Source organism: Allopontixanthobacter sediminis (genome assembly GCF_009828115.1).
In the GTDB taxonomy this organism is placed as follows: domain Bacteria; phylum Pseudomonadota; class Alphaproteobacteria; order Sphingomonadales; family Sphingomonadaceae; genus Allopontixanthobacter; species Allopontixanthobacter sediminis.
This window is the reverse complement of sequence record NZ_WTYL01000003.1, coordinates 185,061-242,731: the sequence shown is the minus strand read 5'-3', so window position 1 is coordinate 242,731 and position 57,671 is coordinate 185,061. Positions and strand designations below refer to the sequence as shown.

Sequence of the window (57,671 nt, the reverse complement as noted above, 5' to 3'; positions counted from 1 at the left end):
GCACCGACCACCACGTTGCGGAACGTGATCGGCGTCAGCCCTCCGGCGGACGCACCGCCCAGAGTTACCCCGCCGCGAAACGCAATCGCCTCGCCAGCAAGATTGGCCAGCGTAGCGTTGGTTACGTTGGGAATACGACCGTTGAAATCGGCCGCCAAGGTCCACGGAGCCGATGCCGGCAGGGTAAGCAGGATCTTTGCCGTGCCGCTCACATTGCCGACATTCTCGAGCGGCAGACCCGTGACATTGACGGGTCCCGCCAACGCATAGGTGCCTCGTTCAACGTCGCCTTGGAGTGCGAGGCGCGCCGTCAGGTCGCCGAAATCTATCACGAGATCGTCCGACAGCACGCGGTTGCCGGTATAAAACACCGTTCCGTTCAAGCGTCCGCCAACCAGCCGCGGGTCCAGCAGAGCAGTGCCAGTAGAAACCCGCTCCACCTCTGCCGTAAGCGGTAGCACCCACCGAGTTCCGTCATAGGTTGCGGTGCCCTGTTGGGTGATGCCGGTAATCACCGTTTCGCCCGAAACAAACCGCTCGACCGCAAGTTCGTGCGGGATCGACAGGTCGCGGAATGCGCCGTCCAGCGTCGCACTAAGCGAGGCACCTTCGAGCCGCAGATCACTTCCGAGCAACGCAGGATCCGTCAGCCGCGCACCAATTTCAAGAGTTTGGAACGCGTTGCCAGCGAGATCGACGACGCCGGCGGCTGTCGCTTCAACCGCTTGGCCGAATAGCCAGACGTTGCCGTCCAGCACACTGTCTTCGAGGGTGCCCCTGGCAATCAAGCCGACTGCTTCGCCCAACGCGCTGGCGGGCAACCCCGTCAGCCAGGGCTCAGGATAGGCTTGTCCGGAAATCGTATACTCGCCAGCGCGGTTGGTAATCATGAAGGCCGCAGCGCGCTCCTCGGCTCGCCGGACCAGCAATGCACCCTTCCAGCTGCTCCAGGTCCCGTCACCGGTAATGACCCCGCGGTACGGCGCATCCGCGCCCAGCATACCCGCCAGCACGCCGTCCTGCGGGGCGATGTAATCCATCTCGATATCGAATTTGTCGCCATCGGGCTCCGCGTCGATCAGGGCGTATATCCGGTCCCGCTGGCCGAGCCGGCCATCGGCTTTCACGAACACCCGTCCGTCGCGGATATCCGTCTGGGCAGTCAAGTTGACCCGCTGCGCCTCTTCTCCTGCGATGCCCGGCGCCAGGGTCAGGTCGTCGATCACGAACCGGTCGATCCGGATGTCGAAATCGGGGAGGATCGGAGCGTCCGGATCTCCCGGAAGCAATTCCGGCATGCGCAGCAAATCGCCGCGACGTGCCGTAAGATTGCGGATGTCCAGCCCCTTGGTGATCCAGCTAAGCGGCCGCCAGTCCAGTTCCACAACCGGAATCGTCAGGAATCTTCCCTTGGGATCAAGCAGCACGACATCATGCAGCACCGCCTCGCCAAAAATATCACCGTCAATGCGGCCGACTTCGAACCGGAGTCCCGACGCAGGTGCCACCTGGGCGATCTGGTCGGCAATGAACCGCTTGCCGATCGGGCTGTTGAGCACCGCGAACGCGGCTATCAGCAGTATCGCCAGCGCTGCGAGAGCACCTACGACCCACCGCGTAATCCGGCGGCTACGGCTGCGCCGTGCCGGGCTCGTTGCCGGATCCTGATGACCGACTTCCTGACCCTCGACTTCATCCACGCCGTCAACCATCAGAAAGCCTGACCAAGCGAAACGTAGACCGCGATCGGGCTGTCATTGGGGCCTGGATTGATGGGCGTCGCGACATCGACGCGGATCGGCCCGAAGCCGGTGTAATAGCGCACCCCGACACCCGCCCCGATGCGGATATCATCGAAATCGGGCGTCGGGCCGGTTCCGACCGAGCCAGCGTCGACAAATGGCACCACAGCAAGGGCACCATCGAAAAAGCCGGTCTTGATGCGCGCTTCGAACGACAGCTCGACCAGCGAGCGTCCGCCGCTTGGTTCGCCCAGCGTGTCCTGCGGTCCGATGGCCTGGTAGCCATAACCGCGGACCGAACTGCCGCCGCCTGCGTAAAAGCGGCGTGACGGTGCGATATTCTGCAGCGCAGTTCCTGGGATGCTGCCGAAGCGAGCACGGGTCGCCAGCACGACCTTGTCATTTATCTGTTTGTAGTAACTCGCATCGACCTGGCTGCGGAGGTAGAAGCTCTCCGTCCCCTCGCTCCGCGAAATCTCTGGCGACAGCCGTGCGCCCAGCCGGAATCCTTCGGTCGGGTCGAGCAGGTCATCCGTGGAATCGATCAGGCCCCGTACCGGCAAGGCGGCGATGAAGTAGGTCTGCCGTTCTTCCTGCAGACCGTCGACCCCGGCGGGCCGTTCGGCTGTCGCCAGCAATTCGAAACCGACGCCCCAGCTGAACGGCTTCTGGAACAGCAGGTTGGACACGCGCTCGTATGTACCCACAAGCGCGGCGGTGTTGGCGTCGAAGGCGTTATTGTCGACCGTGGAGGCGTACGCATCCAGCGTCAGCACCCGGTCACGTCCGCCAAAATTGTTCTTGCGGAAAGTTATCCCCGCCAGCTGTTCCTGGGTACCGATGATACCGCGCAGGCGCAGCGCGCCTTCGGAAGGGAACAGGTTGCGGTGTTCCCAACTGGCGGCGACGCGAATACCCTCTTCAGTGCCGTAACCGATCGCGCCAGCTATGGTCCGCAGGGGCGCCTCGGTCAGCGCTACATCCATCGCCACGACGCCCGGCTGGTCGCCCGATGGCGGGGTCACTTCACGCGGCGTCACCACGACCGTCGATACCAAGCCGGTGGCGGTGATCGCGCGCCGAAGATCGAGCGCAAGGCTGCGCTGATAGACATCGCCTTCATCGAAACGGGCGATTGTCTCTAGGTGCTTGCTGGAAAGGAATTCCGGCATGTCACTGATGACGTTCCCGAAGACATACTTGCCCTTGGGCAGTACGATCATCGTCAGATCGCCCTCGGTCCGGGCGTGGTCTACCAGCAGTTCCGGTTCATTGATTTCCGCGAACGGATAACCAGTCTCGCCGAGCGCGACGTCGAGATCGATCTGCTCCTCGACGATGGCATCGCTCGAAAGCGGATCGCCGGTGTTAATTTCGAATGCCTGGCGCAAAGCGCCCGCGTCGGGTGCCTGGCTCAGCTCGCCCAGGTTGATGGCACCAAACCGGAACAGGGGACCGGGAATGATGTCGAACCGCACCGAGGGCTTCGCCTGCGCCGCGCGTTCAGGAGGAGCTTCCGACCCGGCCGCTTGCTCGCGGCGCCCGGTGCGACCCGATACCGAGCGAATGATCTGGGCGTCGTAATAGCCGTAGATTTCGAGCAATTGTTCAAGCAGTTCCTCGTCCGCCCGCGCCCGTGCGGCCAATTGCGCGATCGAGCCTTCTTCGTCCGACAGGCTTTCGATCGTGGACAGCGCTTTGAACCGGCTGACGAATTCCTCCCTTACCGGGAAAGATGCAGCTTCGACCGGAAATGCGAGTGTCAGCTGGTCGTTGACCTGCTCCAACTGGGCATCGGCGAGCGCCGCGAACTCGTCATCCGTTTCTTGCCCCTCGATACCTTCCACTTCGGCGAATTCGATCGTTTCATCCCGCGGAAGGCGAACCAGTTCCGGCAGTTCCAATTGCTCGTCTGGCCACGGAACTTCCATCGCAGGCAATTCCGCCAAGGGTGAATTGGGTTCGAGCACCGGTTCCGAAAGTTCATCTACCGGAGTATTTGCCGTATCGATGTCGTCAGCCCAGTCCTCCGGATTTTCAACCGCAGAATCGGGGATCAGGTCTTCCAGCCGGGGCGGCGCCTGGGTGTCTTGCGCCAGCGCGGCAGACGCGGATAGCGACCCGCTGACAATTAGCAGTCCGGCGAACGCGCATGGCAGTCGCCAAACGCGTGCTATGCCATTTAAAGCGATGCTATTTAAGGTTGTATTGGTCCTGGGTGCCGTCCTTGGCCGGACTGGAGACGGCTGCGGCATCCCGCTCCACACCGCTGAAGGTGTCGGAAATGAGATCACTTTGCTGATCGGGTGAGAATTGCTGCCAACCGTCACGGGTGAGCCGCTCCATCGGACGATAGCGGATCTTATACCGCATGCGATCCGAACCTTCGACCCAATAGCCGAGGTAGACATAAGGCAGACCCTGTTCCGCCGCACGGCGGATGTGATCAAGGATAATGTAATTGCCAAGCCCGGACCGTGCCTCGTGTTCAGGATCATAAAAACTGTAGATCATCGACAAGCCGTCGCTCTGACGATCCGTTAGACAAGCCCCAATCAATCGGCCCGGTTCCCCATCTTCCGAAGGCTCTCTATATTCAATAACATAGCTCGAGACGGGCGTATGTTCCACCATATCTGCATAGTCAATCTCATCCATCGAGGCCATGCCGCCACCCGGGTGGCGAACACCGAGATAACGCTGCAAGAGTTCGAATTGTTCCTCGGTGGCCCACGGGCGACATTCGGTGGTCACCAGGTCGCTGTTGCGCCGCAAATTCTTGCGCTGGGTAGAAGATGGCTCAAACTCGTCAGTGATCACCCTCACCGACACACAGGCGCTGCAATTGCTGCAGCTCGGGCGGTAAGCGACCGTCTGGCTTCGGCGAAATCCGATTCGGCCCAGCGCTTCGTTCAGCTGGTCCGAGTTCGGACCCTTCAGTTCCGTGAACACCTTGCGCTCGCTGCGACCCGGCAAATAGGGACACGGCGCGGGCGTCGTCACGAAGAAGCGAGGGAAGCGAACGTGGGCCGTCACGGCAGCTGAAAATCCTTTCGGCAGGGAATCGCTCGGTCGGCGCGATCTGCCTCCGGACTATGCCATTTGATAACCGCCAGTAAAAGGTCCTTAACCATCTAATACGGTTAAGCGTTTCTTATTTTGCACAGTTTCCGGAATATGACCGGCGCCATTCGGGCGAAATCTCCCGCTGTCAGTCCAGTTCCACCGGATTGACCACGTAGCCGGAGGTTCGCAGCGACTGCACCAGTGCGTCGAGCTGTTCCCGGTCACGCGCTTCGCACTCGATATCGGTGATCAAGCCCTTGGCTGGCAGGTTGGTGAAAATCCGCTGGTGATAGATCTCGATGATATTGACGTTGTGCTCGTGGAACGCGCTCATGACCTTGTAGAGCGAACCGGGGCGATCCTGCAGGGTGATGCGCAGGCGCGCCAAACGGCCAGAGCGAGCAAGATCGCGTAGCAGCACGTTTGCCAGCAGCCGCGTGTCGATATTGCCGCCACACAGGACGAGCCCGATCTTGCGGCCGGCGAATTTCTCCGGATGCGCGAGCACTGCAGCGAGGCCTGCAGCCCCGGCTCCTTCGACCACGGTCTTCTCGATCTGCAGCAATAGCGAAACCGCCTTCTCGAGCGCCGCTTCGTCTACCAGCAGGATATCGTCGACCCGGTCGGCAACGACCCGCGACGTGAACTCGCCGGGATATTTGACTGCGATACCTTCCGCCAGCGTATCCCCGCTACACGGCATTTCGGTGCCTTTTATCTTGGCGTACATCGATGGAAACAGAGCCGCCTGGACACCGTATACCTTCATGTCGGGCTTCAGCGCGCGCGCAACCGTAGCCATTCCGGAAATCAGCCCGCCGCCGCCAATCGGGGTGACGATGCAATCGAGATCGGGCGCATCCTCGAACATTTCCAGCGCGACCGTTCCCTGGCCCGACGCGACATCGGGATCATCGAACGGATGGACGAAGGTAAGTCCGAGCTCGATCTCCAGCTTGCGCGCATGGGCGTAGGCTTCGTCGAACGTCTCGCCTTCAAGTACGACCTGGCCGCCAACGCTTTCCGTCTGCATGACTTTGACCGTCGGCGTGGTGCGCGGCATGACGATTGTCACCGGCACGCCCAGCCGCCGCCCGTGAAAGCTGAGCCCCTGCGAATGGTTGCCGGCCGAAGCCGCGATCACGCCCCGCGCCCTGCGCTCCGGGTCCATCAGCAGCAGCGCATTGAGCGCACCGCGTTCCTTATACGCGGCTGTGAATTGCAGGTTCTCGAATTTCAGCCAGATCTCCGCGCCGGTCATTTGCGACAGGGTGATGCTGTGCATCGTGGGCGTGCGCACCACCGCGTCCTTGATCCGTTCCGCAGCCGCGCGAATGCTCTCGATCGACAGGGCCTCGATCGGCGCGTCGCAGGGGTGATCGCGGGGCGCCGTAGCAGCAGGGTTCGCGTTTACGGGCGACAGGGAAGGACTGGTGTTCATGGCATTCCGATAGGCGAATTGTTGCAGCGGGGAAACAGGCGCCAGCATTTTCCTGCCAATGCCATTATATTTTCGGCCAATGGATTTGCTTTGCGCGGCGTCTTGACGCATTCCGCCCCGATGATCGTACAAGGTAAAGTCGCATTCATCGGGCTGGGCGTGATGGGCGGGCCGATGGCAGGCCACTTGCTCTCTGCCGGCAATCGCCTCGCTGTGTTCAACCGCACCCGGAGCCGGGCGGAAAGCTGGCTGGAGGAACAAGGCAACCGGGGCCGTAGCGCAGAAATCGCCGCCACCCCTGCCCTCGCAGCGCAAGGTGCGGAGATCGTCATTACCTGCGTCGGCAATGACGAGGATCTCCGCGAGGTTACCCTCGGCGCCGACGGGGCATTCTCGGCCATTGAGCCGGGTGCGTTGTTCATCGATCACACCACCGTTTCGGCAAACAGGGCGCGGGAATTGGGGGCGGCGGCAGGCGAGCAGGGTTTCATGACCCTCGACGCCCCGGTCTCCGGCGGACAGGCGGGCGCGGTCAGCGGCAAGCTGGCGGTCATGTGCGGCGGAACCGGGGAAGCGTTCGAGCGCGCCCGCCCGGTGATGGGCGCTTATGGCGCGCGGATCGTCCATGTCGGGGCATGCGGCGCTGGTCAGACGGCCAAGATGGCCAACCAGATGTGTATCGCGGGCATCCTCCAGGGGCTCAGCGAAGCGATCCGCCTGACGGTCGCCGCGGGCCTTGATACCGACAAGGTTCTGGAGGCGATATCCGGCGGGGCCGCGCAAAGCTGGCAGATGGAAAACCGCTGGCCGACCATGGTTAAGGACGAATTCGATTTCGGTTTCGCAGTCGACTGGATGCGCAAGGACCTTGGTTACGCGCTTGAGGAAGCCGACCGGCTGGGCCTCGAGTCGCCGGTGACTGCGATGGTCGACAAATTCTATGCTGAAATTCAACAGACCGGCGGGGGCAGGCTCGACACAAGTTCGCTGATCCGCCGCCTGCCGCGAGGAAACACTTGATGGAACGAACCCCGATGTCCCCCATGACCGCAGACCGCCTTGCTTACGTCTTTTCATGCTCCGCCGCTGCGTTGGCGCTCGGAATTGCCGCACCGGCCGCGGCGGATACGCTGGTCGACAACGTGCAAGGCATCACTATCGACGAGGATGGCAAGGTCGACCGCTTCACCGGCCTGTGGATCGATGATGACGGCAAGGTCAAACTGGTCCTGAAGCGCGGGGACCAGCGCCCCAGCGGGGTCGATTACCTGCTCGACGGAAAGGGGCAGTTCGTCATTCCCGGGATGATCGACGCCCATGCTCACGTCCTGGGCGTGGGATTTGCCGCGCTGACGCTCGACCTGTCCGACACCGCGTCGCTCGCCGAAGCGCAAGCGAAGATCGCCACTTACGCCGCGGAAAACCCCGGGCGCCGCTGGATTGTCGGCACCGGCTGGAACCAGGAGAAATGGGGTCTCGGCCGATTTCCCACCGCTGCCGAACTGGACGCCGTCGTTTCCGACCGTCCAGTCTGGCTAGAGCGGGTAGACGGCCATGCCGGATGGGCCAACAGCGCTGCAATCAACCTTGCCGGGGTGACCGCCGCCAGCAAGGACCCGGCGGGCGGCAGGATCGAGCGTGCTTCCGGCTCGCGGGCACCCTCAGGCATTTTTGTCGACGAAGCCATGAGCATGGTCGCCGCGAAAGTGCCGCGACCCCGGCCTGAGGACCGCGACCTCGCCCTGCAGGAAGCGCAGGAGATCATGCTTCGAAACGGAGTCACCGCAGTCGCGGACATGGGCACCAGCATCGAGGATTGGCAGAGTTTTCGTCGAGCAGGCGACAAAGGCGCGCTCAAGATGCGGATCATGTCGTACGCCGGCGGTGTCGATGCGATGGAACTGATCGGCGGGCCTGGGCCTTCGCCGTGGCTTTATAACGACAGGCTGCGCCTCAACGGCGTTAAGCTGTATCTCGACGGTGCCTTGGGTTCGCGCGGTGCGTGGCTCAAACAGCCCTATGCGGACGATGCCGGCAATGTCGGGCTACCGTCGATGAACTCCTCGCAGCTACGCAATTTGATGAGCCGCGCCGCGTTGGACAAATTTCAGGTCGCGATCCACGCGATCGGCGATGCCGCAAATTCCGAGGTGCTGGGGGCGATCGAGGATATGTCCGGTACCTACGAAGGCGACCGGCGCTGGCGGGTCGAGCATGCCCAGATTGTCGATCCCGCAGAACTCGCGCTGTTCGGCAAGCACGGGATCATCGCGTCGATGCAGCCGGTACACCAGACATCGGACAGGACGATGGCGGAAGCCCGGCTTGGCCAAGGCCGGCTCGCCGGGGCCTATGCGTGGAACAGTATCGCCGATGCAGGCGCACCGCTGGCGTTCGGTTCGGACGCTCCGGTCGAATCGATCGATCCTTTCGCGGGCCTCGCCGCCGCGTTTACCCGGACAGACGCTGCGAGCCAGCCTTTCGGCGGCTGGCAGCCTCAGGAACGGGTCACACGCGAACAGGCGCTGACTGCGTTTACTTATGGCGGCGCTTTTGCAGGCTTTGCCGAAGGACGCTTCGGCCGACTGGTGGAAGGCGAGCGGGCCGATTTCGTGCTGGTCGACCGCGATCTGCTGTTAGCCTCGCCGGAAGAAATTCGGGCCACCCAGGTGCTGCAGACGTGGGTGGGAGGCGAAAGGGTCTATGATTCGGAAGAAAAAGGGGGCAGCCGGCGATAACCAGACGGTCGGATTAGGACTTTCTTTGGATATTTGCGCTAGTGTCCCGAATGTCAGGAACTGGAGCACTGCGCGTCCCTTACAGTGATCAGCCTAAGGACAAACCGTTTGGTTTGCCGGGTTGCGACAGTAAAGGGCCGAAATGGTGTCACAATTTTGGCACATCACGGTTCTTTTCAACCCAGCGGGGTTGCCACCCAAGGTCACTTGTCCTAACAGGACACCGAGTTTTGAAAAAATGCCCCTCTAAGGAGAGTTAATCTATGAAATTCCGTAATTTGCTTGCCGCTACGGCTGCTCTTTCACTCGCTGCTTCGCCAGCACTTGCTGCGCCTTCGGCCAGTGTCGATCGCGTTTCCGCTCCTGTTGCTCAGGAAGAGAGCGACCTTGAAGGTGGTTCGGGCATCATTATCGCGCTTCTGGCTGCTGCAGCCGTTATCGCTGGTATCGTGATCGCTGCCGGCGGCAATGACGACGATCCAATCAGCGCCTAAGGCGTACTGACATAGACACTAAAAACGGGGCCATACGGCCCCGTTTTTTTGTGTCCAATCCCGATTTACACAAAGTCGCCCGCGCAAGTTCCGTATTATGTGCCGCGCGCGGCAAAAGAATTCTCCGAGCGTTATACTTAGGGAGTGTTGGGTTTTTCGGTAGTTTCAGCAGACTCTGCTTCCACTGCCTTGCGGTCACGCCGTTCGCCTAGCCACATGATACCCAGCGATCCTTCGAACAGCAGCAGCAGCGGCACCGCCAGGATCAACTGAGACCCTGGATCAGGCGGCGTCACCACCGCCGACACGATCAGCACCAGGACAATAATATAGCGCCGCGCGCCGACCAATTGTGAGCGGGAGACGATACCCGCACGGTTCAGCAGCAGCAGCAGCACCGGCAGCAGGAAGCTGATCCCGAACGCGAGGATGAATTGCATCACCAGCGCCAGATACTCACCTGCGGATGGCAGTGCCTCGATCTTCAGCCCGCCGGCCGAGCCTTCATAACCAAGGAAGAATTTGAAGGCGGTCGGCATCACCACGAAATACGCGAGCGATGCGCCCGCCGTGAACAGCACGGGGGTCGCGATTAGAAACGGCAGGAATGCTTTCTTTTCCTTCACATACAAACCGGGCGCGACGAACGCCCATAGCTGGTTGGCGATGATCGGGAAGCTCACGAAAAACCCTGCAAACAGCGCTACCTTCAACTCGACGAAGAACACTTCGTAAAGCTGGGTGAAGATCAACTGGCCGGTTCCCGGGGGAAACGCCTCCGTCAGCGGGCGGACTAGGAATCCGAGAATCTCGTTGGCGTAAACAAAACAGCCCGCAAAGGCCACCACGAGCGCCAGCACGCAGCGCATCAGGCGGCTTCGAAGCTCGATCAGGTGATCGAGCAACGGAGCCTGCGTTTCGTCGATATCGCGAATCTTTATCGCCACGGCTGTCTATTGACCTTCCGGCTTGCCGAGCGGCAACAAGGGTTCATCCTTGTCCGCCTCGACGTCCTGTTGAGCGGCGCTCGCATCCGGATGAGATTTTTGAGTCACTCCGGTTTTACCCTCGGCAGTGGCGGACAGCGGGGTCATCTCTGGGCCGATCTCGGCAGGCCCACCCTCGCCCCCGGCATTGTCAGGATTTTCAGCCATGATTTTGGCATTCTGTTCGCGCCACTTCTTTTCCATCTCCTCCATTTCAGCTTCGCGCACCATGGCATCGAAACCGGAACGGAACTGGGCGGAAACGCGGCGGATCTTCCCGATCCAACGCCCGGCCGTGCGCAATGCGAGCGGCAGGTCCTTGGGACCGATGACCAGCACGGCCACGATCACGATGACCAGCAATTCGCTTGCACCAATATCAAACATTTAAGCGGCTCGCCTTAACGATCAGGGGCCAAAAAATCGGGAAGCGGATTATCCCAGGGTATCGGATTTCTTCGCGGGGTCTTCCGTCGTCGCAGTGGTCGCCGGCTTGGCGTCCGCGGCCGGCCCTTCGATGCGCTGGGCCGATTTGCCTGGCGCAGTGTCTTCTTCGTTCATGCCCTGCTTGAAGCTTTTGATCCCCTTGCCGAAATCACCCATCATTTCGGAAATCCGGCCACGCCCGAACAGGACGAGGATAACCAGCGCAATGATAATAAGCTGCCAGGGGCCGAGCGACATGATGAACCTTCCGATTGAGTGTGATGGCAATATAGGCGCTTACCGGTGCATATTCCAGCGCCGTTTCAAGCGCTGCAATTCCGCGGTCACTCTGCCTGGGGGATGGCGGTGTCCGGCGCTTCCGTAACGTCGAAGCCCTCTTCCAGGCCGGTCAGCGCATCATAGGCATCGTCTACCGGATCAAGCAACCCGGTTGCGCGCAGTTCGTCGATACCCGGCAGGTCCCGGCGCGATGCGAGGCCGAAGTGCTCAAGGAACTCTGGAGTCGTAGCGTAGATGACCGGACGGCCCGGCACCTCGCGGCGCCCCGCAACTCTTGCCCATCCCGCTTCCAGAAGGACATCCAGCGTGCCCTTGGCCGTCTGCACCCCGCGAATCGATTCGATCTCGGCTCGGCTGACCGGCTCGTGATAGGCGATGATCGCGAGCACTTCGGTGGCCGCGCGCGACAACCGGCGGACCTGCTCCCGTTCGCGCCGCAGCAAATGGGCAAGGTCCGGCGCGGTTTCGAAATGCCAGCGCTTGGCCCGCTCGACCAGGTGAACGCCGCGCGGCGCATAATCGGCGGCGATATCTTGCAAGGCTGCCCGAATATCGGCGAGCGCCGCAGCGCCCAGATGGGCTGCCAGGGCTTCCACGCTCATAGGCGTCTCGGAAGCAAACAGGGTCGCCTCCACTGCTCGCTGCAATTCCCCCGGGCCGGAATTCACGCGGGGACCCGCCGCAAACGTAGCGGGCCGAAAATCACGTCCTGCGCCAATTCCGCGCGCCCGGTTCGGGCCAATTCCAGCGCCGCGACGAAGCTAGACGCGAGCGCTGACCGGCGCAGGCGCGGTTCGGCATGGGGCGGCAGGAATTCTTCCAGCAGTATCCAGTCGAGCGTGACGCCCAACATTGCCGAAACCCGGTCGACCGCGCTTTCCAAAGTCATCACCGGGCGATTGCGGACCATGTGCACCGCCGGGGCCGTCCGCGCCTTGACCTGCCCGTAGGCCTGGACCAGCGCGAACCAGTCGCATCCCCACTGTGTCCGGCGATCGATCCGCAAACCCTCTGGCGATCCGCGCAAGAACACATCGCGCCCGATCCGGTCCTGCGCCATCAGCCGGGCGGCCGCTTCCCGCATGGCGCCCAGCCGCTGGAGACGTAGCTGCAACCGCAAGGCCAATTCTTCCGGGCCCGGTTCTTCCTGCTCTTCCTTCGGCAGCAGCAGTGACGATTTGAGATAGGCCAGCCACGCTGCCATCACCAGATAATCGGCCGCCAGTTCGAGCCGCATGGCTTCTGCCCGGTTGATGTAGACTAGATATTGGTCGACCAGCTCGAGGATCGAGATCGAACGCAAATCAACTTTCTGTCGACGGGCGAGGTCGAGCAGAAGGTCCAGCGGTCCCTCCCACCCGTCAAGTTCGAGATAAAGCGCAGCGTCATCGTCCGGCGCTGATCCGGGGCCGGTCCATTCATCTTCGTCCGGGTCATGCCCCTGAAGATCAAGCACCATATCCGGAGCGTTCATGCGGCAACCCCCGCTGCCGCGAGCAGCGCATCCCGCCGCGCCAGCAGTTCCGTCTTGTCGTTCTGAGGTCCGTCGATGCGCGTGACGGCCAGCGCCCGCTCGAGCCGCTGGGCCGTCTTGCCCGGCATCGCTGGCAGTCGTTCGGCAATCCCGCGCATATCGTCCATTCTCGCCCAGCAATTGAGCACCAGGTCGCAGCCGGCCGCAAGCGCCCGTCCAGAGCGTTCCGGAATAGTCCCGGAAAGAGCTTCCATATCGATGTCATCGGTCAGCAGAAGCCCATCGAAACCGATCCGCTGGCGAATGATGGTCTCGATAACATAGGGCGAAAACGTCGCCGCATTCTCAGCATCCCACTCCGTAAACAGCAGATGGCCGGTCATACCGATGGGGGCGTCTGCCAGCGCCTTGAACGGGGCGAGATCGATCTCCAGCTCCGCTTCGCTGGCGGTGACAGTCGGCATTTCCTTATGCGTGTCGGTGGTGGTCCGGCCATGTCCGGGCATGTGTTTGATGCAGCCTGCCACACCTGCGCGGGCCAAACCGTCGAGGATCGCGCGGCCCAGCGCGGCCACCCGCAGGGGTTCGGAGCCAAGCGCACGGTCGCCGATCACGTCATGCGCGCCGGGCTGGCGGACATCGAGCGGCGGGTGGCAGTCGACGGTGATGCCGGCGTGCGACAATTCAATGCCTAGTGCCTCGGCATTCGCCCGCGCCGCTTCGATCGCGGTTGCAGGGGCGATATCGTACAGGCGGTCGAACACCTCGCCAGCCGGAAAGCCCGCCCAATGCGGCGGGCGCAGGCGCGCGACGCGGCCGCCTTCCTGATCGATACAGATGAACAACCGGTCCCGCCCGTGGAGTTCGCGCAACTCGTCCGTTAGCGAGCGAACTTGTTCTGGCGTATCGCAATTGCGCCCGAACAGGATGTAGCCCGCCGGATCGGCCTCGCCGAAGAACGCGCGCTCTTCTGCGGTAAGACTATGGCCGGAGATACCGAAAATGGCAGGTGTCATGCTGTGAAAGTCGCAGGAATACGGATGTTTCGCAAGGTTTCACCGCACCGGCAATGTGGATACCCGGCGGCTTTCGGATGCGGTAAAGCGAAGGGGCCGGAAACTGCATGCTTCCGGCCCCCAAATTCAGCAGTCTGAGCCGTTGGCGCGCCAGCTATTTGACTTGGCAGGCAAGTCCATCAGCGCGAAGTTTTTCGCAGAGGCCTCTCGCCCCAGCAGAATTCCCTGCGATCGCCTGGAGCCGGTAGACCGTACCGATATCAGCCACCCCTTCGACAATCCGGTGATTATAGCCCTGCAGAGCGTCGGTCTGGCGGTTGAGGGCATTCCAGCCCGCTTCCGCATCCGCCTTGTTCGAATAGGCGCCAACCTGGACGGCTATGCCGCTTGCTGCCGCTGGCGCCGCCGCCGATGACGTTTTCCCATCCGCCGGAGCCGCGTCGGCTGGCTTTATCGTCGAAACGCTTGGTTTGGGGACAATCTTCTCGGCAATCCGGCCTTCGCGGGACTGGCCTTCGCCCACTGCGGGCGCGACATCGCCCGTCCCCGCGAAATTGCGGCCACCGGGATCTTCCGGTCGTTCCTTGACTGGTCCCGGCGGAGCTTCGATGGTGCTGCCGTCGGCGACCAACCCGCTATCGGAAGTGCGATTGGAGAAGAACCAGATCGCCCCGAACAACGCCAGCAGCGCCAGCGCCGCGATCAGGACAAAACCGACAATACGGCTTGTGTCGACACCCTCGTCCTCGTCTCCGTAGTCGCTCGATTCAAGCCATGGAAGCGGCTCGTCATCTTCGACCAGGGACAGTTCTTCGGCGTCATCAGCGGAATTTTCCGCTCCCGCGCCGGTTTCAATCGGCTCGTCGCTTTCGCGGCCGTCTCCCTCGAAACCCGACATTCGTTACATCTCCTCCACTGCCTCCACCCCAAGCAGGGCGAGACCATTGCGCAGGACCTGCCCGATCTGGCTGGCAAGGAAAAGCCTTGCCCCGCTCAAATCGGCGTCCTGTGCCACGATGAACCGCTTTAACGTGTTATCATTACCCAAATTCCAATAAGCATGAAACTCCCCTGCGAGTTCATACAGATAGAACGCCAACCGGTGCGGTTCGCGGGCGTGCGCTGCGGCCTCCACCACGCGGGGAAACTGTGCGGCGTGCTTGACCAGTTCAAGTTCCTCCGCACCGAGGGCGGCGATGTGATCAGGCGACGGCGCGAAGCCTTCGGCAGCGCCTTTCCGCAAGGTCGAATGGATCCGCGCGCTGGCATATTGCACGTAAAACACCGGATTGTCCTTCGAAGCCTCCACCACTTTGGCGAAGTCGAACTCCATCTGCGCTTCGGGTTTACGGCTGAGCATGGTGAAGCGGACGACATCCTTGCCCACTTCCTCCACCATGTCGGCGATGGTGATGAAATTGCCCGAGCGTTTCGACATCTTTACCGGGTCGCCAGCGCGCATCAGCTGGACCATCTGGACCAGCTTGACGTCGAACGGGATCGCCTTGTGTTGACCTTCTGCCAGCGCCGCCACGGCAGCCTTGATCCGCTTGACCGTGCCCGAATGATCGGCCCCCCAGATGTCGATCAGCGCGTCGGCGTTTTCGGCCTTCTGCATGTGGTAGGCGAGATCGGCCCCGAAATAGGTCCAGTTTCCGTCCGACTTCCTGATTGGCCGGTCCTGATCGTCGCCGAAGCGGGTGGACCGGAACAGCGGGAGTTCGACCGCTTCCCAATCGTCGAGAACCTTGCCCTTGGGCGCTTCCAGAACCCCGTCGTAAACCAAATCGTGCTGGCGCAGCCACGCCTCCGCTTCGGCCGGCTTGCCCGCGATTTGCAGTGCCGCCTCGGACGAGAATACGTCATGCTTGATACCCAACAGCGCAAGGTCGGCGCGGATCATGTCCATCATCGCATCGACCGCGTGAGCACGGAATACCGGCAACCAGTGCTCCTCATCGGCATCCTTGAACCGTTCGCCGAGCTCCTTTGCCAAGGCCTCGCCGACCGGCACCAGATAGTCACCAGGGTACAGACCCTCGGGAATGGCGCCGATGGCATCGCCGAGCGCCTCGCGGTAACGCAGGTGCACGGACCGCGCGAGCGTATCGACCTGCGATCCGGCATCGTTGACGTAATATTCGCGGATGACCTTGTTCCCGGCGAACTCCAGCAAGGTCGCCAGCGCGTCGCCAACCACCGCGCCGCGGCAATGGCCCATATGCATCGGCCCGGTCGGGTTGGCCGAAACATATTCGATGTTGACCGTAACGCCGTCGCCAACGTCGGAGCGGCCGTAATCGCTGCCCAAGGTCGCGATCGCTAGCAACTCGGCGCGCCATGCCGCATCCGACAGCCGCATGTTGATGAACCCGGGGCCGGCAATCTCCGCCGATTCGACGTCCGGGTCGGCTTTGAGCTTCTCGGCAATCTTCACCGCTAGGTCGCGCGGATTGGTCTTGGCCTGCTTCGCCAGTACCATGGCAGCGTTGGTTGCGAGATCGCCGTGACTGGGATCGCGCGGCGGCTCCACCGCGACGTTCGAACGGGAGCTGCCGGGCGGCAATGCCCCCTCCATCTCGAGGGCGTTCAGGATCGCGCCCACCTTCTCCGCGAAGGCGGAGTGGAGCGTTTGCAGCGGCGCGGCTTCGGTTGGTTTCGACATGACCAGAGCGGTTAGACGAACCCGCCGGAATCGCAAGCATCCGCGGCGCTAAACCTGCGCGGTCGCACTAGCTTGATGGCAGGGCCGCCGCGCCGGGAGTTAACGGGTGGCGTTGTAACCCAGCTGTTCCTCGGTCAACTGGAAGCCGACCAGCAATTCGAATGTCGCGCGCGCCAGGGCAGCCTTGACCTGCGGATCGGCCAGCGGATCGAGCGCGGCGTCGACATCCCCAGGGCGGCGGCGGCGAGTGATCTGCTCGCGTATTTCCGCGGGCAAGGTGGCTTCGGCGCGGTCGACAAAGGCGCCGGCCTTGGCACTGGCCTGCGCGCGTTCCTGGCCATCGGCGAAGTCGATCACCACGGTGCCGATTCGCTTGGCCTGGACGGCACTGCCGCCGCGCAGCACTGCGGAATAGTACGGGAGTTCAACCCGGCGCGCACCGGACGTGTTGGTCCGCCGGGCCAAAACGTCGAACGTCGCTTCCGAGTAGACCTTTTCGCTGGTGTCGTTGCACGTGCTGCGTACGTTGGTGATGGAGGCGGTGACGTCCATATTGGCGACCGTCTTGTCCCCTGCGGACTGGAAGGTGGTAACGTTTCCGGTGAAATCGGGCACCCCGACAGCAGGACAGACCGAACGAATCGCGGCGATCCCGACGCCCTGGTTGATGACGAGCTCGCCTTCCCGCGAACATCCGGCCAACATGGCAGCAGCCCCAGCGAGAGGAAGGACAGTCAGTAGAAACGGGCGGTTAGGCGTCATCGGGAGATCCTCAGGCATTCGAAATAAGTCGCTCGCGCGGGCCAGCGAATAACGTGGCCCTAGCGGGCTGGACCGCAAAGCGCTAGAGGCGGAGACATGAACGCTCCCTTGCATAACGCCCGCCCTGGCTCCGCTTCCGGTTCGGACACGGACGTGCGCCCCGCGCTCACCCTGCTGATCGCCGCACCACGCGGATTTTGCGCCGGTGTGGACCGCGCGATCGAGATCGTGGAACGCTCGCTCGAGCGGTATGGCAGCCCGGTCTATGTTCGCCACGAGATTGTCCACAATCAATACGTTGTCGAAGGTCTCAAGGCCAAAGGCGCGATCTTCGTAGAAGAGCTGGATGAGGTACCGGATGGTGCCCCGGTAGTGTTCAGCGCGCACGGCGTGCCCAAATCGGTGCCGCAAGAAGCGCAGCGGCGCGGGCTGGATTATCTCGACGCGACCTGCCCGCTGGTCAGCAAAGTGCACCGTCAGGCCGAACGCCAGATCGAGGCCGGTCGGCACATCCTGTTCATCGGCCATCGCGGCCACCCTGAGGTCATCGGCACCATGGGCCAGGTTCCCGAAGGGCAGATGACCCTGGTGGAAACGATGAAGGATGTGGAGCTACTCGAGTTTGCACCAGGCACGGAATTGTCGTTCCTGACGCAGACGACCCTCTCGGTCGATGACACAGCTGCGATGGTCGAGGCTATCCGGCTGAAATTCCCCCAGATTGTCGGACCGAAAGCGGAAGACATTTGCTACGCTACATCCAACCGGCAGGCCGCGGTGAAGGAAATCGCACCCGGCAGCGATCTGGTGCTGGTGATCGGTTCGCCCAACAGTTCCAATTCCGTGAGGCTGGTCGAAGTTGCGGAGAAATGCGGCACCGAGGCCCGGTTGATCCAGCGCGCCGACGATATCGATCGCGCATGGCTCGAGGGCGTCGGTACGCTCGGCCTGACGGCGGGCGCGTCCGCTCCGGAAAAGCTCGTCCGCGAGGTTGTCGACCGCTTGTCGGAGTGGCGGACGGTAGAAGAACATACGCTGGTCAGCGCGGTGGAAAAGATGGTCTTCAAGCTGCCGCGCCAGCTGACCGAATAGGCGGGCCAGGCGGTTGGCGGTATACACCCACCTTGGCGCGGGAGATTTTGCAGCGCTGATCGCCGAGTATGACGTGGGCGAACTGGTATCGGCAAAGGGCATTGCGGAAGGCGTCTCCAACAGCAACTGGCTTATCGAAACGACCGGCTCCGCCGGCGCGCTGGATTCGAACAACAAGCCGCAAACCCGGTTCATCCTGACAATGTACGAGCGGCGGATCGAACTGGGCGATTTGCCGTTCTTCCTCGCCTTGCTCGACCATCTGTCCGCAGCGGGTAGCCCGGTTCCGCGAACGATCCACGACCGCTCTGGCGGAGCGTCGCGCCTGGTAGATGGTAAGGCGGTCGCCATGATCGAGTTTCTTCCGGGCGTTTCGATAGACAATCCGAGCGAAGCGCAGGCAAATGCCGTGGGACGGGCGCTGGCCGGAATCCACCTGGCTTCGGCGGATTTCATCGCGTCCCGGACGAATGACCTGCGTCCGGACGACTGGAAGACCCTGTTCGACCAATGCGGGGACCATTTGGGCGACATCGATCGCGACCTTCCAGCGGCGGTGGACCGATACATGCCGCAGTTTCGGGCGGAATGGCCCGAGCACCTTCCGCGGGGGACAATCCATGCCGATCTGTTTCCGGACAATGTCCTGATGCTGGGCAACCGCGTCTCCGGCCTGATAGATTTCTACTTCGCCTGCACCGACATCATTGCCTATGATCTGGCTGTGACTCATGCGGCCTGGTGCTTCGACAAGGGAGGACGCGTTTTCAGGCCGGAAATTGGCAAAGCGCTGATGGCTGGCTACGAAACCGTCCGGCCGCTATCCGACGCGGAACGCAGCGCAATGCCGCTGCTGGCGCAGGGGGCGGCGATGCGGTTCGCCGCGACCCGGTCGTTCGACTGGATAAACACTCCGGGCGATGCGCTTGTGGAACGCAAGGATCCGGTGGATTTTATCCGGCGGCTGGAATTCTACAGTCAGAATGGTCGCAGCATCTTCCCCTCACCGGCCGGTTGAGGCAAGGACGGACCGATGAAGCACGTTGAGATTTTCACCGATGGCGCCTGCAAGGGCAATCCCGGCCCAGGCGGCTGGGGCGCACTGCTGCGAATGGGCAAGCACGAGAAAGAAATTGCGGGCTCCGAAGCTGACACCACCAACAACCGGATGGAAATGACCGCCGTTATCCGGGCCTTGAACGCACTGATCGAACCTTGCGCGATCGATCTTTATACCGACAGCAAGTATGTGCTCGACGGCATGACCAAGTGGATCGACGGCTGGCAACGCAATGGCTGGAAGACGGCTAGCAAGAAGCCGGTCCGTAACGAGGACCTGTGGCACGAATTGATCGAAGCGGTAAAGCATCACCAGGTCGACTGGCACTGGGTGAAAGGCCATAATGGCCATCCGGAGAATGACCGCGTCGACCGGCTAGCCAGCGATGCTGCCGAGCAGGCTCAGGCCGTGGCGGGAAGAGCCAGCTAGGCGGGCCCTTCCCTGATCGGAAATGTCAGGCCGCGGTCTCGTCCACAATCTCTGCGCCGGGGCCATTTTTCTGGATCGAGGAAATAGCGTTTTTCGCACTCGCCCGGCTTGCATAGCCTTCGGTCCAGAAAATCGCTTCCGAATTGTACATGAAATAGGCCACGAATTCGCCGGCCTTGTTTTTCTTGATCTTGAAATGGTGGGCCATCCAGCCGCCTCCCCTACTTGCGAATTAGCGAGAGTAATTTAACTGCTGATAAAAATAAATCTAGCTAAACCGTCCTGGTGAATATTTAGACGGATCAAGTCCCTTCGTCATTGCCTCTTGCGTTTTATTCCCAATGACTTGCGACGCCAGTCGCGCTGCGGCGGGTGCGGTCTGAATGCCGAACCCGCCCTGACCGGCAAACCAGAAGAAATTGGGCTGCCGCGTATCGAAGCCGTATACCGGCAGCCGGTCCGGAGCAAAACTGCGCAAACCGGCCCATTTATGTTCGACATGCTCCACCCGCCAATCCGTGACCCGTTCCAGTCGCTCGATCGCCGTGGCAACAGAGAATTCATCAGGCGCCGCGTCGCACGGCGGCGACGGGTGCTCGTCATGGGGGCTAAGCCACAGCCGCCCGTTTTCCGCGCGAAAGTAGAAATTGCCGGCAATGTCCAGCACCAGTGGCAAGTGTTCGGGCGGCGGCGGGTCGACCCTCAATTGGGCTACTGTCCGCCGCATCGGCGAAATGCCGAGCGGCTCTACCCCCGCAACTTGCGCAACCTCGTCTGCCCACGCGCCCGCGGCGTTGATGACCACGCTTGCCGTATATTCCGCGCCGGCTGTCGTTGTCAGCAGCCATCCTTGGGCGTCGTGCCGGGCTGCGGCCAAGCGCGCCCGGGTTACGAGTTTGACCCCGCCCTTGCGCATCATCCCGAGATAATGTCCGTGCAGACCCGCGACATCGATATCGGCGCAGGCGGGTTCCCAGACGCCGCCGGTCCACGCCGGCAGCAGTCCCGGAACACGCGCCGATACTTCGGCTGCGCCGAGCCGTTCAATGGTCGCTCCGCTATTCGCAAACCGTTCCATGAAGTCATCGAGCAAGCCCGCGTCCTCGTCCCGCCCGATATAAAGAGCGCCGATCTGCGACAAGAACCCGTGGCTTTGCAGGTACGGACCCGAAGCGAGCGTAAGCGGCACTACCCCCGGACCGCCGTAGCATTCCTCCCAAAACGCTGCCGACCGGCCAGTTGCGTGGTAGCCTGGCCGGTCCTCGGCCTCCAGCACCAGCACCCGGCCACAGGCGGCGAGTTCGGCGGCCAGGCTGGCGCCTGCCATCCCGGCCCCGATAATCGCGAAATCGTATGCGTCAGCCAAGATGGCCTATTCCCTGCCAATTCATGACGCGTCATGCACGGGAACGACCCGGTCAAGAAAGTCGGCAATCGCCGCCATCACACGGTCGCGCACATCGTCCACTTCACGAAGAACCTCGTGCCTCGCCTCCTTGCCGAGCCGGAGCAGTTCTCCGTGCGGCAAGCGGTTCGCAGCGCGTTCGATCGCAGCCATTTCAACCAGCCTGTCGTTGGTGGTGCCGATCAGCAGCACAGGTGTGGTCACCGCTTCGAGCACACCGGGCCTGTCCAGTCCGCGGATCGAGGCGTAGCTGCGTTCGACCCAGCCCCAACTGCCCGGCCCCATTACCAGTTCAGGCCGCTGCTGACGCCACCACAATTCGTCCTCGTAACGGTCCTTGTCATGCGTCAGCAAGTCGATCCGTCCCGCGGGAACCTCTCCGGGTTTTTCGCTCCATTTCCAGGCCGGACGTGTACGGTCCCCCAGCCGCGCCATTATCTTCGCCGCCCCGTGCATGACTCGCAAAGGAAGCACAGTGCCGACATATCCCAACATCGGTGCCGACAACACCACTGCGTCAGCATCGACCCGGTGTTCAGCCAATGCCCTGAGCACCAGATGGCCCCCCATTGAATGGCCGGCGATTACATGCGGCCCGGGAGTAGCCGTTTTCCAATCGGTCCAGAACGCGGCAATATCGTCGATCCAGGTCGAGAAATCCCCGATGTGCCCGGTAACCGGATCGTTGCCGAGGCGGCCCGAACCGGCTTGCCCTCGCCAGTCCGCCGCGGTTACCCGCCACCCTGCCCGAGACCACTGCTCCAGCGTTTCGAGGTATTTTTCGTAAGCATCTCCGCGGCCTGGCACAAACAGGATCGAGCCTCGCGGCGGGGCGTTTTCGCCTGCCGCACCGGAGGGCCAGTCGATCCGGCGAATTTGGTGGCCGTCTGGCGCGCCCCACGCGCTTTCGGTCGCGTTCACCGGGATTGCGCGCCGATCAATCGCCGGGCCTCCGCCATCAGGGTTCACCGCGGGTGTATCGTATTGCCTAATGCTAACCTCCAACGGTTGGTTACTATTTGGTAAGCCATCATCAGTAAGAAGCCTTCCATAGGGATTTTGGGGGCTTCAGTGCTAAACGAATATTTCCACTACGGATTGCTGATTGCCTTGGCAATCGCGCTGCTGATCGCGGCATTCACCGATATTCGGCGGCGCCAGATCAACAATTGGCTCAACGCCAGCATCGTACTTGCCGCCCCGCTTTTCTGGTGGAGCGGCGGATTGGCACTGTGGCCCGATGTGGCCATGCAACTCGGTGTCGCGCTTGGCGCCTTCGCAATTCTGGCGGGTCTGTTCGCGTTAGGCGCGATGGGCGGCGGTGATGTCAAATTGCTTACCGCGCTTGCACTGTGGGTAAAGCCGGAGTGGTTTCTCGAAATGGTGATCATCATGGCGCTGCTTGGCGGCATACTGACGATCGTGATGGGAGCTTGGCATATCGCTCGCCGCCAGCGCGACCGACTGGCCATCCCGTATGGCGTCGCAATTTCCGCTGCCGGCCTGTGGGTCATCAGCGTTCATTACCTGCCTGCCGCCGGCACCGCCGTCGGCGCGACGGTGGGGTAAACCGGATTTTAACCAACGTCACGTAACTACCACAACACAACGCCCATACGACTTTTTCTGCGGGCCGAATGAGGGGGCTTAACAGCCATGGATAGGAAGAAACTCGCTCTTTTGCTTTGCGCGCTGATCATTGCGGTCGGCACGGCACTTGCAGCGCGGAGCATGTTCGCAGGGAATTCTGCACCTGTAGCCCAGGCTGCAGCAGTACCCCAAGGGCCCAAGGTTCTGGTCGCGCAACGAGGCCTCCCGGTCGGCACGATCATCACGGCGGATTCAATCAGCTTCCAGCAGTGGCCGGAAGAACTGGTCCAGGACGCCTACTTTCTTGATGGCGAGTCCGACATCACCAAGCTGCTGGGCACGGTTGTCCGCTACCAGATCTCTGCCGGCGAGCCGGTTACCCAGGGATCGCTAGTGGCTCCGGGTGACCGCGGCTTCCTCGCAGCGGCTCTCGGTCCCGGCATGCGGGCGGTTACCGTTCCGGTGTCCGCCAAGACCGGCGTTGCTGGCTTCGTGTTTCCGGGCGACCGGGTCGACATCGTGCTGACCCAGACGGTCGCTGGTGACGATGACGGCGCCGACCTGAAAGCGGCCGAAACTTTCCTCCGCAACATGCGGGTTCTCGCGACCGACCAGTCGACCACCCAGGAAACGGTCGAAGGCAAGACAGTGGTCCGCCAGTTCCGCACCGTAACTCTCGAAGTAACCCCGAAGATCGCCGAGAAGATCGCTGTGGCACAAACTATTGGCTCACTCAGCCTGTCGCTGCGTTCCATCGCTGACAACCAGGCCGAGCTCGACCGCGCCATTGCCGCCGGGGATATCAAGGTTCCCGATAACGCCACGCCGGAAGAAGAAGAAATGATCCTGGCCAAGGCGGTATCTCGTCCCAGCGACCAGGGTTCGACCTTCGTTACCGGAAGCGATGTATCGCGTTTCCAGCGGCGGACCGTTCCTACAGCGAAGACTCCGCAGGCAGCTGGCGGCGAAACCTACACTCGTCCTGGCGAGCCAGCTCGGCCGACAGGCCCAGTGGTTCGAGTAACCCGCGGCAAAGCAACCGTCGAAGTTCCTGTGGGGAGAAACTGAGATGAGCCGAGCAACACCAATTCTCGCCCGCCAGATCAATGGCACGAAATCAAGGGGCACCTCCATGAAACGCCGTCTGACAGCTACCTTGCTGCTTTCCGCCATCGCTGTTGCGCCGTTTGCCGGCGGGATCACCGGGATGGAAGCAGGCACCGCATACGCCCAGTCCGTCCGTAGCCCAGCGCAGGATATCGTCCTGTCCATCGGCCGCGGCGAACTGGTCACGGTTCCCGGTTCAATGGCCGATGTGTTTGTCGCCAACGAAGCGATTGCCGACGTGCAGGTCAAGTCCCAGCGCCAACTTTACCTGTTTGCCAAAGCGGGCGGCGAGACCACAGTCTATGCCAGCAACGCGGCCGGCGACATCGTATGGTCGGCCAACATCCGCGTTGGTTCAAACCTCGACAGTGTCGACCAGATGCTGAACATGGCTATGCCCGAAGCGAAAATCTCGGTTTCCACCATGGGCACCAACACCGTTCTGCTGACCGGGACCGTCGCGGCACCGGAAGATGCCGCCGAAGCCGAACGACTGGTGCAGGCGTTCGTCGGCGAAGACAGCAATGTCATCAGCCGTCTGAAAATGGCGACCCCGCTTCAGGTCAATTTGCAGGTCCGGTTCGCCGAAGTCAGCCGTTCGCTGGTTCGCACCATCGGCACCAACCTGGTCAGCGCTGACAGTAGCAGTGGCTTCAAGTTCGGCATCGGGCAAGGGCGCGGAGCGATTACGCAATACACGCCCGGGGGGCCGCTTTTCGGCGGCGTAACCGAGGCAACGCCTGGTACATCCGTGGTTACTTCCAATCCCGTGGGTTCGACAATTGCCGGCTTTGGCCGCTTTCTGGGCCTCGACTTGGGGGCCGCACTGGATCTGGCTGAGACCGAGGGCCTGGTTACCACTCTGTCACAACCAAACCTGACCGCCCTTTCCGGCGAAACTGCTGACTTCCTTGCGGGCGGTGAGTTTCCGATCCCAAGCAGCGGCGGCCTTGGCACGACGTCGATCGAATTCCGCAAATTCGGGGTAAGTCTGGCCTACACTCCGACCGTCCTTGCCAATGGCCGGATCTCCATCCGCGTGCGTCCTGAGGTTTCCGAATTGTCCTCGCAAGGTGCCATCACGATCGAAGGCTTTACGATCCCGGCACTGACAGTGCGCCGGGCAGAAACGACCGTGGAGCTTGGCTCCGGCCAGAGCTTCATGATCGCTGGCCTGATGAGCAACAACGCACAGAACACGATCGACAAGACACCTGGTGCCGGCGACTTGCCGATCCTGGGCAATCTGTTCCGTTCGCGTTCGTTCCGCCGCGGTGAAACCGAACTGGTCATCATCGTGACACCGTATCTGGTGCAACCCGTCGATGCGAGCCAAATCAAATTGCCTACGGACGGCTTCCGCGCCGCAACCGAACTTCAGAGCCTGCTGGGCTTCCAGGACAATGACGGTATCAGCGGTGGAAGCCGCCCGGTGCCGACCGTGCGCGGCCAAGATGCCGCGTCCCCATCGGTGTCCGGGTATGACCCGACCGGCACAGGCCCGGACGGGCAGCCAGACGAACGTTCGGCGGATGCGCGGAAAACCAAGCATAGCAACGAACGCACTGCCGATGCATCCGCCGTTCCCGGCTTCAGCCTCAAGTGAGAAAGGTGAACACAATGCCTATTGCAACACATCGCAAACTGACTGGCGTTCTCGCGCTCTCGCTGGGACTGGCTCTAAGCGCTTGCGGCGGAATGCCGAGCAATCGCGGCCTCGACAGCATGCGCCAACCGGTTGTCGAACGGACCAATTTCACCCTCGACGTCCAGGCCGGGGCCGGCGGCCTCTCGATCTCCGAACAGCAGCGGCTTGCAGCGTGGTTCGAAACCCTTGATCTGCGCTATGGCGACCGGATCTCGATCGATGACCCGATGATGAGCCAGGCCACGCGCGAAGTGGTCAGCAAACTGGCCGGGCGCCATGGCGTGCTGGTCGAAGAGGGCGCACCGGTGACGGCGGGTTACGTAGAACCCGGCGCGGCCCGGGTCGTGGTCACACGATCCACCGCATCGGTTCCGGGCTGTCCGGACTGGTCGGAAACGTCCGACGCCAATTTCAACAACGCTACACGCGCGAATTACGGCTGCGCGACCAACAGCAATCTCGCGGCGATGGTCGCCAACCCTGAAGACCTGATTACCGGTCAGAAGGGTACGGGCGAGACCGTGGTCACCACGTCTACGAAGGCAATTGCGAGCTATCGCAAACAAGTACCAACCGGTGAAGGTGGCCTAGCGCAGACCACCTCAGGCGCAGAATAAGGGGAATTTTGATGAACGCTCCATGGAAACCTGGCGCTGCTGGCAACCGCGACCCCTTTGCTGCCTTCATCTGTGATGAAGCTGCCCTGGATGTCCTGCGGCCGGTAGTGATCGAACTCGGCTGGCAGCCGGAAAAATGTAACAAGGGCGGCCTGCGCAACGCGGTCCAGTCTCTATCGGTTGCGGCCAGCCCGAACATCCTGATGGTCGACCTGTCCGAAAGCGGCGATCCGTTGAACGACATCAACGCCCTCGCAGAGGTCTGCGAACCCGGCACGGTGGTGATTGCCATCGGCCAGGTCAATGACGTACGGCTGTACCGCGACCTTCTCGGTAGTGGGATCCACGATTACCTACTGAAACCGCTTTCTGCGGGCCAGCTGCGTGATTCCCTGACACAGGCCCAGGCGGTGTTTTCTTCGCCCAAGCACAGCGATCCCGATGCTGCCAAGCGGCACATCTCGACCGCAGTTGTCGGGACCCGGGGCGGTGTCGGCGCGTCGATGCTGGCGACCTCGCTTGCGTGGCTGTTCGCTTCCGAACACAAGATGCCGACGGCGCTGCTCGACCTCGATGTCCATTTCGGCACCGGCGCCTTGGCGCTGGATCTTGAACCGGGCCGCGGATTGACGGATGCGATAGATAATCCAAGCCGGATCGACGGACTGTTCATCGAACGCGCCATGATCCGAGCCGGCGAAAACCTGGCGATCCTGTCCGCAGAAGCGCCGATCAACTCGCCGCTGATGACCGACGGGGCTGCATTCGTGCAGCTGGAGGAAGAATTCCGCCAGGCGTTCGAAATGACAATGATCGACTTGCCACGCAACATGCTGATCAACTTCCCGCACTTGCTGGCAGATGTGAACGTCGTGGTGCTCGCTACGGACATGACGCTGGCGTCAGCCCGCGACACGATCCGGATATTGTCCTGGCTGAAAACCAATGCGTCTCATGCGCATCCGGTGATCGTTGCCAACAAGGTCCAGTCATCGATCATGGAGATCAGCAAGGCCGATTTCGAAGCATCGATCGAACGGAAAATCGACTTCACGATCCCGTACGACGCGAAGGCCGCAGCGAACGCTGCCAAGCTGGGCCAGACCTTTGCGGATGCTAACCGTTCGAACAAGTCGAGCGCGGTCATCCGCCAGCTGGGCGATTATATCGTCGGTTCCAGCGACGAGTTGGCCGAAGGTGCCAAGCCAGAGAAGAAAAGCCTGCTCGGCAATTTCGATCTCAAGTCGTTGTTGGCCAAGAAAGAAAAGAAGGTATCGGCTCCTGCCGAGTGAGCCGGCGGTGGGACTGCCGGACCATTCAGGCGCGGCAGCCCGTCGTTCGATTTTTGTGAATTGTAGGAAAGGCTGGACATTACCATGGCCACTTTACCGCTAGTGCTGGTTATCTGCGGAGTGTTCGCTCTTATGGCGATCGCATACGTGCTGGTGGCCGGACCATCGGTTGGCAAAGCCAGCCATCGCCGGCTCGAAGCCGTGCGCTTCCGCCATTCCCAGAGCACGGACACAAAAGTTGAATCGCAGCTCAAGAAGGCGATTGCGGCGCGCAAGCCGAAGGCTTTCAAAGTGGCCGGTTCCGGATCACGCATGGAAGCCCTTGCTGGACGGCTGGATCGCTCTGGCAAGACCTGGACCGTAAGCCAATATCTTTATACCTCGCTCGGCCTCGGGCTGATGGTGGCGGTGATAGTGTTTCTCCAGTCAGGAGCCTCCCTGCTCGCGCTCGGCCTCGGGTTCTTCGTTGGCGCGGGCCTCCCGCACATGGTGGTCAATTTTCACATCAAGCGGCGCACAGGCCAGTTCAACACCAAATTTCCCGACGCTATCGATCTGCTCGTTCGGGGCCTGCGCTCCGGCCTGCCAGTAACTGAAACGCTAGGCGTTGTCGCTCAGGAAGTTCCCGGCCCGGTCGGCCTGGAATTCAAAGGCGTCGTCGAACGTATCCGGATCGGGCGAACAATGGAGGAAGCGCTACAGGAAACTGCCGACCGTCTGGGCATTGCGGAATTCAACTTCTTCTGCATTACCCTGGCAATCCAGCGGGAAACCGGCGGCAACCTGGCGGAAACCCTCTCGAATCTTGGTGACGTGCTCCGCAAACGTGCGCAGATGAAGCTCAAGATCCGCGCCATGAGCTCGGAATCCAAGGCTTCCGCGTATATCGTGGGCGCCCTTCCGTTTATTGTCTTTGGCATGATCTGGTGGATCAACCCGAAGTACATCGGGACCTTCTTTACCGACGAACGTCTGATGGTGATCGGTATGGGCGGCGCCGTCTGGATGTCCCTTGGGGCTTTCATCATGGCTAAAATGGTTAGCTTCGAGATCTGAGCGAGGAACACAGAAAATGATCAACACCCCGCCCGGACCAACACTGCTCGGCTTCGACGTGCTCTTAGTAGGCACGATCATGGCCGGCGTTGCCGCCTTTGCAGTGGTTCTCGCCATTTACGCCGCTGTTACTGTCAGGGACCCGATGGCCAGCCGCGTGAAGGCTCTTAACGCCCGTCGCGACGAACTGAAGGCCGGGATTGTCAAATCCAGCGCGAAGAAACGAACCAGCCTGCTGCGCAAAACCGAAGGTACGGAGCGCGTCAAGGACACGCTTTCCGGTCTTAAGGTTCTGCAGCAGAGCCAGATCGAAGCGGTCCAGCAAAAGCTGGCACACGCCGGGATCCGTAACAAGGAACTGGCCGTGGTGGTCATTCTTGCCCGGATGATCTTGCCGATCATACTTGGTGCGATCGGTGCCTACGTGTTCTACTTGTCCGACATTTTCCCCGAATGGGGCAGCTTCAAACGTTTCGGCGGGTTCGCCGTTTCGCTCCTTGCGGGATATAAAGGTCCCGAAGTGTACTTGCAGAACAAGGCCAAGAAGCGCACCGACTTGGTCCGCAAAGGTTTGCCCGACGCACTCGACCTGCTGGTCATCTGCGCCGAAGCCGGTTTGACGGTCGATGCTGCGTTCAACCGCGTGGCCAAGGAACTGGGACGGGCCTATCCCGAACTGGGCGACGAATTCGCCTTAACCGCAATTGAGTTGTCCTTCCTGACCGAGCGCAAGATGGCTTTCAACAACCTGGCTTATCGCGTCGACCTAGAATCTGTGAAGGGCGTGGTTACCACCATGGTCCAGACCGAACGTTATGGTACGCCGCTGGCGTCGGCACTGCGCGTGCTGTCGGCCGAATTCCGCAACGAGCGGATGATGCGCGCAGAAGAAAAGGCAGCCCGCCTGCCAGCAATCATGACCATTCCATTGATCCTGTTCATCCTGCCGGTGCTGTTCGTTGTGATCCTTGGCCCCGCGGCCTGTTCGATCAGCGATGCCTTCTCGGACGGCACGCCGAAATAACACAAAGCAGACCGAGCAATCGGCCAGCATCCTGAAATTACTTGGTCCCGCAGTTGCCAGTGGCGACTGCGGGACCGATTTCTTCCGATTGGTCTCGTAGTCGTTTCAACAGGGAAATGAACACCCGGCGCTCGGCGTCGTCGAGCGGTTCCATTAGCCGGCTCTCCATCGCCCGCGCCATCGGAACGATCCGGTCGTGCACTTTCCAGCCAGCATCGGTCAGCGCCAGCAAGTGGGAACGTCCGTCGTCGGCATTCGGCTCCCGGCTGATCAGGTCGCGGTCTTCGAGGACTTTGCAGGCGCGGTTGACCGCCACCTTGTCCATCACTGTGAGATCGGTCAGCCTTCTCTGGGTCAGGGGACCGCTATCCCCGAGCACCGCCATCACCCGCCATTCGGTGACTTTAAGTCCGAACTCGCTGCGATAAACCTCGGCAATCCGGTTGCTGACAGCGTTCGACGTTATCGAAAGCTGGTACGGCAGGAACTGCGCAAGGCTCAAGGCTTGGGAAGCGGTATCTGGCATCCACTTGATTCCTAACGAAGCAGGGCGGGAAAACAAGGTACCGGGTCTGCGATGATGCGGGATAAGTTCACCACTAGCGGTATTCGGGCTCGTCCCACCATGGATAAAAATCGGGCATGTCGCTGGTTACTTTGCAGGGGAATTCGGGCTCGCGCTTTTCAAGGAAGCTCTGGATGCCCTCCTGCGCATCCGCGGATTTGGAAAGCCGGAATATCGACCGGCTGTCCACGCGGTGCGCCGTCATCGGGTGTTCAGCGGAGGACAGGCGCCACAGCATCGCCCGGGTCATGGCGATTGACACAGCGGACGTGTTGTCTGCGATTTCGAGCGCCAATGCCCGCGCTGTGCCGAGCAATTCCGCCGCCGGGTGAACGGACCGCACAAGCCCGCCGCGCAGCGCCTCGTCCGCTCCGAATACGCGCCCGGTCATGCACCATTCCAAGGCCTGCGAAATACCCACCAGCTTCGGGAGGAACCAACTGGACGACGCCTCGGGCACGATGCCGCGCCGTGCAAAGACAAATCCGTAACGCGCGGTGTCCGCAGCCAGCCGGAAATCCATTGCCAGTTGCATGGTCGCCCCCACCCCCACGGCAACCCCGTTACAGGCGCAAATTAGGGGCTTGGTCGACTGGAACAAACGCAGTGTCAGGCGCCCGCCGCCATCGCGGACACTGTCGTCCCCCAGATCGTCAACCGGATCGTCGCTGGAAAACGGCCCTCCCCCGCCTTCGGGCGTCAAGTCCGCTCCCGCACAGAAAGCCCCGTTTCCTGCACCGGTAAAGATTACCGCCCGCACCGCGTCGTCGCCGTCTGCCAGATCCATTGCCGCGCAGATTTCGCGCATCATGTGCCGGGTGTAGGCGTTCATTTTTTCCGGCCGGTTGAGCGTGATGGTCGCGATCGGGCCGTCGACCTCGTATTTGATCTGGCTGAACTCGCCCATCGCGCTCTCCTTGTCGCCGTCAATCCGGTCCGATCAGCGCGGCGCCATCCGAATACCGCCGTCGAGACGCACATCTTCACCGTTGAAGTAACCGTTTCCGATCATCGCCAGCGCCAGTTGCGCATATTCCTCGGGATACCCGAGGCGCTTGGGGAACGGCACCGACGCCGCCAGCGCGTCCTTCACCGCATCGGGGGCGGCGTTCATCAGCGGGGTGTTGAAGATCCCTGGCAGGATGGTGTTCACCCGGATGCCTTCGCTCATCAGGTCGCGTGCGATCGGCAGGGTCATTCCGACCACCCCGCCCTTGGATGCGGAGTAGGCGGCCTGCCCCATCTGGCCATCTTCGGCAGCGACGCTGGCCGTGTTCACGATCGCACCGCGGGCGCCGTCTTCAAGCGGATCGAGGGTCAACATCCCGGCCGCCGATTTGGCGAGGCAGCGGAACGTGCCGACGAGGTTGATCTGGATAATGAAATTGAACGCATCGAGGGGAAAATGCTTGATCGAACCGTCGGTCTTGGACCGGCTAGCAGTCTTGATCGCATTGCCGACCCCGGCGCAGTTGACCAAGATGCGTTCCTGACCGTGCGCTTCGCGTGCCTTGGCGAAACCGGCATCGACCGAGGCATCGTCCGTGACATTCACTTCACAGAAAATGCCGCCAATGTCCGCCGCCACCTGCTTGCCCTTTTCTTCCTGAAGATCGAAAATTGCGACCTTCACGCCTTTGGCTGCGAGCGCACGCGCAGTTGCTTCGCCGAGACCCGATGCCGCGCCGGTAACGACCGCGGCAGTGTTGCTATCCAAGAACATATCCATAAATCCCTTTGTTTTCAATTTTTTGTGCGCCTGTATGGCGTTCGTCTAGAGCGCTTCCACGATGGTGACGTTGGCAACGCCGCCGCCTTCGCACATCGTCTGCAAACCGTAGCGCTTGCCGCGGGCCTTCAGCGCATGCAGCAAGGTCGCCATTAACTTGGTGCCCGACGCACCGAGCGGATGACCCAGCGCGATCGCCCCGCCGTTCACGTTGAGCTTTTCGGGATCCGCACCGGTGTGCTTGAGCCACGCCAAAGGAACAGAGGCAAACGCTTCGTTCACTTCGAAAAGGTCGATGTCGTAGATCGACATGCCAGCCCGCTGCAAGGCACGGTCGGTAGCGAATAGCGGTTCTTCCAGCATGATCACCGGATCGCCGGCGGTCACGGTCAAATTGTGGATCCGCGCGAGCGGGGTCAGGCCATGCTCCTTCAGCACTTTCTCCGACACGATCAGCGCCGCGCTGGAACCGTCGCAAATCTGGCTGGCGGATGCAGCGGTGATCCGGCCCTTTTCGCTCAGCAGCTTGACCGACGCGATGCTTTCCAATGTCGCCTCGAACCGGATGCCCTCGTCAACGGTGTGCTGTTGTTCGCCTTCGGGTGTATCGATGGTGATAGGGACGATTTCCGCGTCAAACGCGCCCGCCTGCGTGGCGGCGATCGCCTTGCGGTGGCTTTCGTAGGCAAAGCGGTCAAGATCGTCCTTGGTGAAGCCGTGCTTGTCCACCAGCATTTCCGCGCCCATGAACTGCGACCACATGATGCCGGGGTATTTTTCCTCCAGGCCCGGGGATTTGTACATCCCGAGGCCTTCTTTCATGTGAAAGCTGGCGGTCGAGCCCATAGGCACGCGGCTCATGCTCTCGACACCGGCGGCGATAACCACATCCTGGGTACCGGACATCACGGCCTGAGCGGCGAACTGGATTGCCTGCTGCGACGATCCGCACTGCCGGTCGATCGAGACCGCGGGCGTCGATTCCGGCAGCAGCTTGCTGGCCAGAACCGCATTGCGACCGACCTGCATGGCCTGTTCCCCAGCCTGGCTGACACAGCCCATGATGACGTCTTCAACCGTTGCCGGATCGATCCCGCAACGCGCCACCAGCGCATCCAGCGAGGCAGCCGCCAGATCGACCGGATGGACCTCGGCCAGTCGGCCCCCGCGGCGCCCTCCGGCGGTTCTGACGGCGTCGACAATATAGGCAGCGGTCATTTCAGGCTCCTTAAGTTTTATTTGGCCCGTCGGTTAGGAACCAGCGGTTGAGCGGTCAAGTGGCGGACTGCAGATATGCGTTTCCGAGCCTGCCAACCCTACCAAATGCGCGCGTTGCACGAAAGACACACGACATTTGCAAACTCGGCAAACGGGTTAAATTCCATTGCGATTGACGGTCGATTAACGCAACCGGTGTGCACTGCAGCAGGTTAGTTCGAACACTTTTCGTTCTGCCAAGCTCGTAAGTTAGAGGCCTTAGAAACGGCTTTTTCAAGGGGACCTATTCCAAATGAAAAAATCCATCTCACTCAAGGCTGGCGTTGCTCCGCTAGCTCTCGGTATCGCGATGATCAGCGCCCCGGCGTTTGGTCAGACAACCGACGATGATACCAATGTTGGCGTGACGTCTGCAACCGGTGTCCAGACAGAAGTCGGCGACCCGATTGTTGTTACCGGCACTCGTATCCGTCAGGCGAACCTTGAATCGGCAAGCCCGATCACTGTGGTTTCAGCCGAAGAAATCACCCAGACCGGCACGACCCGAGTTGAAGATCTGGTGAACTCGCTGCCGCAGGTATTTGCCGCGCAGGGTTCCAATGTCTCCAACGGTTCGACCGGTACCGCAACACTTAACCTTCGCGGCCTCGGTTCCGAGCGGACGCTGGTTCTCGTCAATGGCCGCCGCTTGGTACCAGGCGATCCAACGACCTCTGCAGCCGACATCAACGTGATCCCGGCCGCAATGATCGAACGCGTCGACGTGCTGACCGGCGGTGCTTCGTCGGTTTATGGTGCGGACGCCGTGGCCGGTGTGGTCAACTTCGTGCTGGATACCGATTTCGAAGGCTTCAAGCTCGACACCCAGTATTCGGTCTACAATCATGACAACCGTAACAACAGCGCCTACACCGATCCGCTCGATGCGCGCGGATTTGGCTATCCCCGCGGGATGTCGACGGATGGCGGAACTTTCGACGCCACGCTCGCGTTCGGTTCCAGCTTTGATGACGGCCGCGGCCGGGTAAGTGCCTATGTCGGCTATCGCAAGATCAACCCGGTCGTGCAGGCAAGCCGTGACTATTCGGCTTGCGCACTTTCTGGCCGGACCAAGGCGCAGTTCGATGCGGACGGCCAGCTCTACAGCTGCGGTGGCTCGGCCACTTCGCCAACCGGTACACTGTTTGCATACGACAGCGACGATCCACGGACCGCCAACTTCACTTCGCTGACCTATCAGTTCGCTCCAAACCGCGGCATTGCGCCTGGTTTCACTCCGTTCAACTTCGCGCCGACGAACTACTTCCAGCGTCCTGACGAACGTTATACGGCCGGCGTCTTCGCGGATTACGAAATCTCCGACGCGATCAAGCCGTACATGGAATTCATGTTCATGGACGACCGCACGGTCGCCCAGATCGCTCCATCGGGTGACTTCGGCAACTCGCTGTCGCTCAACTGCGACAACCCGCTGCTGGGTGCTTCGCAGCTGGCTCTTATCTGCGATGACGAAAACCTTCTCGTCAGCCCGGCTCCGGGTGATGCGTTCTTCGTAGTCGGTAACGCTGCTGCTGAAAACCAGGCCCGTATCGACCGCGGCCTTGGAGAACCTCTGCTCGGGACCACGCCGTTCGATTTCATCGATCCGACGACTGGTGCAACCTATAACCGCGGTTTCGCGCAAGTCCTGCGCCGGAACGTCGAAGGTGGTCCGCGTCAGGACGATCTTCAGCACACCAGCTACCGCGCCGTACTCGGCGTCAAGGGCGATCTCAGCCCGGTATGGTCGTATGATACCTATTACCAGTACGGTCGTACCAACTTCGCACAGACCTATCTGAATGACTTCTCGGTCACCCGGATCAATCGTGCGCTTGACGTGGTGAACGATGTTAACGGCAACCCTGTCTGCCGCTCGGCGCTGGACGGAACCGATCCAAACTGCGTGCCATGGGATATCTTCTCACCTGGCACGACTACACCTTCGCCTGAATCGATTGCCTATCTCTCCACTCCGGGCTTCTCGCGCGGGATTGTGACCGAGCAAGTCATTTCGGGTTATGTCTCGGGTGCGCTGGGCCAGTACGGCTTCAAGTCGCCTTGGGCGGATGACGGCGTAGGCGTCGTGTTCGGTGCTGAATACCGCAAGGAAAAGCTGGAATTCAGTTCCGACACCGCGTTCCAGACCGGCGATCTCGCTGGTCAGGGTGCGCCAACCCTGCCGGTATCGGGTTCGTTCGACGTGAAGGAATTCTTCACCGAAATTAACGTGCCGATCGCTCGCAATAGCTGGGTTTATGACTTCAGCATCACCGGCGGCTACCGCTATTCGGATTACAGCACGGGTGCCACAACTGACACCTACAAGATCGAAGGCGAATTCGCCCCGATCCCTGACATCCGTCTCCGCGGTGGTTACAACCGTGCTGTTCGTGCACCGACAGTCCAGGATCTGTTCGCTCCGCAGCGTGTAGCGCTCGATGGTTCGACCGATCCATGCTCGGGCTTCGCGATCACGGCTGCTGACACGGGCTGTCTTGCTCAGGGTCTTTCGGTTGGCCAGACGGTCGCTCCGAACCCTGCGGATCAGTACAACGGCCTGATCGGCGGTAACCCGAACCTGCTGCCTGAAACCGCCGACACCTACACTGTCGGTGCAGTGCTTACGCCAACCTTCGTCCCCGGCCTCGCTCTCAGCGTCGACTACTTCAACATCAAGATTGAAGATGCGATCCAGGGAATTGGCGCAGATACGATCGTCGCAGCGTGTACCGCAACGGCCGATCCGGAATTCTGTTCGCTGGTAAACCGCGACCCGTCAGGTTCGCTGTGGCGTTCTTCCGGCGGTTTCGTGACCAACCTGCAGCAGAACATCGGTGGTCTCTCGACCTCGGGTGTCGACGTCAACGCCAGCTACCGGACCCAGGTCGGCAACGCAGGCCGCCTGAGCCTGAGTTTCGTCGGTACGTGGCTGGACGAATTGGTGCTTGATACCGGGGTAACCGTCCCCGGCCAGGACCAGACCTATGACTGCGTTGGTCTGTACGGCAACACCTGCGGTACACCGACCCCTGAATGGCGTCACACGGCCCGCGTGGGCTTCGACCTGCCAAGCGGGATGGGTGCATCGGTTCGTTGGAGGTATTTCGGTAACGTCACTCTCGACGCTCTCGAAGACAATACCAACCTCGGAAGCACCGCTGCCAGCGGCCCGGCTCCAGGCGGCATTGCCCGTCCCGGTAACGCTGGTTTCGATTCGATCAGCTACTTCGATCTCACCTTCAACTGGGAAGTTGGCGACAATTTCGACTTCCGTCTTGGCGCGAACAACGTGTTCGACAAGGCACCGCCAACCACCGGTTCGCAGTCCTGCCCTGCCGGTTTCTGTAACGGAAACGTGTTCGCGCAGGTTTATGATGCGCTCGGACGGTATATCTACGCTGGTGTGACGCTCGATTTCTAAGCGTTACCCGAATGAAAAAGGAGACGGCGGGCCATTTGGCCCGCCGTTTCTGTTTGTGCAGGACACCCCTGTCGAGGATTGGTTGCGATGAACCACGATCAGGCGCGCGCCTTAGTCCGTGATTTTCCGATTGGCGATCCTGCCAAGGCATTCGAACTTGGCATCCGCCTGCTACGCGAAGATTTTGCGGAGATCCTGCTGCCCTCTGCCATCGCTGCCGCACGAAAATTCCCGGATGATCCCCGCATGCAGCAGCTGGTCGGACTTGCAGCCCGCGCTTCCGGCGATAGCCGTCTTGCGCTCGGCGCTTTTGCAGCAGCCGCCCGCCTGGCCCCTCACGACCCGCTAATCGCCCATTCGCATGCTCGCGCCGCGTTGGAGGCAGGGCATTCGAGTGTATCCCTGTTCGACAAGGCTATCCAGCTTGCCCCCAACGACGCTTCGGCGATACTGGGCCGGACAGCGGCATTGACGCAGGAGGGGCAGGCTGGGGCCGCGGCAGAATACATGGCGGGCGTGCTGGTAGATAACCCGCAATGGATCGACGGTCATCGCTCGCTAGCGCGGCTTGCCGGCCAATGCGGGCGGGATTCGCTAAGATCGATCGAGCAGGCGCTCCAACGCTTTCCAATGCATCGGCCGCTGCACGAATTGCGAGTTTACACCCTGCTCGAAGCGCGCAACTTATCCGGGGCCGAAGCAGCGATACGATCCGCCGCTGCACAGATCGGCGACGAGGCCTGGTCGCAGGATATCGCCGCGCATGTGGCTTCCGAAAGCGGCGATCACCTTCGCGCGGAAGGCCTGTTTGCGTCCGTCCCGCCCCCGCCCGACATCAACGCCGTTTCGTTTCGTGCACGTCATATGATCCGGGCCGGCAGGATCGACGACGCCGCAGGGCTCCTCGAACAGTGGATGCCGGCTGACCATCAAAATCAGCTCTGGCCTTACATATCCCTGGTGTGGCGACTTACCAGCGATCAACGCCACGCCTGGCTGGAAGGTGACAAGGAGTTGGTCCGGACATACGACCTTTCTGCTTCCGTCGCCGATTGGGCCGCGCTCGCCGAACATTTGCGGTCGCTCCATTTCGCGTCCGCAGCTCCGCTTGACCAATCGGTACGCGGCGGCACCCAGACGGACGGAAACCTGCTGCTTCGCGATGACGAATTGATCCGCCCGCTGAGGCAGACGATACTGGACACGGTCAGGACACATGTCGCGCAGTTTCCGCCTGCCCGTAACGGCCACCCCACTTTGATCACCGAACGGAAACCACAACGTGTCGCGGGATCATGGTCGGTTCGCCTGTTCGGAGCGGGCTACCATAGTGACCACGTCCATAGCCACGGGTGGATCAGTTCCGCATTATATATCGCGCTGCCGGAAAGTGTGGGCCGCTCCGCATCGGGGAAAGACACGGCGGGCTGGCTATCGTTGGGAGAGTGCCGCGAACTGGTGCCGGATCTGAAACCTATCGAATTGATCGAACCCGCGCCGGGCAAGCTTGTCCTATTTCCGTCGACCATGTGGCATGGTACGCGTCCCTTTTCATCGGGAGAACGCCTGACCATCGCGTTCGATATCGCCCGGCCCAAACAGAGTTTACCTGAATGACGGATTCCACGAGCACATTGAACCAGCCGCCCCGGCAATTGATCGCCGCGATGGAACGGCTAAGCATGGCCGATAACTCCGGTGCGCTCGAAATCGCTGAGGCCGGTGCAGCTTCGGCAGCGGACCGTGCGCCCTATCACGCGGTGGCAAGCCTTGCAGCGCTTCGCCTAGGTTTACCGGCCCGGGCAATCCCGCATCTGGAGGCCTTGATTGCGATCAATCCGGCCGACCACCCCAGCCGCGTCAATCTTGCACGAGCGCTGCTGGAAACGGGCCGGGCCGAAGACGCCCTGCGGATAGCCGATGGTGCGGCCCACCCTGACCTGGCGCGAATTGACGGCTACATCCGCCAGCAAGCAAATGACCTCGAAGCGGCGGCAGCGGCCTACCGCAGGGCGATTGCTGCGGACCCGGACGATCTGGCCAGTTGGAACAACCTTGGAAATATCCTCGCGAGGACCGGCGACCATGACGGAGCAATCGAGGCGTTCGAGCGCGCGATCTCGATAGCTCCGTCGGAGGTTTCGATCTATTTGAACCTGGCTGACGTCCTGAACACAGCCGAGCGATACCGGCCCCGTCTCACAGCGCTGCTCGATGCACACCGGATCGCGCCGGACAACCAGCGTGTCCTTATCGAATTGGGCATTACCCACGCCCGCCTTGACGAGCCCGAAGCGGCGATCGCCCGGTTGGAGGAAGCAATCGCGCTGCCGGGTGACAACAGCGACGGCTACATCGAACTTGGAGTGATCTACGAAAGCCTTAACCGGGTCGACGATCTGGCAAACCTGGTCGAGCGGGTGGAAGATCGGAAAATGGGCGCCGAGACCGCCTTCCTTTCCGCCTGGCTCGCACGCCGCCAGGACCGCTTCGAAGACGCGGCAGCGTTCGCGGAAAAGATCCCCGAATCAATCCATCCGATGCGACGCTTCCATCTTGTCGGCGGGATTGCCGACCGCCTTGGCGATGCAGATGCAGCGTTTTCCGCGTTCACCCGCATGAACGAAGAAGCCTTGGCGGCAACGCCGCCTGCCGCGGGCTTGACCTACCGCGAACAACTGCAGGAAACGATGTCGGGCTGGACGGATTCGTGGGCGCAAGGCTGGAACGATGTCGACGTACCGCAGGAACCCCGCGATCCTGTGTTCCTGGTCGGTTTTCCCCGCTCCGGCACAACCCTGCTCGATACGATGCTGATGGGTCAGCCGGGGCTGTCGGTACTTGAAGAACGTCCGATGACAGCGCGTACTCGCCGTCTGGTCGGGGAAGACGATATAGCCGCTCTCACGCCCGGGCGGATCGGCGAACTTCGCGCAGCTTATTTCGAATTCGCGCGGGAGTACGGTTGGGACGACACCCGCTGGCTGGTGGACAAGCACCCCCTGAACATGGACCGTATTCCCTTCATCCACCGGCTGTTCCCCAACGCGAAGATCATCATGGCGGAACGCCATCCCTACGATGTCGTGTTCAGCTGTTTCATGGCGAATTTCCAGATGAATTTCGCCATGCGCAGTTTCACCTCATTGCAAGAAGCTGCACTGACCTATGATACGGTCTTTTCGGCATGGGAATGCAGCCTGCAACTCTTCCCGGTTGACGTTCACCGGGTGCGTTACGAACGACTGGTGGTCGGCCCGCAAACGGAACTTTCGCCGTTGCTCGAATGGCTGGATCTCGACTGGGACGACCAATTGCTCGATCATACCGCAACGGCCCGGACGCGCGGCCGGGTCCGTACGGCCAGCTATTCGCAGATCGGCGAAGAACTTTACTCGCGCGCACGTTACCGTTGGCGCCGCTATGCCGATCACTTGTCACCGGTAATGCCAATCCTGCGGCCATGGGCCGAAAAAATGGGCTATGAAACCGAATAAACCGTCGGCTTTGCGATAGTTGCCGTAGACCTATTCCGATTTCCACCGGGCGGACTGCACCTTTTCGGTTGCTTCACGCGCATCCTGCTTTTCCGCCGCCCACTGCGATGCGGTCTTGCAGACCTTTTTAGCGCTGACCCGGGAACCGATGACCTTGTCTTGGTGGCAGATCATCTTTTCGGGCTTCGCTTCGGCAGGCGCAGCTTCGGCAGTGGCTGGCTGGCTTGGTGGTTGCGGAGTGGCCGCCGCCGGATTGGCGGAAGCGGCCGCAATGATCAGAACTGAGGCAAGACCTGAAAAACTCATACAATATCCCCACGCGATGACTGAATGCCGACTTTTGCCACCGGGTCAGATATCAGTCAAAGATAAACAAGGGATCCTGGGTCCCTCGCGCATTATCAACGCAGATTGAACAACGGCCAAGGATTGAAGAAACCTCAGAATTGGGGCAACTGCCTGAAATCCGGCAAATCGAGAACCGTGAAGGTTCCGCGCCATCTTCCCCGGCAAACCAGGACAGGATAGTTCCATGAAATTGATGCGAATTCGGCCCGTGAATGCCCTCACCCTTGGTTTCGCGCTCACGACCCTGGCTGCTGTGTCCCCGCCTGCAGCCGCGCAAGATGCCGCCGCGACCCAGGGCGGGGAGAATGTCGAATATCTCGATTTGCTTAAATCCTGCCAGGCAGAGGCGGCCGATTCGGCGCGGCTCGCCTGCTTCGACAGCGCAGTCTCGCGCATGCTCAAGGCGAACGAAGAAGGCGATCTTCAGGTCGTGGACCGCGCCGACGTGCGGGAAACACGCCGCAAGTTTTTCGGGCTCTCGGTTCCCGACCTCGGCATCTTTAAAAAGCGCGACGAAAGCGACACAGAGGAACTGGAAGTCCTCCAAAGCACTATCACATCAGCCACCAGGACCCGCCAAGGATGGGTCATCCAGACTGCTGAAGGTGCCTTGTGGCAGATCGATGAAGCACCCAGGCGCTTGCTCGATCCTGAGCCGGGACAGCCGGTGGAATTCCGGAAGGCGGCTCTTGGCAGTTACTTCATCAGGGTCAACGACCAGCTAGGCGTGAAGGGCCGGCGCATTCGCTGATCAGGCCAGACGGCGCGTTGCAGACGGGTGGTCCCAAGTTCGGCACATCGCCGGACAGCGTTCGCGAACTCCTTAGATTGCGAAAATTATCGACAAAGTGGTGCTCCGTTGTGACTGTTGCTGCAGCGCAACAGCGACACCTTAAAGTCAATGTTGCGGTTTGATTTCATTTGCGACTAGTCCCCCTGTGCCCCATCCCTCGGCAGAGCGGATTCAGCACGGCCCCGTGTCGCTGAACCTGTTTGTTCGACTTTTATCCTAGATGCCGGGTTTTCCGGCCATCCTCAGGGGGACTGGATCTACTATGAAAAATACTCTCACCAACTTGAACGTTGGCAAGGGACGCCTGTTCGCAGGCGCAGGCCTTGCAGCGGTAACACTGGCTACCTTCGCGTCGCCCGCCTATGCGCAGGATGCCGATGACGAAGCACCAGTAACGGTAACCGAAGAAGCTCCGGTCGCCGGCGCTATTGTCGTTACCGGCACGCGTATCCGTCGTGACGAATTCACGACCGCCGAACCAATCACCGTGATCACCTCGGAAGAAATCACCCAGGCAGGCTTCAACAGCGCGACTGACGCGTTGCAGAGCAATGCGGTGACCCAGGGTTCCGGCCAGATCAACAACTTCTTCGGCGGTTTTGTAACCGACGGCGGCACCGGTGCCAATACTCTCGGCCTTCGCGGCCTCGGCCCTTCACGTACGCTCATTCTTCTGAATGGTCGCCGGCTTGCTCCGGGCGGTACGCGTGGTTCGGTTCTCGCAGCCGACCTTAACGTCCTGCCGACCGCAATCGTCGACCGCATCGAAGTCCTGAAAGCGGGCGCTTCGTCCGTTTACGGTTCGGACGCAGTCGCCGGTGTTGTCAACATCATCACCGACCAGCAGCTTCGTGGTTTCCAGATCGAAGCTCAGACCAACGTTCCCGAAGTGGGTGCCGGTATCGATACCCGCGTTGCGGCATCGTTCGGTTTCCAGACGGACCGTCTCAGCATCGTGGGCTCGGTTGAATACCGCAAGCGCAACAAGCTGGCCCGCAACGACGTGCCATTCTTCGATTGCCCGATTGGCGGCTTCCTTGATGGGGAAGGTTCCGAATTCGGCTCCGCTGATGGCGTCGGTTTCGACGGCACAGGCTGCTTCACGCTGGACAATGGCGGCGTGACAATCAACACCCTTGGCGCCCCAACTCGCGATGCCGTGAGCCGTACGACCGGCGCCGTAGGACGTTTCAACCGTTTCGTTCCAGCGCCCGGCCAGACCACTGGTCCGTTCCCAGGCTATCTCGGTGTCGATTTCTACAGCCGCGATACCCTTGACCCGGCTCAGGAAGAAGAACCGCTGATTACCCAAGCCGAAATCTACACCGGCTATCTGTCCGCAAGCTACGACCTCGGAACGCTCGGCAACGCCGAACTTTACGGCGAACTACTCGGCACGCGTCGGAACTCGGCCTCGCCGCTGTACCGTCAGCTGTCGCTCGATTATGTCACCGGCAGTCCGTTGCTTCCGACGAACCTGCGTAATGGTGTCTTCCTTGCTGCCAACCCCACCTCGAACGGTCGGACTGTTGCGGCCCGTGGCTTCATCGGCTTCGGTCTCACGGATTCCGCCCAACAGGTTGACTACGTCCGCGCAGGCGCAGGCCTTCGCGGCGACTTCTTCCTCGAAGGTTGGCGTTACGATGCCTATGTCGGCAAGTCGTGGAACGATGGTACCTACGAAATCGAATCGTTCCTCACCGACCGTCTGGCAGCTTCGCTCGACGTCGTGCAGAACACAGACGGTTCGTTCAGCTGCGCATCTCAGGGTATCAATCCCAACTGCGTGGCAGCACCGGCTCTTAGTGCAGACGTAATCGGGGGGATCCTTCCGCAGGATTTCAAGGATTACATCTTGGTCAACACAATCGGTGAGACGCAGTTCCGTGAAACGACCTTCGCCTTCAACATCGATGGTCCGATCTTCGCCATGCCCGGCGGCGATGTTCAGCTTGCTCTTGGTGCTGAATACCGCAAGCAGAGCATCAACGACCAGCCGGATGCCAACTCGATCAACGGCAACCTGTTCGGTCTCACTGCCGGCACGCCGACGGTCGGCAACGACAACGTCAAGGAAGTCTTCGGCGAAGTCTTCGTGCCGATCCTGGCCGATGTACCGTTCTTCTACCGCCTGAACCTCAACGCGTCGGCCCGGTACACGGATTATGCATCGTATGGTTCCGATACCACGTACAAGATCGGCGGCGAGTGGGAGCCAATTCGTGGTTTCGCCCTTCGCGGCAGCTACGGCACCTCCTACCGTGCTCCGGCCTTGGCTGAGCAGTTCCTTGGTGCCACCAGTGGCTTCCTTGGTTCCGGTAGCGACCCTTGCGACGATCTTCCTGCTCCTGGCGCGCAATCGCCCAACCAGCAGATCATTGCGGCTAACTGCGCCTCGATCGGTCTGCCTGTTGGCTTTACGCAAACCAGCGGAATCAGCGTCTTCCGGGTCGGCGGTGCCGAAGCAGGCCTGTCGGCGGAAACCTCTAAGAACTGGACCGTTGGCGCAGTTGTCAGCCCACCGCTGCCAGCTTCGATCGGTACCGTTTCGCTGTCACTCGATTACTTCGACATCAAGGTTGACAACGGCGTATCAGATCTCGCGGGCGGGACCATCCTGAACCGTTGCTACTCTGATGTGAACTTCGATCCGAATGCCGGTTTCTGCCGCTTCGTTACCCGTGACGCCAACCAGCGTCTGACGGTGATCAGCAGCTTCGTGAACCTGTCGGAAGACATCGTGAAGGGTTATGAATTCAACGCCCGTTACGCACGTGATCTGTTCGACGGACGTTTCGTACTGAATGCGAACGTCACGAAGTACACCGAGCAGTCGACCCGTCTGTTCCCGGAAGAGTTCCTGACCGACGCCAATGGCATCGTGACGCAGCCTGACTGGGTGGGTAGCTTCGACGTTACCTATGCGATCGACAACGTGACGTTCCGTTACGGGATCGATTGGACGGATGGTGACAAGAACAAGACCTACGAGTTCTTCGCCTTCGACGAACTGACCGGCGAAACCGACCCGGATACGGTTCAGGCTTTCCGTGACCAGTACCTGCTCGAAACCGATGATTACTTCCTGCACTCTGCTTCGGTCCAGGTCGATGTTGACCAGTTCGAATTCACCTTTGGTGTTCGTAACCTGTTCAACACCGCACCGCCGGAAATCACTGCAATCGGCTTCAACACGGTCGGTAACGCACCGCTCTATTCCGGTTATGATTACCGGGGCCGTACGTGGTTCGCTAACGTGAACTTCGCGCTCTGATCATACCGAGCATTGCTCAAAAGAAAGGGCCCCGGGAAACCGGGGCCCTTTTTTGTTAGGCAATTGTTCGTTTTCCGGATTGGCCGAGGCGGGTGTCCTGGAACGACCGCCCCCGCCGTATCCTTAAGTGACGGCCATCTCCAGCGCACCGTCGCCCTCGTCGATCTCGACCGTGCTGCCGTCGGGAACTTCGCCGCGCAAAATCATGTCGGCCAGCGGGTCCTGCAGGTAGCGCTGGACCGCTCGCTTCAGAGGCCGCGCGCCGTAGACCGGATCATAGCCGACCCGGCCGAGCCAGCGCCTTGCCGCTTCGGTCAGGTCGAGAGTAATCTTGCGGTCCTTCAATAGTTTCTGCACCCGGCCGACCTGGATATCCACGATCGGGGCCATGTGCTCCATCGCCAGGCGGTGGAACAGGATGATCTCGTCCAACCGGTTCAGGAATTCCGGACGGAAATGCCCGCGCACCACGTCCATCACCTGCGGCTCGACATCCTCGACCTTCTGGCCTTCCTCGAGGTTCGACAGATACTGGCTGCCAAGGTTGGACGTGAGGATAATCAGCGTATTCGAGAAATCGACAACGCGGCCCTGCCCGTCTGTGAGCCGGCCGTCATCGAGCACCTGCAGCAGCACGTTGAAGACGTCGTTGTGCGCCTTCTCTACCTCGTCGAACAGCACGACCTGATAAGGCCGCCGTCGCACCGCCTCAGTCAGCACCCCGCCCTCCTCATATCCGACATAGCCGGGAGGTGCACCGATCAGCCTGGCGACCGCATGCTTCTCCATGAATTCGCTCATGTCGATCCGGACCATCGCCGAATCGTCGTCAAACAGGAATTCGGCCAGCGCCTTGGTCAGTTCGGTCTTGCCGACACCGGTGGGGCCGAGGAACAGGAAGCTGCCCAAGGGCCTGCCCGGGTCCTGCAATCCGGCCCGTGCGCGGCGCACCGCCTTCGATACAGCGTTGACCGCCTGTTCCTGGCCGATGACCCGTTTGCCGATGGTCGATTCCATGGCCAGCAACTTGTCCCGCTCGCCCTGCATCATCCGGTCGACCGGCACGCCGGTCCACCGGCTGACAACGCCGGCGATGTCGTCTTCGGTCACTTCTTCGCGTAGCAGCGCGTTTTCGGTATGACCCTGCGCCGCCTCCAGCGCCTTCTCGAGTTCAGGAATGCGCCCGTAAGACAGCTCGCCAGCCTTGGCGAGGTCACCTTCGCGCTGAGCCTGTTCGAGTTCGATCTTCGCCGCGTCGAGCTGTTCTTTCAGCCTGCTCTCGGCATGGATCTTGTCGCGCTCGTTCTGCCAGCGGGTAGTCAGTTCGGAACTTTGCTGCTCCAGATTGGCCAGTTCCTCGCGCAGGGCGCTCAGCCGATCCTTGGAAGCCTGGTCGCTCTCCTTGGTGAGGGCCGATTCCTCGATCTTCAGCTGGATAATCCGGCGGTCGAGACCCTCGATCTCCTCCGGCTTCGACTCCACCTCCATCCGGATCCGGCTCGCCGCCTCGTCCATCAGATCGATCGCCTTGTCGGGCAGGAAGCGGTTGGAGATATACCTATTGCTCAGCTGCGCCGCCGCAACAATCGCATTGTCGGTGATCCGAACCCCATGGTGTAGCTCATACTTGTCCTTGATTCCGCGCAAGATGGAGATCGTGTCCTCGACGCTGGGTTCCTCGATATAGACCGGCTGGAACCGTCGCTGCAGCGCGGGGTCCTTCTCGACATATTTCTGATATTCATCCAGCGTGGTCGCGCCGATGCAATGGAGTTCACCGCGTGACAGAGCCGGCTTCAGCAGGTTGGAAGCATCCATCGACCCTTCCGAGGCGCCGGCACCGATCAGCGTGTGCATTTCGTCGATGAACAGGATGATCTGGCCTTCCGCACCCTTAACTTCATCGAGCACCGCCTTCAGCCGTTCCTCAAATTCGCCGCGGTATTTGGCGCCCGCTATGAGCGAGCCCATGTCGAGCGCCATCAACGTGCGCCCTTTCAGGCTGTCGGGCACATCACCATTGGCAATCCGCAGCGCCAGTCCTTCGGCAATCGCCGTCTTGCCGGTTCCCGGCTCGCCGATAAGGGCGGGATTGTTCTTGGTACGCCGGGCGAGGATCTGGATCGTGCGGCGGATTTCCTCGTCGCGGCCGATCACCGGGTCGAGCTTGCCATCGCGCGCGGCCTGGGTGAGGTCACGGGCATATTTTTTCATCGCGTCATAGGCGTTTTCGGCACTGGAGGTGTCAGCCGTGCGGCCGCCGCGCAATTCGTTGATCGCAGAGTTCAGTGCGCCCGGCTCTACATTTGCGGCCTTCAGTATCTGGCCCGCCTTGGTGGTGCTGGCGAGCGAGAGCGCGACCAGCAGGCGCTCGACCGTGACGTAGCTATCGCCAGCTTTCTCGGCGATCTGTTCTGCCTGGTCGAGCAGGCGCACGACATCGTTGTCGAGGCCCGGCGTCTGCTGCGCCCCGCCGCCGGACACCGCAGGCACCTTCGCCAGTTCCAGATCGACCTGCTGGACGGCAAGTTTGGCATCGCCGCCCGCGCGCTGGATCAACCCGGCGGCCATGCCCTCCTCATCTTCGAGCAGCGCCTTCAGCAAATGCGTCGGGCTGATCCGCTGATGATTGTTACGGATGGCAACTGTCTGCGCCGACTGGAGGAAACCCTTGGCGCGATCGGTGAATTTCTCGAGATTCATGAAGTGCCTTTCGAATGATACCGGCTGGATATAGTGTGGCGAATTTGCAACACAAGTATCCCCCATGTCTTGGCAAACAGTAGGTGTGTTACATCTATATAGGGGTTGCCAGTGCCAAGCCACAAGCTTGCGAAGCGAAAGCGTTTCGGCTGGCGACCGCGCTCGGTGCCGAAAGCGAAGGTTTCGTATCACAACCCTTTTCCGACCGGAAAAATCCCGCTAGTCCGGAGGTGAGAGGATTACTGCATGAAGAAGTGGCTCGCCCGGCTGGGCTGGGTTGTGCTGAGCCTGTTGGTTGTGATGCTGATTGGCCTGATGACATGGGAGCCGCTGTTCGCGACCCGCGGTACAGCGCCCAAAGCGACGGATTATCGTGCGGAGATCATCCGCGACGAATTCGGCGTGCCCCACATCTACGGCGACACCGACGCGGACGTCGCATTCGGCGTAGCGATCGCCCACGCACAAGACGATTTCTTTACCTTGCAGGATGTCGTGGCGATGAGCCGCGGACGCTACGGCGCGATCGCCGGGGAAGACGGGGCAGCGGTCGATTACGTCTATCACCTGCTGGACGCGCGCGGGACGGCCCGGCGCCAGTTTACCTCCCTCCCCGCGGATACGCAGGCGCTGTTCAACGCCTATGCCGCGGGCCTTAACCAATACGCAGCCGAGCATCCTGCCGAGCTGAAGCTGGGCAGCCTTTTCCCCGTCAACGGGGAAGATGTCGCGGCGGGCTTCGCGCTGCGCCAGCCTTTTTTCTTCGGTCTGAACAACATCATCCAACCGCTGGTGGCGGGTGAACCGATGCGGCCTGAATACGGACCGGCGATTACCCCCGCCAATCCGCAACAGCCCGGCCCGCTTCCTGTCGGCGAAGACGGCGCACTTGCCGGTTCGAACGCATTTGCAGTCTCGGCGGAAAAATCCGGCGAGGCCACCACTCGGCTGGTCTCCAACGCGCACCAACCATGGCGCGGCGGTGTCGCGTGGTACGAACTGGTCGTGGAAAGCGGAGAGGGCTGGCACTTCGCAGGCGCCAATTTCCCCGGCAGCCCGTACCCGTTCCTCGGGCATAACGAAAATCTCGGTTGGACCAACACGGTCAACCGCCCTGATCTCGTCGATGTCTACAAGCTGGAAATGGACGAAAGCGGCAAGAATTACCGGCTCGACGGAAAATGGCTGCCGCTGGAAGAAAAATCCGTCCGCCTCGCGGTGCGGTACGGACCGGTATCTGTGCCGGTGTGGATGACGGTTTACCACAGCAAACACGGTCCGGTGATCAAGAACGACAATGGCTTCTATGCCATCCGCTACGCCGGGATCGACGATCTTGGCCAGCTCGATGCCTATTACCGGCTCAACAAGGCGAAAGACCTTGCCGAGTGGACCAGCATCATGGCCCGGATGGACGTCCCCTCGACCAATTTCATCTACGCCGACGCAGCGGACAACATTGCCTATATCTACAACGCATCATTCCCCAAGCGGAAGGTCGGCCCCGATTGGCGCGGCATCTTGCCAGGCGACGACAGCAGCCTGATCTGGACCGAAAAAGCCGATTTCGCCGATGTCCCGCAATATCTCAATCCATCATCCGGCTGGGTGTTCAACGCCAATAACAACCCATTCAAGGCCGCGGGGCCCGGCAGCGACTTGTCGCCGGACAGCGTCGCACCGGAATTGGGGGTCGAGCTCAACAGCACCAACCGCGCCCGCCGCGCATGGAAACTAATGAGCGAAGCCGCCACGATCGACCGCCAAACGCTCGAGGCGATAAAGTACGACCAAGCCTACGAAAGGGCCGGATACGTCGACCAGATGCTGGACGAAATCGCCGCACTTTCGCTGCGCAAGGGCACCTTGGAACACCGTGCCCAGCGATTGCTCGGCACGTGGGACCTGACCGCCGACAACGTTGGACGTGCCGATGCCCTGGCGCTGCTGATATTGCGCGAATACATGTCGGCGGAGTATCAGAACAAGCTGGAACAGCCGTCTCCCGAGGGGCAACTGGGCGACGCCGCACGGCACCTGATGACCCATTTCGGACGGCTCGACCCGCCGATGTCACAAGTGCTGCGCCTGCGGCAGGGCGAGGTCGACCTGCCCCTCGATGGTGGCAGCGATACGCTCCGCGCATCAACCACCTGGGACGTTGATGACGACGGACGCCTTTCGGTCAAACATGGCGACAGCTTCGTAATGTTCGTCGAATGGGAACAGGGCAAACCCGTCCGCTCCCAATCGATCCAGCCCTTCGGCTCCGCGACCACTCGCCCTGACAGCCCGCATTACAGCGACCAGTCTACACTGTTCATCCAGCACCGTCTGAAACCGGTTCATTTCTGGCGCGTTGATGCCGAAAGAAATGCGGTTAGTCGAAAAACCGTGACCAGCCGGTGAGCGCTGGTTAAACAGGTATCCAAAGAAACAAATCAACAATTTGGGAAATTTCATGCGTCTTCGCTTTACCGCCGTCAGCCTGCTTGCACTTTCGCTCGGTGCGTGCGCCACAACTTCGATGGAACCGGCATCCGCAATTCCTGCGTCAGCCGAGCAAGTCACCGCCGCGGAACCCGCTTCGGTTGAGGAACTGGTTAGCGCGGTTTCGATCCCATACGAACGCTTCACGCTCGATAACGGCCTGACCGTGCTGGTCCATACCGACCGCAAGGCACCGGTTGTCGGCGTGTCGGTGTGGTACGCAGTGGGCTCGAAGCATGAACCCGAAGGCAAGACCGGGTTTGCCCATCTTTTCGAGCATCTGATGTTCAACGGCTCGGAAAATTCACCGGGCGATTTCTTTGAGCCGCTGCAGCAGGTCGGCGCGACCGATTTCAACGGGACCACCTGGTTCGACCGCACGAATTACTTCCAGACTGTGCCGACCGGCGCGCTCGATCGAGCGCTGATGCTCGAAAGCGACCGGATGGGCTACCTGCTTGGCGCAGTGACGCAGGAAAAACTCGATAACCAGATTGGCGTGGTCCAGAACGAGAAGCGGCAGGGTGACAACCAGCCGTACGGCCTGACAGAATACGAACAACTGGAAAATCTCTACCCGTCCGGCCACCCCTATCATCACTCGACCATCGGTTCGATGGATGATCTTTCCAGCGCAACGCTCGACGATGTGAAGCAGTGGTTCCGCGATCATTACGGCCCCAACAACGCCGTCCTGGCGCTGGCCGGCGATATTGACGTCGCTACGGCCAAGGCCAAGGTCTCCAAATGGTTCGGCGCCATTCCCGCCGGCCCTGCGATCAAGCCAGTCGCGGCCCCCGTGCCCGATCTCGACGCGCCGCTCGAGAAAACGATTTACGACCGCGTCGCGACCCCGCGCATCTACCGGATGTGGGCCGTTCCCGGGCTCGACAACCCCGATTACCTGCCGCTGACGATGGGCGGTACCGTACTCGGCGGCCTCGCCAGTTCGCGGCTCGACAACGCGTTGGTGCGCGAACAGCAATTGGCAGTGAGTGTGGTCGCCCGCGCTGAAATCTTCGCCCAGGCCGGCCAGTTCGTGGTCTATGCCGATGCCAAGCCCGGGGTCGACGAGGGCACCTTGGCGGCCGCGCTGGACGCGCAAATTGCGAAATTCCTGGCCGAAGGTCCGACCGCGGACGAATTGCAGCGCGCCACCACCACATATGCCGCGGGCCAGATCCGCGGGCTGGAACAGGTCGGCGGCTTCGGCGGCAAGGCCCCGACATTGGCAGAGGGGCTGCTCTATCAAGGCAACCCCTCCGCGTATAAGGAGGCGCTGGAACGGGCCGCTGCGATGACCCCGGAAGAAGTGCGCAGCGTCACATCCAAGTGGCTGTCCCGCCCCGTATTTTCGCTGACTGTCGAGCCGGGTGACCGGACCGAAGGCGGCGAGAATCGCGGCGGATACATCGTCGCGCCGGAAGCTGGCAGCGGAATGCAGCCCGCGTTCTACAACGGTCCATTTGCAGCACAGTCCATGGGTGCAGCGGCGAATACGGCTACGGCCCAAGCGGACCGGTCGAAGCTGCCGGATGTCGAAGAATTGAGGCCGCTCGATTTCCCGGACATCGAACGGGCGACCCTTTCAAACGGGATGGAAGTGTATTTTGCCCGGCGTGACGCGGTGCCGGTGGTCAATGTCGAAATCGAGTTCGATGCCGGATATGCCGCCGATCCGAAGCAGCGCCTCGGCCTCCAGTCGATGATGCTGCAGATGATGGACGAAGGCACGACCACGCTGGATTCCACCGAACTGGCGATCGCCAAGGAACGGCTCGGTGCCGCGCTTTACGCCATCGCCGACGCCGACAAGACGACGATCGGGCTCGCCGCGATGGAGCCAAATCTGGCCCCCTCGCTCGAACTGATGGCTGACTATGTGCGCAACCCGGCCTTCGATCCCAAGGAACTGGAACGCGTCCGCACCCAGCAACTGACGCGGATAAAGAACGAGCTCAATGATCCGGGTTCAATCGGCCAGCGGGCCCTCGCACCGGCTTTGTTCGGTACCGACCACCCCTATGGTATCCCGCCCACGGGAACGGGCGATCCAGCCGTGGTCAGCATTCTCACGCGCGAAGAACTCGGCGATTTTCACCGGGTGTGGATCCGTCCCGACATGGCCAAGGTGTTCATTGTCGGCGATACGAACCTGGCCGATGCCGTGAAGTTGCTGGAAGCGAGTTTCGGCGACTGGCGCGCGCCCGGCGTACCGGCTCCGACCAAGGATTTTACTGCACCGATTCCTTCGCAGACTTCGCGGGTTATCCTGATTAACCGGCCAAATTCGCCGCAGTCCGTAATCCTGGCAGGCCGCGTCCTGCCGCAGAAGGGAACGGAAGACCTGCTGGTGCTGGGTTCGGCCAACGAGGTTTTCGGTGGCAGCTTCCTCAGCCGGATCAACATGAACCTGCGTGAGACCAAGGGCTGGTCCTACGGCGTGCGCAGCATCCTGCGCCAGCCGATCGACCAGACCAGCCTGCTGATCTATGCGCCGGTCCAGGCCGACCGGACCGGGGATTCGATTGTCGAATTGCGCAAGGATCTGGCCGCATACACTGGCGGACAGGGTGTCACCGCGCAGGAACTCGAACGGATGGTCAACGGCAACGTCCGCGAGCTTCCCGGTCGGTTCGAGACATCGCGCGCGGTTCTCGGCGGAATCCAGAGTATCGTGAATTACGGCCGCCCGGACGATTATTACGAGACCCTGGCGGAGCGTTATTCGAACCTTACCGCCCAGCAGATCGACGCCGAAGCAAAAGCAAACCTGCTCGGTGATGATCTTGTTTTCGTTATCGTCGGCGACGCCGCGGTGATCTCACCGCAACTCGACAAGTTGGGCCTGCCCGTCGAAACCCGCGAGGCGGCCGGCGACTGATCCTCACACACCCGACCCACCCATGCACAAGGAGAGAATGAATGTCTGTTGCAGGAACCTACGATTGCGTAACCAAGAGCCCGATGGGCGACCAGAAGAGCACCTTTACCGTCGTACCCGGCGATGATGGCAACACATTCACCGGCACCAACGCCGGTGCGATGGGCAGCATGGAAGTCGAAGACGGCAAAATCGACGGCAACACGCTGACTTGGAAAATGAACATGACGGTGCCCATGCCGATGACCCTCGATTGCGAAGCAAACGTGGACGGCGACCAGCTGGTAGGCACCGTAAACGCCGGTGCCTTCGGCTCGATGGCAATGACAGGCGAACGCCAAAGCTAACGCAAAGAGCCAATCCAATGAAAAGGCCGCCGGAGCGAGGCTCCGGCGGCCTTTTTCATGCTTGGTGACGCGATCCGGGACTAATGCCGATCAGCCCAGCTTCGCCTTCAGCAATTCGTTCACTACGCCCGGGTTGGCTTTGCCCTGCATCGCCTTCATCGTCTGGCCGACAAAGAAACCGAACAGCTTGTCCTTGCCGCCGCGGTACTCTGCGACCTTGTCGGGATTGGCGGCGAGGACCTTGTCGATTTCCGCTTCGATGGCGCCGGTGTCGGACTGCTGCTTCAATCCTTCGGTCTCGGCGATTTCTGCCGGATCGCGGCCAGTCTTTAGGACGATCTCGTAAATTTCCTTGGCCTGCCCGCCGGATACTGTGTTGGCGCTGACCATTTGCAGGATCGCGGCGTTGGCGGCGGCGGTGTTGTGCTCCAACCTTGCCTCATCCCCCAGCGACTTGATTACACCTGGGGCGACCGACAAAGTCCAGTTGGCGACCTGCGTAGCCACCTCGGCTTCGGTCTTTCCGGCCTGACGCGCGGTTTCCGCCAGCAGGGTTTCGAACCGGGCAAAGGTTTCCACCTCTGCCGTCAGCTGCGCCGCATTATATTCGGTCATGCCCAATTCGCCGGTGTAACGCAGGCGTTTGGCGTCGGGCAGCTCAGGCAGGGACGCGCGGCATTCCACCAGGAACGCATCCTCCAGCCGGAGCGGCAGCAGGTCCGGATCGGGGAAATAGCGGTAATCGTGCGCGTCTTCCTTGCTACGCATGGACCGCGTTTCGTTCTTGTCCGGATCGTACAGCCGGGTTTCCTGGACCACGGTGCCGCCCTCTTCGATCAGATCGACCTGGCGGCGCGCTTCCTGTTCGATCACCGCCATGACGAAGCGGACCGAATTGACGTTTTTGGTCTCGGTCCGCGTACCCAGTTCTGCCGCGCCGACCTTGCGTACAGACACGTTTACGTCCGCCCGCATGGAGCCTTCTTCCATGTTACCGTCACACGATCCGACATAGCGCAGGATCGACCGCAGCTTGCGCACGTATGCCCCGGCTTCGGCGGGTGAAGTCATGTCCGGCTTGGAAACGATTTCCATCAGCGCCACGCCGCAGCGGTTGAGATCGACGTAGGACATGGTCGGATGCTGGTCGTGCATCAGCTTTCCCGCATCCTGTTCGATATGGATACGCTCGATTCCGATGTATTTGTCTTCGGGAATGCCGGCCTTCTCGTCCCTGGCGATCAGCAGCTTCCCCTCGCCCACGATGGGATGATAAAGCTGCGAAATCTGGTACCCCTGCGGCAGGTCGGCGTAGAAGTAATTCTTCCGGTCAAACCGTGAATAGGTGTTGATCTGAGCCTCGATTGCCATGCCAGTACGCACCGCCTGGCGAACGCATTCCGCATTCAGGACCGGGAGCATCCCGGGCATCGCGGCGTCAATCAGGCTGACCTGGGCGTTGGGTTCAGCCCCAAATTCGGTGCTAGCGCTGGAAAAAAGCTTCGATTTCGATGTGACCTGCGCATGAACTTCGAGGCCGATTACGACCTCCCAATCGCCCGTCGCGCCCTGGATACGGTAATTGCTCATACCCACCACCTGTCCGGTTTGGCTGTAAAGTTTGCGCGCTCCTCGATGGCCAAGCCGGCGTTGAGCACACCCTGTTCGTCGAAGGCGCGACCGATGATCTGAAGGCCGAGCGGCAATCCTTCGCCGTTCACTCCGCACGGCACGCTCATCGCCGGCAATCCAGCAAGGCTTGCAGGCACCGCGAACACGTCGTTCAGATACATAGCCAAAGGATCGTCGCTCTTTTCGCCGAGGCCGAAGCTGGCGGTCGGCGTGGTCGGGGCAAGGATCACGTCACATTTCTGGAATGCGTCCTCGAAATCCTTCGCCACGAGGGCGCGGATTTTCTGGGCCTGCGTGTAATACGCATCGTAATAACCGGCACTGAGCACATACGTACCGATCAGCACCCGGCGCTTCACTTCGTCTCCGAACCCTTCCGCGCGGGTCGCGGCGTACATGTCCTGCAGGCCGGAACCCTCCGGCAGGTCGCGCAGCCCGTAGCGCACGCCGTCATAGCGCGCGAGATTGGATGAGGCCTCCGCCGGGGCGATGATGTAATAGGCAGGCAGCGCGTACTTCGTATTCGGCAAGCGGACATCGACCACTTCGGCGCCTGCATCCTTCAGCCAGGCGATACCATCGTCCCAGCTCTTGAGGATTTCAGGATCGGTGCCGTCCATCCGGTATTCGCGCGGAATTCCGACCCTCTTGCCCTTGAGGTCGGAATTGAGTTCCCCTTCCCAATCGGGAACTGGCAGGTCGAGACTGGTGGAATCCTTCGGATCGAAGCCCGCCATCGCGCCGAGCATGATCGCGCAATCGCGCACGTCATGCGCCATCGGGCCTGCCTGGTCGAGGCTGGATGCGAACGCCACTACGCCCCAGCGGCTGCAGCGGCCGTAGGTCGGCTTGATGCCGGTAATGCCGGTGAATGCGGCGGGCTGGCGGATCGATCCGCCGGTGTCCGTTCCGGTCGCCGCGGGGGCGAGCCTCGCCGACACCGCCGTGGAACTGCCGCCCGATGAACCGCCGGGAGACATCTGCGCGTTGGAACCGCCGCTACGTTTCCACGGACTGATGACATTGCCGAAATAGCTGGTTTCGTTCGACGACCCCATGGCGAACTGGTCAAGGTTGAGCTTGCCCAGCATCCCGGCACCCGCCGCCCAGAGGTTGCTGGACACGGTGCTCTCGTACTGGGGCACGAAGCCTTCCAGGATGTGGCTGGCGGCCGTGGTCTGGACACCGTCCGTAGCGAACAGGTCCTTCATCCCGATAGGGACGCCTGCCATGCTGCCGAGCGTCTTGCCGGCAGCGCGGTCGGCATCGACCTTGTCCGCTGCCTCGAGCGCCTTTTCCGGCGTGGTGACGATGAACGCGTTGAGCGCGGATGCGGCGGCGACATTGGCGTTGAAACCCTCTGCCACTTCGCGCGCGGAGAAATCGCCCTGTGCCACCCCGGTGCGGATCGCGGCGACGCCCAGATCGGTAATATCGGTCATTATTCTATCACCTTGGGTACGCCGAAGAACCCGTGTTCGCGCGCGGGGGCATTGGCCAGGATGTCGTCACGGCGGTCGCCGCCGGTCAGCGGGTCGGCGTTGACCACGTCATCGCGCAGCCGCAACGTGTTGGGGATCACCGCAGTCATCGGCTCGACACCGCTGCAATCGACCTCGCCCAGTTGCTCCACCCAGTTAAGGATGTTGTTGAGTTCGGGCACCATCCGCTCCAGCTCCGCGTCACCCATCTGGATGCGCGCCAGCGAAGCGATTTTCGCGACAGTTTGTTTATCTACGGACATGACGCCGCGTTAGCGGCGGGGAGGCGCGGCTTCAAGCGGGCATTGCACCATCGGAAGCTATTCGAAAGGAACGCCCAAGGGTTTGCCGTCGACATAGATTTGACGGCCGGTGAAAGGCCGGACCTCGACCTTGGAACCGGCTTCGACTTTTACTTGTGGGGTTTCGGTTGCGAGGCCCAACTCCGCGTTGTTCGGGGCATGTGTGGCATCCGCGGACAGGTCGACTTCGAACAGCGTGTAAGCGAAGTTTTCGACTTTCGCCAAGCGGCGAATCCCGCCCGCCCCGGCACCCAGATCAATAAGTACGCACGGCGTGTGACAGGCCCACGGCAATCCGAGAACCGCCGATTGCGCTTTTTGCCGCAACACGGGGTCGGAGAAATCCATCCGCAGGTTCGCCGCTCGCTTTTGCTCGTCGTCCGGTCCGGAGGGGTAGCGGTACGATCGTTCCTTCTCTGCCAGCGCCTTTGTAGCCAGCGCATTCATTTCTGCATTTTCGGATCGGGCCAACTCTCGCAGTGCCTGGCGTCCGCTTTCCCCGAAATCCCAGCGCAGTGCCGCATAATCGAAATCTTCCACACTGACCTTGCCCGCCTCCATTCGTGCGATCTGGTTGCGCGCGGACATCGCTCCGACATCGAACAGCGGCAGCGCCACGATAAATGCCAGCGCGCAGCCCGCGACCGCCAGGTGGAGATTGGCGCGGCGGAGGGCGTCATGCCATCCGGCTTTCCGTCCGCGGACCAGAGCCACCACATAGGCGAAACCGTAAGCGCAGGCGAAACCGATGGCGATCAGGCCCCAGATCCGTTCCGGCGAGAGGCCGTATTGCGCCACCCTCGTGCCCATCGAAATCGCGGCAAAGACCGTCAGCGGCAGAATTCCCAGCGCGAGGATCAACGCGGTGATCCGCATGATACGGGACGTGGTCATTTCGCTGTCGTCGTCTCGAATGATCGCATTGGTCAGCACAAACGCACCAAACGCGCAGGCGAGCAGGATCGGCGTGGCGCTGCGGGTGGCCTCCCACAGGACATCGGGCCCCGACATTATCATCGCCGCCAGGAACAGGACGAGCGCCGCGGCGAGCGGTACTGCGAGCAGGGACAGGACCAGCAGCACGACCGACTGGAGGGTGCCGAGTATCCTCAACTGGTTGCGCAGCGTGCCGAGCGCCGCGCCGAATGTCAGGCCGGAATAGGTCCAGCCGAACCATTCTTCATCGATCAGGTTCTTGAGCAAATCGATCTGTAGCAGGTGGAACAATTCGGACAGGACAGCGATCAGCGCCCAGGACAACCCCACGAAAACAAGCGCTCCGGCCCCGCTGACGATGTCGGTCCAGACATGGAAATGCGTGTCGCGGTAGGGTGTCCGGAAGCGAAGCCGGTGAAAACCGGCCTGGAACAATGGCAGAGACAGGGTAATTGCGACCACCCCGGCGCCAAACGCGAAGTCCTCGTCCGCCAGCCAGTCATTCGGGTCGACCGCCTGCCATGCGAGACCGGCCATGACCACGCCAGCAATCACCGCCGCCAAGGCAGGCTCGATCCA

At 61.2% G+C, this 57,671-nt stretch carries 47 protein-coding genes (2 of these 47 cut by a window edge); 21 read left to right on the top strand and 26 right to left on the bottom strand.

Going from position 1 to position 57,671, the window contains the following annotated elements:
- The 4 genes from GRI65_RS11955 to GRI65_RS11940 form a co-directional block, all read right to left on the bottom strand.
- Positions 1–1,712, bottom strand: partial view of a translocation/assembly module TamB domain-containing protein gene (locus tag GRI65_RS11955; protein ID WP_160756796.1) — the 5' end (the start) only. The gene continues 2,536 nt to the left of window position 1, outside the view; 1,712 of the gene's 4,248 nt are visible here — the first part of the coding sequence; the start codon lies at positions 1,710–1,712; its stop codon lies beyond the left edge, outside the window.
- Positions 1,712–3,712, bottom strand: a complete 2,001-nt coding sequence (locus tag GRI65_RS11950; protein ID WP_332872647.1) for an autotransporter assembly complex protein TamA — start codon at positions 3,710–3,712, stop codon at positions 1,712–1,714. Before GRI65_RS11950 ends, GRI65_RS11955 begins: the two co-directional genes overlap by 1 nt.
- Before the next feature lie 223 nt (positions 3,713–3,935).
- The gene (locus tag GRI65_RS11945) at positions 3,936–4,778 is read right to left on the bottom strand and encodes an arginyltransferase (protein WP_160756794.1); all 843 of its coding nucleotides are present in this window, start codon (positions 4,776–4,778) and stop codon (positions 3,936–3,938) included.
- A gap of 175 nt (positions 4,779–4,953) precedes the next feature.
- Positions 4,954–6,249, bottom strand: a complete 1,296-nt coding sequence (locus GRI65_RS11940) for a threonine ammonia-lyase (RefSeq protein ID WP_160756793.1) — start codon at positions 6,247–6,249, stop codon at positions 4,954–4,956.
- A gap of 120 nt (positions 6,250–6,369) precedes the next feature.
- Here GRI65_RS11940 and GRI65_RS11935 point away from each other — a divergent pair, with 120 nt between their 5' ends.
- The 3 genes from GRI65_RS11935 to GRI65_RS11925 all read left to right on the top strand — a co-directional run bounded on the left by GRI65_RS11935 (position 6,370) and on the right by GRI65_RS11925 (position 9,481).
- Positions 6,370–7,269 (top strand): NAD(P)-dependent oxidoreductase, encoded by a 900-nt coding sequence (locus tag GRI65_RS11935; RefSeq protein WP_160756792.1) that lies wholly within the window; start codon positions 6,370–6,372, stop codon positions 7,267–7,269.
- 23 nt (positions 7,270–7,292) lie between these two features.
- The gene (locus tag GRI65_RS11930; RefSeq protein WP_202391334.1) at positions 7,293–8,987 is read left to right on the top strand and encodes an amidohydrolase; all 1,695 of its coding nucleotides are present in this window, start codon (positions 7,293–7,295) and stop codon (positions 8,985–8,987) included.
- A 263-nt stretch (positions 8,988–9,250) separates the two neighbouring features.
- Entirely contained in the window at positions 9,251–9,481 is a 231-nt protein-coding gene (locus GRI65_RS11925; RefSeq protein WP_160756791.1) for a hypothetical protein, read from the top strand.
- Positions 9,482–9,618: 137 nt separating this feature from the next.
- Here the strand turns inward: GRI65_RS11925 and tatC are convergent, their stop codons facing one another.
- The 9 genes from tatC to GRI65_RS11880 form a co-directional block, all read right to left on the bottom strand.
- On the bottom strand, positions 9,619–10,428 hold the full coding sequence (tatC, locus tag GRI65_RS11920) for a twin-arginine translocase subunit TatC (protein ID WP_160756790.1): 810 nt from the start codon (positions 10,426–10,428) through the stop codon (positions 9,619–9,621).
- A gap of 6 nt (positions 10,429–10,434) precedes the next feature.
- Complete coding sequence (gene tatB, locus GRI65_RS11915; RefSeq protein ID WP_160756789.1) at positions 10,435–10,854, bottom strand: Sec-independent protein translocase protein TatB; 420 nt, start codon at positions 10,852–10,854, stop codon at positions 10,435–10,437.
- A gap of 48 nt (positions 10,855–10,902) precedes the next feature.
- Complete coding sequence (gene tatA, locus GRI65_RS11910; protein WP_160756788.1) at positions 10,903–11,151, bottom strand: twin-arginine translocase TatA/TatE family subunit; 249 nt, start codon at positions 11,149–11,151, stop codon at positions 10,903–10,905.
- Between the two features lie 86 nt (positions 11,152–11,237).
- Positions 11,238–11,861, bottom strand: coding sequence for an SMC-Scp complex subunit ScpB (gene scpB / locus GRI65_RS11905; protein WP_160756787.1), 624 nt, complete (start codon positions 11,859–11,861; stop codon positions 11,238–11,240).
- Positions 11,858–12,667: a segregation and condensation protein A gene (locus tag GRI65_RS11900; RefSeq protein WP_232844120.1), complete on the bottom strand. Its 810-nt coding sequence runs from the start codon at positions 12,665–12,667 to the stop codon at positions 11,858–11,860. Before GRI65_RS11900 ends, scpB begins: the two co-directional genes overlap by 4 nt.
- On the bottom strand, positions 12,664–13,683 hold the full coding sequence (gene nagZ, locus GRI65_RS11895) for a beta-N-acetylhexosaminidase (RefSeq protein WP_160756786.1): 1,020 nt from the start codon (positions 13,681–13,683) through the stop codon (positions 12,664–12,666). Before nagZ ends, GRI65_RS11900 begins: the two co-directional genes overlap by 4 nt.
- Before the next feature lie 154 nt (positions 13,684–13,837).
- Complete coding sequence (locus GRI65_RS11890; RefSeq protein WP_160756785.1) at positions 13,838–14,581, bottom strand: SPOR domain-containing protein; 744 nt, start codon at positions 14,579–14,581, stop codon at positions 13,838–13,840.
- Between the two features lie 3 nt (positions 14,582–14,584).
- Complete coding sequence (argS, locus tag GRI65_RS11885) at positions 14,585–16,348, bottom strand: arginine--tRNA ligase (RefSeq protein WP_160756784.1); 1,764 nt, start codon at positions 16,346–16,348, stop codon at positions 14,585–14,587.
- A 99-nt stretch (positions 16,349–16,447) separates the two neighbouring features.
- On the bottom strand, positions 16,448–17,110 hold the full coding sequence (locus tag GRI65_RS11880) for a hypothetical protein (RefSeq protein ID WP_160756783.1): 663 nt from the start codon (positions 17,108–17,110) through the stop codon (positions 16,448–16,450).
- A 96-nt stretch (positions 17,111–17,206) separates the two neighbouring features.
- On the opposite strand from GRI65_RS11880, the gene ispH reads away from it, so the two are divergent.
- Genes ispH through rnhA form a run of 3 tightly spaced genes read left to right on the top strand, consistent with a single transcriptional unit; the run spans position 17,207 to position 19,691 of the window.
- Positions 17,207–18,202, top strand: coding sequence for a 4-hydroxy-3-methylbut-2-enyl diphosphate reductase (gene ispH / locus GRI65_RS11875; RefSeq protein ID WP_160756782.1), 996 nt, complete (start codon positions 17,207–17,209; stop codon positions 18,200–18,202).
- Positions 18,203–18,215: 13 nt separating this feature from the next.
- Positions 18,216–19,220 (top strand): homoserine kinase, encoded by a 1,005-nt coding sequence (gene thrB / locus GRI65_RS11870; RefSeq protein WP_160756781.1) that lies wholly within the window; start codon positions 18,216–18,218, stop codon positions 19,218–19,220.
- Between the two features lie 15 nt (positions 19,221–19,235).
- Positions 19,236–19,691, top strand: coding sequence for a ribonuclease HI (gene rnhA, locus GRI65_RS11865; protein ID WP_160756780.1), 456 nt, complete (start codon positions 19,236–19,238; stop codon positions 19,689–19,691).
- Positions 19,692–19,716: 25 nt separating this feature from the next.
- Here the strand turns inward: rnhA and GRI65_RS11860 are convergent, their stop codons facing one another.
- From GRI65_RS11860 to GRI65_RS11850, 3 genes are read right to left on the bottom strand one after another with little or no spacing between them, the layout of a single operon-like run.
- The gene (locus GRI65_RS11860; RefSeq protein WP_160756779.1) at positions 19,717–19,899 is read right to left on the bottom strand and encodes a YegP family protein; all 183 of its coding nucleotides are present in this window, start codon (positions 19,897–19,899) and stop codon (positions 19,717–19,719) included.
- A gap of 60 nt (positions 19,900–19,959) precedes the next feature.
- Positions 19,960–21,057, bottom strand: coding sequence for an NAD(P)/FAD-dependent oxidoreductase (locus GRI65_RS11855; protein WP_160756778.1), 1,098 nt, complete (start codon positions 21,055–21,057; stop codon positions 19,960–19,962).
- 21 nt (positions 21,058–21,078) lie between these two features.
- Complete coding sequence (locus GRI65_RS11850) at positions 21,079–22,017, bottom strand: alpha/beta hydrolase (RefSeq protein WP_332872646.1); 939 nt, start codon at positions 22,015–22,017, stop codon at positions 21,079–21,081.
- A gap of 150 nt (positions 22,018–22,167) precedes the next feature.
- Between GRI65_RS11850 and GRI65_RS11845 the strand changes: the two genes are divergently transcribed.
- The 7 genes from GRI65_RS11845 to GRI65_RS11815 all read left to right on the top strand — a co-directional run bounded on the left by GRI65_RS11845 (position 22,168) and on the right by GRI65_RS11815 (position 29,430).
- On the top strand, positions 22,168–22,665 hold the full coding sequence (locus tag GRI65_RS11845) for an A24 family peptidase (protein ID WP_160756776.1): 498 nt from the start codon (positions 22,168–22,170) through the stop codon (positions 22,663–22,665).
- A gap of 87 nt (positions 22,666–22,752) precedes the next feature.
- Complete coding sequence (gene cpaB, locus GRI65_RS11840; RefSeq protein WP_160756775.1) at positions 22,753–23,754, top strand: Flp pilus assembly protein CpaB; 1,002 nt, start codon at positions 22,753–22,755, stop codon at positions 23,752–23,754.
- Positions 23,755–23,818: 64 nt separating this feature from the next.
- Positions 23,819–25,399 carry a type II and III secretion system protein family protein gene (locus GRI65_RS11835; RefSeq protein WP_160756774.1) on the top strand — a complete coding sequence of 527 codons (1,581 nt, stop codon included), beginning with the start codon at positions 23,819–23,821 and terminating at the stop codon, positions 25,397–25,399.
- A 14-nt stretch (positions 25,400–25,413) separates the two neighbouring features.
- Complete coding sequence (locus GRI65_RS11830; RefSeq protein ID WP_160756773.1) at positions 25,414–26,058, top strand: CpaD family pilus assembly protein; 645 nt, start codon at positions 25,414–25,416, stop codon at positions 26,056–26,058.
- An 11-nt stretch (positions 26,059–26,069) separates the two neighbouring features.
- Entirely contained in the window at positions 26,070–27,350 is a 1,281-nt protein-coding gene (locus GRI65_RS11825; protein ID WP_160756772.1) for a pilus assembly protein CpaE, read from the top strand.
- Positions 27,351–27,434: 84 nt separating this feature from the next.
- Positions 27,435–28,406 (top strand): type II secretion system F family protein, encoded by a 972-nt coding sequence (locus tag GRI65_RS11820; protein ID WP_160756771.1) that lies wholly within the window; start codon positions 27,435–27,437, stop codon positions 28,404–28,406.
- Between the two features lie 16 nt (positions 28,407–28,422).
- A complete protein-coding gene (locus GRI65_RS11815; RefSeq protein WP_160756770.1) occupies positions 28,423–29,430 on the top strand; it encodes a type II secretion system F family protein in 1,008 nt (335 codons plus the stop codon).
- A gap of 37 nt (positions 29,431–29,467) precedes the next feature.
- Here the strand turns inward: GRI65_RS11815 and GRI65_RS11810 are convergent, their stop codons facing one another.
- The 4 genes from GRI65_RS11810 to GRI65_RS11795 all read right to left on the bottom strand — a co-directional run bounded on the left by GRI65_RS11810 (position 29,468) and on the right by GRI65_RS11795 (position 32,942).
- Positions 29,468–29,956: a MarR family winged helix-turn-helix transcriptional regulator gene (locus GRI65_RS11810; protein ID WP_160756769.1), complete on the bottom strand. Its 489-nt coding sequence runs from the start codon at positions 29,954–29,956 to the stop codon at positions 29,468–29,470.
- A gap of 73 nt (positions 29,957–30,029) precedes the next feature.
- Positions 30,030–30,902: a crotonase/enoyl-CoA hydratase family protein gene (locus GRI65_RS11805; protein WP_160756768.1), complete on the bottom strand. Its 873-nt coding sequence runs from the start codon at positions 30,900–30,902 to the stop codon at positions 30,030–30,032.
- 33 nt (positions 30,903–30,935) lie between these two features.
- A complete protein-coding gene (locus GRI65_RS11800; protein WP_160757121.1) occupies positions 30,936–31,718 on the bottom strand; it encodes an SDR family NAD(P)-dependent oxidoreductase in 783 nt (260 codons plus the stop codon).
- A 51-nt stretch (positions 31,719–31,769) separates the two neighbouring features.
- Positions 31,770–32,942 carry an acetyl-CoA C-acetyltransferase gene (locus tag GRI65_RS11795; RefSeq protein WP_160756767.1) on the bottom strand — a complete coding sequence of 391 codons (1,173 nt, stop codon included), beginning with the start codon at positions 32,940–32,942 and terminating at the stop codon, positions 31,770–31,772.
- Positions 32,943–33,234: 292 nt separating this feature from the next.
- Between GRI65_RS11795 and GRI65_RS11790 the strand changes: the two genes are divergently transcribed.
- The 3 genes from GRI65_RS11790 to GRI65_RS11780 all read left to right on the top strand — a co-directional run bounded on the left by GRI65_RS11790 (position 33,235) and on the right by GRI65_RS11780 (position 39,902).
- On the top strand, positions 33,235–36,405 hold the full coding sequence (locus tag GRI65_RS11790) for a TonB-dependent receptor domain-containing protein (protein WP_160756766.1): 3,171 nt from the start codon (positions 33,235–33,237) through the stop codon (positions 36,403–36,405).
- An 87-nt stretch (positions 36,406–36,492) separates the two neighbouring features.
- The gene (locus tag GRI65_RS11785) at positions 36,493–38,022 is read left to right on the top strand and encodes a putative 2OG-Fe(II) oxygenase (protein ID WP_160756765.1); all 1,530 of its coding nucleotides are present in this window, start codon (positions 36,493–36,495) and stop codon (positions 38,020–38,022) included.
- Positions 38,019–39,902: a tetratricopeptide repeat-containing sulfotransferase family protein gene (locus GRI65_RS11780; RefSeq protein WP_160756764.1), complete on the top strand. Its 1,884-nt coding sequence runs from the start codon at positions 38,019–38,021 to the stop codon at positions 39,900–39,902. Before GRI65_RS11785 ends, GRI65_RS11780 begins: the two co-directional genes overlap by 4 nt.
- 30 nt (positions 39,903–39,932) lie before the next feature.
- Here GRI65_RS11780 and GRI65_RS11775 read toward each other — a convergent pair whose 3' ends face one another.
- Positions 39,933–40,208, bottom strand: a complete 276-nt coding sequence (locus GRI65_RS11775) for a hypothetical protein (protein WP_160756763.1) — start codon at positions 40,206–40,208, stop codon at positions 39,933–39,935.
- A gap of 226 nt (positions 40,209–40,434) precedes the next feature.
- On the opposite strand from GRI65_RS11775, the gene GRI65_RS11770 reads away from it, so the two are divergent.
- A complete protein-coding gene (locus tag GRI65_RS11770) occupies positions 40,435–41,001 on the top strand; it encodes a hypothetical protein (protein ID WP_160756762.1) in 567 nt (188 codons plus the stop codon).
- Positions 41,002–41,305: 304 nt separating this feature from the next.
- Positions 41,306–44,317 (top strand): TonB-dependent receptor domain-containing protein, encoded by a 3,012-nt coding sequence (locus GRI65_RS11765; RefSeq protein ID WP_160756761.1) that lies wholly within the window; start codon positions 41,306–41,308, stop codon positions 44,315–44,317.
- Positions 44,318–44,440: 123 nt separating this feature from the next.
- Here GRI65_RS11765 and clpB read toward each other — a convergent pair whose 3' ends face one another.
- On the bottom strand, positions 44,441–47,020 hold the full coding sequence (gene clpB, locus GRI65_RS11760) for an ATP-dependent chaperone ClpB (protein WP_160756760.1): 2,580 nt from the start codon (positions 47,018–47,020) through the stop codon (positions 44,441–44,443).
- A gap of 246 nt (positions 47,021–47,266) precedes the next feature.
- Here clpB and GRI65_RS11755 point away from each other — a divergent pair, with 246 nt between their 5' ends.
- The 3 genes from GRI65_RS11755 to GRI65_RS11745 all read left to right on the top strand — a co-directional run bounded on the left by GRI65_RS11755 (position 47,267) and on the right by GRI65_RS11745 (position 52,741).
- Entirely contained in the window at positions 47,267–49,429 is a 2,163-nt protein-coding gene (locus GRI65_RS11755) for an acylase (RefSeq protein WP_160756759.1), read from the top strand.
- A 118-nt stretch (positions 49,430–49,547) separates the two neighbouring features.
- Positions 49,548–52,394: a M16 family metallopeptidase gene (locus GRI65_RS11750; RefSeq protein WP_232844119.1), complete on the top strand. Its 2,847-nt coding sequence runs from the start codon at positions 49,548–49,550 to the stop codon at positions 52,392–52,394.
- A gap of 41 nt (positions 52,395–52,435) precedes the next feature.
- The gene (locus tag GRI65_RS11745; RefSeq protein ID WP_160756757.1) at positions 52,436–52,741 is read left to right on the top strand and encodes a hypothetical protein; all 306 of its coding nucleotides are present in this window, start codon (positions 52,436–52,438) and stop codon (positions 52,739–52,741) included.
- 90 nt (positions 52,742–52,831) lie between these two features.
- On the opposite strand, the gene gatB is transcribed toward GRI65_RS11745, so the two are convergent.
- The 4 genes in view from gatB to GRI65_RS11725 are tightly spaced (at most 57 nt apart) and all read right to left on the bottom strand, a layout consistent with a single transcriptional unit that may run on beyond the window.
- Positions 52,832–54,331: an Asp-tRNA(Asn)/Glu-tRNA(Gln) amidotransferase subunit GatB gene (gatB, locus tag GRI65_RS11740; protein ID WP_160756756.1), complete on the bottom strand. Its 1,500-nt coding sequence runs from the start codon at positions 54,329–54,331 to the stop codon at positions 52,832–52,834.
- Entirely contained in the window at positions 54,328–55,815 is a 1,488-nt protein-coding gene (gene gatA, locus GRI65_RS11735) for an Asp-tRNA(Asn)/Glu-tRNA(Gln) amidotransferase subunit GatA (RefSeq protein ID WP_160756755.1), read from the bottom strand. Before gatA ends, gatB begins: the two co-directional genes overlap by 4 nt.
- Positions 55,815–56,117: an Asp-tRNA(Asn)/Glu-tRNA(Gln) amidotransferase subunit GatC gene (gene gatC / locus GRI65_RS11730; protein ID WP_160756754.1), complete on the bottom strand. Its 303-nt coding sequence runs from the start codon at positions 56,115–56,117 to the stop codon at positions 55,815–55,817. Before gatC ends, gatA begins: the two co-directional genes overlap by 1 nt.
- A 57-nt stretch (positions 56,118–56,174) precedes the next feature.
- Positions 56,175–57,671 carry the 3' portion of a DUF4153 domain-containing protein gene (locus GRI65_RS11725; RefSeq protein ID WP_160756753.1) on the bottom strand. Its footprint extends 207 nt past the window's final position, so 1,497 of the gene's 1,704 nt are visible here — the last part of the coding sequence; its start codon lies off the right edge, out of view — the gene reads right to left on this strand; its stop codon occupies positions 56,175–56,177.

Bases quoted from the DNA above. Each gene is read 5' to 3' on its own strand.
- GRI65_RS11780 (WP_160756764.1), top strand. From the start codon at position 38,019: ATGACGGATTCCACGAGCACATTGAACCAGCCGCCCCGGCAATTGATC.
- GRI65_RS11900 (WP_232844120.1), bottom strand. From the start codon at position 12,667: ATGAACGCTCCGGATATGGTGCTTGATCTTCAGGGGCATGACCCGGAC.
- GRI65_RS11830 (WP_160756773.1), top strand. From the start codon at position 25,414: ATGCCTATTGCAACACATCGCAAACTGACTGGCGTTCTCGCGCTCTCG.
- GRI65_RS11890 (WP_160756785.1), bottom strand. From the start codon at position 14,581: ATGTCGGGTTTCGAGGGAGACGGCCGCGAAAGCGACGAGCCGATTGAA.
- GRI65_RS11935 (WP_160756792.1), top strand. From the start codon at position 6,370: ATGATCGTACAAGGTAAAGTCGCATTCATCGGGCTGGGCGTGATGGGC.
- GRI65_RS11775 (WP_160756763.1), bottom strand. From the start codon at position 40,208: ATGAGTTTTTCAGGTCTTGCCTCAGTTCTGATCATTGCGGCCGCTTCC.
- GRI65_RS11815 (WP_160756770.1), top strand. From the start codon at position 28,423: ATGATCAACACCCCGCCCGGACCAACACTGCTCGGCTTCGACGTGCTC.
- GRI65_RS11835 (WP_160756774.1), top strand. From the start codon at position 23,819: ATGAAACGCCGTCTGACAGCTACCTTGCTGCTTTCCGCCATCGCTGTT.
- GRI65_RS11800 (WP_160757121.1), bottom strand. From the start codon at position 31,718: ATGTTCTTGGATAGCAACACTGCCGCGGTCGTTACCGGCGCGGCATCG.
- GRI65_RS11765 (WP_160756761.1), top strand. From the start codon at position 41,306: ATGAAAAATACTCTCACCAACTTGAACGTTGGCAAGGGACGCCTGTTC.
- GRI65_RS11755 (WP_160756759.1), top strand. From the start codon at position 47,267: ATGAAGAAGTGGCTCGCCCGGCTGGGCTGGGTTGTGCTGAGCCTGTTG.
- GRI65_RS11925 (WP_160756791.1), top strand. From the start codon at position 9,251: ATGAAATTCCGTAATTTGCTTGCCGCTACGGCTGCTCTTTCACTCGCT.
- GRI65_RS11745 (WP_160756757.1), top strand. From the start codon at position 52,436: ATGTCTGTTGCAGGAACCTACGATTGCGTAACCAAGAGCCCGATGGGC.
- GRI65_RS11785 (WP_160756765.1), top strand. From the start codon at position 36,493: ATGAACCACGATCAGGCGCGCGCCTTAGTCCGTGATTTTCCGATTGGC.
- GRI65_RS11805 (WP_160756768.1), bottom strand. From the start codon at position 30,902: ATGGGCGAGTTCAGCCAGATCAAATACGAGGTCGACGGCCCGATCGCG.
- GRI65_RS11795 (WP_160756767.1), bottom strand. From the start codon at position 32,942: ATGACCGCTGCCTATATTGTCGACGCCGTCAGAACCGCCGGAGGGCGC.
- clpB (WP_160756760.1), bottom strand. From the start codon at position 47,020: ATGAATCTCGAGAAATTCACCGATCGCGCCAAGGGTTTCCTCCAGTCG.
- GRI65_RS11790 (WP_160756766.1), top strand. From the start codon at position 33,235: ATGAAAAAATCCATCTCACTCAAGGCTGGCGTTGCTCCGCTAGCTCTC.
- nagZ (WP_160756786.1), bottom strand. From the start codon at position 13,683: ATGACACCTGCCATTTTCGGTATCTCCGGCCATAGTCTTACCGCAGAA.
- GRI65_RS11770 (WP_160756762.1), top strand. From the start codon at position 40,435: ATGAAATTGATGCGAATTCGGCCCGTGAATGCCCTCACCCTTGGTTTC.
- cpaB (WP_160756775.1), top strand. From the start codon at position 22,753: ATGGATAGGAAGAAACTCGCTCTTTTGCTTTGCGCGCTGATCATTGCG.
- argS (WP_160756784.1), bottom strand. From the start codon at position 16,348: ATGTCGAAACCAACCGAAGCCGCGCCGCTGCAAACGCTCCACTCCGCC.
- gatB (WP_160756756.1), bottom strand. From the start codon at position 54,331: ATGAGCAATTACCGTATCCAGGGCGCGACGGGCGATTGGGAGGTCGTA.
- gatA (WP_160756755.1), bottom strand. From the start codon at position 55,815: ATGACCGATATTACCGATCTGGGCGTCGCCGCGATCCGCACCGGGGTG.
- GRI65_RS11810 (WP_160756769.1), bottom strand. From the start codon at position 29,956: ATGCCAGATACCGCTTCCCAAGCCTTGAGCCTTGCGCAGTTCCTGCCG.
- GRI65_RS11820 (WP_160756771.1), top strand. From the start codon at position 27,435: ATGGCCACTTTACCGCTAGTGCTGGTTATCTGCGGAGTGTTCGCTCTT.
- GRI65_RS11825 (WP_160756772.1), top strand. From the start codon at position 26,070: ATGAACGCTCCATGGAAACCTGGCGCTGCTGGCAACCGCGACCCCTTT.
- GRI65_RS11940 (WP_160756793.1), bottom strand. From the start codon at position 6,249: ATGAACACCAGTCCTTCCCTGTCGCCCGTAAACGCGAACCCTGCTGCT.
- tatA (WP_160756788.1), bottom strand. From the start codon at position 11,151: ATGTCGCTCGGCCCCTGGCAGCTTATTATCATTGCGCTGGTTATCCTC.
- GRI65_RS11930 (WP_202391334.1), top strand. From the start codon at position 7,293: ATGACCGCAGACCGCCTTGCTTACGTCTTTTCATGCTCCGCCGCTGCG.
- GRI65_RS11860 (WP_160756779.1), bottom strand. From the start codon at position 19,899: ATGGCCCACCATTTCAAGATCAAGAAAAACAAGGCCGGCGAATTCGTG.
- GRI65_RS11750 (WP_232844119.1), top strand. From the start codon at position 49,548: ATGGAACCGGCATCCGCAATTCCTGCGTCAGCCGAGCAAGTCACCGCC.
- gatC (WP_160756754.1), bottom strand. From the start codon at position 56,117: ATGTCCGTAGATAAACAAACTGTCGCGAAAATCGCTTCGCTGGCGCGC.
- rnhA (WP_160756780.1), top strand. From the start codon at position 19,236: ATGAAGCACGTTGAGATTTTCACCGATGGCGCCTGCAAGGGCAATCCC.
- tatB (WP_160756789.1), bottom strand. From the start codon at position 10,854: ATGTTTGATATTGGTGCAAGCGAATTGCTGGTCATCGTGATCGTGGCC.
- ispH (WP_160756782.1), top strand. From the start codon at position 17,207: ATGAACGCTCCCTTGCATAACGCCCGCCCTGGCTCCGCTTCCGGTTCG.
- GRI65_RS11880 (WP_160756783.1), bottom strand. From the start codon at position 17,110: ATGACGCCTAACCGCCCGTTTCTACTGACTGTCCTTCCTCTCGCTGGG.